Raw genomic sequence first — 57671 nt, forward strand, 5'->3', positions numbered from 1 at the left:
TTAGGGGCGTCGCCAAGTGGTAAGGCACCGGGTTTTGATCTCGGCATCCGTTGGTTCGAATCCAGCCGCCCCTGCCAACCTCACCTGTAATGATGATTATATTAGGGGCGTCGCCAAGTGGTAAGGCACCGGGTTTTGATCTCGGCATCCGTTGGTTCGAATCCAGCCGCCCCTGCCATCATATATATCATCGAATTTAGGGGCGTCGCCAAGTGGTAAGGCACCGGGTTTTGATCTCGGCATCCGTTGGTTCGAATCCAGCCGCCCCTGCCATTCTCTTATTTTAAAGACAGACTTAATTGCTATGCTTTTTGTTGATTCATCTTGACATTGCATTGCAAAAATATTAAAGTTCTGCCGCATTAGGGGCGTCGCCAAGTGGTAAGGCACCGGGTTTTGATCTCGGCATCCGTTGGTTCGAATCCAGCCGCCCCTGCCATCTATTTAATTACATACCAACCGCCAAGGGTGCTTCATGCCCAATCTTGTCGTTTTTAGTGGAAATGCTCATCCACAGTTCGCTCAAAAAGTCGTAAGTCACTTACATATCCCTCTAGGTGCTGCATCAGTCGGTCACTTTTCTGATGGAGAAATTTCAGTAGAAATTACTGAAAATGTTCGTGGTAAAGACGTATTTATCGTTCAGCCTACTTGTGCCCCTACCAATGATAACCTTATGGAAATCTTGGTTATGGCAGATGCTTTGCGTCGTGCAAGTGCTGGTCGTATTACAGCCGTTATCCCTTATTTTGGTTATGCTCGCCAAGACCGTCGCCCACGTTCTGCACGTGTGCCGATTACAGCTAAAGTTGTTGCAGACATGCTTACCACTGTTGGTATTGATCGTGTCGTAATGATTGACTTACATGCTGACCAAATTCAGGGTTTCTTCGATATTCCAGTCGACAACATCTATGGTACTCCTGCTTTGCTTGCTGACTTACGTCAACAATCGCATGATAACCTTATGGTGGTTTCTCCTGACGTTGGTGGCGTAGTACGTGCTCGTGCCGTTGCCAAACAGATGGGTGACATCGATTTAGCAATTATTGATAAACGTCGTCAAAAAGCCAATGAATCGCAAGTTATGCATTTAATTGGTGACGTAAAAGATCGTGATTGCGTTATCGTAGATGACATGGTTGATACTGCCGGTACATTGTGTAAAGCAGCTGATGCGCTTAAGCAATTTGGTGCACGCCGTGTGGTTGCATACGCAACTCACCCTGTACTTTCTGGCAAGGCTATTGAAAACTTACGTAATTCAGTTATTGATGAATTAGTTGTCACTGACACTATTCCTCTTTCTGAAGAAGCATTAACCTTGGGCAAAATCCGTCAGGTTTCTGTTGCTAGCATGGTTGCTGAAACGATTCGTCGTATTAATAACGAAGAATCTATCAGTGCGATGTTCGATAGTTTATAATACCGCAGCTTTTATGAACCCTGGCCTTGGCTGGGGTTTTCTATCACTAAACTGGTCGCAAGTTTAGTCTATTTAACTTTAATGAGGATTTACTCATGTCAAACTTCGTATTAAACGCTCAAGCGCGTGCTGAAGACAAACAAGGGAAAGGTGCGAGCCGCCGCCTTCGTCACGAAGCATTAATTCCAGCTATCATTTATGGTGGCAATGCTGAGCCTGTAGCTATTACTTTAGAACTTCGTCAGCTTGTAAAAGCTTTAGAAAACAATGCTTTCTTTGAAGAAGTTATAGAAATCCAAGTTGGCGACAAAGTTGAAAACGTTAAAATCCAAGCGTTACAACGTCACCCAGCTAAAAACACTCCTATGCACGCTGACTTCAAACGCGCATAAGTGTTGAAAGGCGTAGATTAGTGTCAAATATTTCGCTAATTGTTGGTTTGGGCAATCCTGGTTCAGAATATGCCCAAACCCGCCATAATGCAGGCTTTTGGTTCATTGAACAGCTTGCTAATAAATATGGCATTACATTAAAAAATGATCCGAAATTTCACGGAATCAGCGGACGTGGTAATATAGAAGGACACGATGTCCGTCTACTTCTACCCACTACATTTATGAACCGTTCTGGACAAAGTGTAGTTCCATTTGCAAAATTTTATCAAATTGCTCCTGAAGCAATTTTGATTGCTCATGATGAACTTGATATGAACCCTGGTGTAATTCGTCTAAAAACAGGCGGAGGACATGGTGGTCATAACGGTTTACGTGACATTGTCCCTCATATTGGTCCAAATTTTCATCGTTTACGTATTGGTATCGGACATCCTGGCTCAAAAGAGCGAGTTTCAGGTCATGTACTTGGGAAAGCACCAAGTAGTGAACAAAGTCTGATGGATGCAGCAATTGATCATGCCCTTTCTAAAGTGAAATTACTTGTTCAAGGACAAGTTCCACAGGCCATGAATCAAATTAATGCGTATAAACCAACTTAAATTGTTGAACAATCAAGCTTGCTATCTTGCTTTTTTAGGAGCAAAATGCGCATCAGCCACTTTGCCAACAGCAAAAGCTAAAGATTTCACCATAAGATCTTACTCTTAGGTCTACTCAGGAGACGCTAGCCATGCTATCTCGTTTATTAAAATGCAAAATTCACCGCGCAGTTGTAACCCATGCTGAACTTCACTATGAAGGTTCTTGTGCAATTGATGGCGTATTGATGGACTTAGCTGGTATTCGTGAATATGAAGAAATTCATGTTTGGAATGTAACCAATGGCAAACGCTTCACGACCTATGCGATTCGTGGTGAAGATAACTCTGGAATTATTTCAGTAAATGGTGGCGCTGCACATCAAGCAGATGTCGGTGATTTAGTGATTATTGCTACATTTGGTGATTTTACTGAAGCTGAAGCAAATATTCATAAACCACGTTTGGTCTATGCTAACCCAAATAATACAGTCAACCACACAGCGAATTGTATTCCTGTTCAAGTTGCCTAATTTATTCTTAGAATAAAAAAAGCCCGCATTGACGGGCTTTTATCATTTTATAAATCCTAAATCGTTCCTTCCCACCAGTTCTTTTGCTGTTTGCAATTTAATGGTTGAAGCCCCTCTCCTCGCAAATCAAACAGAATCGCCTCTCCTTTTGTATTTACCTTAAATTCAGCATACTTTGCTTTCTGATAGCATTGGGCTAGACCTTCGGCAAACAAGAAACTTCGTGAAGCGGGATATAAAGCCTGTAAACGATTTTCAGGATTTTTTAAAATTAAACTTTGCCCAGCAAATGAATTGTTAATATCTAAAATTGTACGAACTACGCGATTTTGTGAATCCAAAATAACTTTTGCTGGAACAGAAGAATGATTAAAAATTACCTGATCTAGAGCCTCACTCTCACTTCCTGCAAGAGCTTTAAGAGATTGTAAATTTAACTCATAAGCCAGTGCCATATAGTCACCTTGTAAAATTGAACGCGGATCAACTGGCTTAAGTTCAATAAAAATACTTTTACTATGATCCAGATGCCATTCATTTTTCACTATCAATCCCACAAAAAATAATGTGGTAGCTATAGCCAGAATAAGAGAAAAATATTTCTTCATTATTTTTCTCCTTCAATAAGATGGCGTTGATTTTCTTGGTGGAGCAACCAATATAAAGCCCATAGAACAAGACCAGAAATCAAAATCGATGCACTCTTTGCCAAGAAAGTTATTTGTAAGTTGTAATAAAGCTGCCAAAGTACTAAAACAAATACTGCTAGAGTGACACCATAAACAATATAATCTTTCTTTTTTATCGCCCATGTTAGAATGATAAATAAAATGAAAACTTCAAAATAGCCAAGTGCAATGAGCAATACACCAAAAAGTAAGAATGCGAAAAACACTACTCCATGCAACTGTTTATACAAATAAAAAATACTAAAGCAAAGCAACCAAAGACTAGGTAATAAATAGAAAATCCATATCTGCAGATCTTCCGAACTATCTAGAACTAGTCCCATAAAAGTATCAAAGAAAGAAGCTACCACAACTACCGCAAGCACACACAAATAGATACTACGCTCATATTGAACTATCGATTTAGCCTTCGGCAAGAACACCAAACTAAAAACAAAATAGCTGAGCAGGGTTAAATTTAAATAAGTCTGAGTGGAGTTTACTGACCACAATGAATGATCCATTTGTAGTAAGTAAATAAATGCTATGCCATAAGTAGCGAGCATTTGAATTAAAATAAAGAACCAATGGGGTTTAAGAAAATAACTTATACAGAGAATAAAAATCTGTGCAATTAGCACCCATAACATCTGATCTGTTTCAGACTCTAGATGAAACAAAAAAGCGGTCTGACCACTTATGAATAAACAATAGGCAAATTGCCGAATGAAGTAGTGTTGAGATTTTTTCAATAAAATAGAAGCTATACAAACAAAAATAACTCCTATAATTAAAGAAACAGCTTCCCAAAATACTAATGTAAAAGCCGCGAGTGCTAGACCAGCAAGCCAAGCTCCAACAGCTAAAGGAATTATATAAAAGCGGCTTTGACGAAAAATTTTTATTAAAAAATAACTAATCAGCGCAAACCAGATAAAAATAATGCCTGCAATGAATAAAAAAATGAACTCATTTGAATCTTTAAATAAGTCATTGATCCTATCTACAAGCCATATTGTTGCAGTCACACCAAGAACAGCGGCCATTAAGCTGGCACATAATTGATCATCTTTTTTGAAGAAATAATAAAAACCGATTATTCCTGAAAAGAAAGCCGAGATCAGATAAGGAATATTTTCACCAGATAAATATTGGATCATTCCAATGATTGAAATGACTGCAAACCAAGCGATAAAGACGAAACGTAAAGCACGATACTTCTTTATACATACCCAAAACTCTATAAGGCTTAATAAATTTAAAGCAAACAGATATAAATAAGGAAACTTTTCTAACCAAAAAGTCTGCTTAAAAAATAAAAAAAGTGTAAGTTGGCTAGTAATACAAATTAAAGCAAAGATTCCAATATTTGGTCGATATAGCCAAGGTAATAACAGCAATGTCCAAATCAGGAAAAGTAAATAACTGTCTGCTCCAGTTTGATAGACCTGCCCGATTACAGCCAAACTTAAGCCTACCATCAAGCCGCAAATACCATGTAAAGTCTGCCCAACTCCTTCACTTAAAGTGTCTTTTATACTGATCCATGCTGTCACAAGTAATATAAGTGGCGGGATGGTTAGCTGGATGCTGTCTGGAAGCATTAGCCAATTAGCAGCAATTAAATAAAGAATACTGACCGCCATAAATACATAACTAAAAATATGGAGATGCTGAATAAATAAAGTATTCCTAAGGGGATAATCATCTCTTATCTGCATGAAACACCTATTTTATTTATAATTTTCTATAAAAAACATAGCATTCCATTTTCATATCAACAAGTAAGCTCTTGTTAAAAAGCTTATTTCCATTTGTGAAAATACTTATTCATAAAGAAACTTAGCATTCTACAAAAGCATCTAGTCAATTTTATCCAGCGCGCTATAATAAAACCCATCGCTTCAGGGCGGGGTGTAATTCCCCACCGGTGGTAAAGTTAATTTTTATTGATAGATTAACAAGCCCACGAGCTTAAATTTTATGATTTGAGCAGATTTGGTGCAACTCCAAAGCCGACGGTATAGTCCGGATGAAAGAAGACGACGAACTGGGATAAATCCGTTTTATTTCAGTGCCAGCCTGTTTTTACATCAGTCCTGAAATGTTCAACCGTATTTTTACGAGAGCGTTTCATTATGTCTAGCTTAATTCAACCAGAACTTTTTTTCTCAGCCCTCTCTCCTGCTGAACAACGCATTCAACAAGCATTAGAAGATATCCGTCAAGGCAAACCTGTCTTGGTTATGGATGACTTCGATCGTGAAAATGAAGCAGATTTAATTGTCGCAGCCGAAACTCTAACTGTTGAAACAATGGCACGTATGATTCGTGATGGCTCAGGTATTGTATGTTTGTGCCTTACAGAAGAGTTAGCAGATCATTTAGAACTTCCACCCATGGTTTCTCAAAACTCAAGCCAGTTTCATACGGCTTTCACAGTGACTATTGAAGCAGCCCAAGGTGTTACAACAGGTGTTTCGGCTAAAGACCGTGTTACTACCATTAAAACTGCAATCAAAGATGGTGCTGTTCCAAGTGATCTTAACCGTCCAGGCCATGTTTTTCCTTTACGTGCACGTACTGGAGGAGTACTTACTCGCCGAGGTCATACTGAAGGAACAATTGATCTAGCAAGACTAGCTGGGCTTAAACCTGCTGGTGTGTTATGCGAATTAACCAACCCAGATGGCACGATGGCATCAGGTATTCAAGTTTTGGCATATGCTCAAACTCATCATTTAACCGTGATTACGATTGAAGAACTTGTTCAATACCGCCAACAACACAGTATTTAAATAAAAAAAGGTTTGGCTTTAGATAAAAGCCAAACCTTCACATTAAAATTTACTAATATTTAAGATACTTTCTTTTGTGTTGCCTGATCTTCGATGTATTCCAAAAGTTCAGAAAATTGCGTAATCATTGCTTTAGGTTGTGCTTGCTTAAGTTCCTCTGGTGTTCCGTAACCATAAGTCACAGTGACCGCCTCAATACCATTGTGGCGAGCACCTAAAACATCATATTGACGGTCACCTACCATTAAGCATTCTTCTGAGTTTAATTGCTCACGTTCAAGAATATAATGAATAAGTTCAGCTTTATTGGTACGTTCCCCAGTTAACTCACTACCATAAATATTTACAAAATATTGGCTTAAGTCAAAATGATCTAAGATACGTTTTGCATAAATAGTTGGTTTAGCGGTTGCGACGAATAAACGATACCCATCTTCTTTCAATGCATTAAGTGTTTGCGCAACTGATGGATATACTTCATTTTCAAATAAACCTGTAACTGAAAAACGCTCACGATAAGCAAGTAAAGCTTGTTCAGCCAAAGCATCATCTTGAGTGGCTAATAGTTTTGCTAATGAGGCTTTTAAAGGAGGCCCAATTGTCCAGTCAATATTTAAATCGGCAGCCAATGGAAAGCCCAACTTATCCATTGCATAACGAATTGAAGTATGAATACCAACTTTTGGGTCTGTTAGTGTTCCATCCAAATCAATCAAAATATGTTTTATAGCCATTCAATCATTAACCCAGTAAAGTATTTAATTCAATTGGTCGAGAGTTTAATCAAACTCTCTTATACTAACGTAAATTTAAATTGAAAAGGAAATAACCGTGCGTCCAACCGTACTTTGTTTCTCGGGTTTAGACCCTTCAGGTGGTGCAGGTTTACAAGCTGATATTGAAGCGATTGGACAAAGTGGTGCTCATGCAGCAATTGCATGTACAGCCCTCACCATACAAAACTCACAACAAGTATTTGGCTTCGAAGCAACCTCAAAAGAACTATTATTAGCTCAAGCAAATGCAGTTGTAGGTGATTTGCCGATTAAATGCGTTAAGTCAGGCATGCTTGGCACCACAGATAACATTGCTGCTTTAGCGGAGTTTCTTCGTGCCCATCCAGAATATCAATATGTACTCGATCCTGTTTTGGTGGCAAACAGCGGGGGTTCTTTAGGTGATCAAGCAACTCTTGTCAAAGCTTTCGTTGAGCTTATTCCCCTAGCCACTATTATTACTCCAAATACAGTCGAATTACGTGCTCTCACGGGTGTCGATGACTTAGAACAAGCAACGCAAAAGCTATTTGAAATGGGCGCAAAAGCTGTTTTAGTCAAAGGTGGACACGAAGATACACCAGATCACATTAAAAATAGTTTATATATTAATGGTGAACTTGCGGCGAGTAGTAGTTGCCCCCGCTTAGACGGTGAGTATCACGGTTCAGGTTGTTCTTTAGCTAGTTTTATTGCTGGTCGTTTGGCTTTAGGTGATTCTTTAAAAATTGCGGTACAGCATGCCGAAACATGGTTATTTGGTGTTTTAAAGAACGCCGAGACTCCTGTAGCAAATGGGCAAAAAATACCAAAAAGATTCTAGAAAAAGAAAAAGGCGCTAAAAGCGCCTTTTTTATTACCCTCAATTATTGAGGAATACGTAAAACCTGTCCTGGGAAGATTTCATCTGGATCTTTAAGCATTGGTTTGTTTGCTTCAAAGATTTTTTGGTATTGATTCGCATCACCATAAAATTCTTTCGCAATTTTTGAAAGGTTATCACCAGACTTTACTGTGTAGAATTTACTTTCTGGTTCAGGAGTTGCAACGGTCATTTGATCATCTACTTGTGCAACATGATCAATATTCCCAACAATAAGAATAATTTTCTCTTTATCTGCTTGGCTTTTTACCTGTCCTTTAATGATTGCGGTATCAGTTGCACCATTATACGTTACAGATAAACCCTCTACCCCTAGGCCTAAGCTTTTAATTAATCCTAATAATTTATTTGCGATTTCTTGTGCAGAAGGCTCTGCTGGTGTTGCCGGAGCTGGTTGTGGTTCTGCTGGTGCGGTATTTTTCTTACCAATACCTTTTACAAAATCAAAAAGACCCATCTTTTAGTCCTCATATTATTGTTTATAGTAAAGTCATTAAACTGACCTTTATTGTTATACTTCAAAAAAGACAAGCCTCTGCTATCAATTGAGGTTGATCTTGTAAAAATATGTATCTCTTTTATTTTACTCAAATAAAAAAAGCCACCTTACGGTGGCCTTCTTTTTATTCAGCAATATGCGAATTAACCAAGTTTTTTAGTTACATAGTCAATTGCAGATTGAACTGTAGTGATTTCGTTTGAATCTTCATCAGGGATAGTGATGTCGAAGTCGTTTTCGAAAGACATTACAAGTTCAACTAAATCTAAAGAGTCAGCACCTAAGTCATCCATAAAAGATGCTTCGTTTTTAATCTCTTCAGCTTTAAGACCAAGTTGTTCTGCAACTGCTTGCTTAACGCGTAGTTCGATATCGCTCACAGGAATTCTCCTCATTGCTCGTGGCGTTTGATTTGCCACTAGTTTAATTGAATATAAAAATTTTTAAAAGTTATACATCAGCCCTAGGCCATGTATAAACCACCATTTACATGTAATACCGTACCGGTAATGTAACCTGCTTTATCACTTGCAAGGAAACTCACCGCATTTGCGATATCTTGTGGCTCGCCTAAGCGATTTAAAGCCACTTGATCACTCATTTTTTTGCGAATTTCTTCACTAAGTGCATCTGTCATTTCTGTTGCAATGAAGCCTGGTGCCACACTGTTCACAGTGATTTGGCGGCTACCCATCTCTTTTGCAAGACTACGGCTAAACGCTTCAATACCTGCTTTTGCAGCAGAGTAGTTCGCCTGACCTGGGTTTGCAAAATGTGCAACAACAGAACTAATATTAATAATGCGGCCAAAGCGCGCTTTTGTCATACCTTTAAGCACACGTTTAGATAAACGATATACGGCTTTAAGGTGAATGTTGAGAATGTCATCCCAATCATCTTCTGACATACGTAGCAATAAATTGTCTTTCGTGATACCCGCATTATTAACCAAAATAAGCACAGGGCCATAGTTCTGTTCAATATGAGAAACGACTGCTTCAATCTCATCGAGATTACGCACATCGAGAGCTAAACCTGCACCTTGCTCACCAAAGCTTTCACTTAACTTTTGTGCACCAGATTCAGATGTCGCAGTACCTACAACAAAATAACCGTCTTGAATAAGTTGCTGGGCAATTGCAGCGCCAATGCCCCGACTCGCGCCCGTTACTAATGCAACTTTGCGTTCTTGTGTCATGCAATTTTTCCTTCTGCCACTAAAACAGCATTTAGGGCATCTTCCATTTTACTCTTGCTATCAATAGCAAAAGCTTTTTCTATATTTGGTAAACGCTTCGCGAGATTACTCAATACTGTACCAGGCCCACACTCAACAACGTAGTGAATACCTTGGTCTTGTAAAAACTGCATCGTGTCTGTCCATTGTACAGATTGGTACAATTGAGCAGTTAACGACTGACGCAATTGAGCAACATCGGTAGCTATTCCCGCGTTGACATTTTGTATTACAGGAATGGTAGGCAGCTCAATGGCAGTTTGTTCCAAAGCTTCTGCAAATTTTTCAGCAGCAGGTTTCATCAATGAACAATGCGAAGGAACCGACACAGGTAAAGCAATTGCTTTAGCAGACTGCTCTTTTGCCAAAGCCATCACTTGTTGTACAGATGCTGTACTTCCAGCAATCACGACTTGGCCTTGTGAATTATAGTTTGCAGCTTCTACTGAACCTTGACCTTCTGCATTCACAATTTGGCAAAGTTCAACCACTTTTTCATCAGCCAAACCAAGGATTGCAGCCATAGCCCCTTCCCCTTGAGGAACAGCACTTTGCATGAGTTTGCCACGCAAATTCACTAGTTTCACTGCATCTGCCAAGCTCATAGATTCTGCAGCAACCAAAGCACTGTATTCACCTAGAGAATGTCCTGCAAGATACTTTGGTGCCAGACCGCCTAAATCAAGCCATACACGCCATAGAGCGATACTGGCAGTTAATAACACAGGTTGGGTATTTTCTGTTTGGTTGAGGCCTTCACCACTTTGCGCAATATGCCACAGATCGAATCCAAGTGCATCCGAAGCTTCAGCAAAGGTTTGCCCAACCCCACTAAACTGTTCTGCTAGTTCAGCAAGCATACCGACTTTTTGTGAACCTTGACCCGGAAACACAAACGCAGTTTTTGTGGCTAAAGCTACTTGTTCAAGACGTTTAGCAGACATAAGAAATCCTTTTTTGGGTTTTCACTCATTTCTGGAGCGGAAATTTAACATGTTATTTATATTTTTATAATTGCGAAAAACAACAAAAAAAGGGAGCTTTCGCTCCCATTTTTTCTATACTTAAGCATCACGCTTAATGCATATCATACAATTATTCAGCATCAGCTGCTTTAGCGAATAATTGACGACCACGGTAGAAACCGTCTTTAGTCACGTGGTGACGACGATGAGTCTCACCAGTTGCTTGGTCTACTGTTAATGCATTCTCGGTTAAAGCGTCATGTGAACGGCGCATGTCACGGCGAGAGCGACTTTTACGGTTTTGCTGAACGGCCATGATGGCTCCTTACAAAGATCGAAAAAATGGATCAGAACAAATTCAGTTGTCTTATCTCACAATTATATCACAAATTATGAGTTAAGTTTACCCTTCAAACCTGCCAAAACATCAAACGGATTATCCCGTTTTTCTTCAACAACATTTTGAATGGTAGGTTGATGTTTATTTTCACAAGCATCATGCTTGGGAGATAAAGGCACCAACAATAACAGTTCATCTTCTAGTAGTGCGAGCAAGTTAATCGAGGCTGGCGTATCATAATCACCTTTCGTCGTAAACTCACTTTCACCTAAAACGATGAAATCAGCATCCTCATCCAAGCGCTCTATCAGTGACTCATCATCCATTAATGCAATATGAAAGTCTAAGACAAGAGGCATTTCAACAGGTTCCAAACAACGTTGGCACTCCATTGGAACTTTCGTGTCCATATGACCATCCATCCACACAATGCGATGATATGCATCCATTGATAGCTTACAGTCTATGTTGATCAATTGGTTATCAATTGATCCAACAGCTTCACGAGCGATACGAGCAAAGCGAGACAAGGGCAGTTTACCTGACCATGTAAAGCCTTGTTCAGCCCATTTAAACGGCTCAATCTGTGCCGGAAAGGTATTTGCTGACATAATTAAGGCGGCAATTCTACAAATTCATCGGTACTCTGTCAAAGATTAAGATACAATTTTGCACTTCTTTAGACAGAACTCGGGGTAAATTAAGCAATGCACCTGTTGCAGCCGCAACCTGAAGTTAACTCTTCATTACTCGTTTGCACCCATTCAACTCATCAGAACACTCTTGTACCTGACACGGTGCAACTCTCACCATGGTCAAGCTCAAAATCAGAGTCTGAGCAAGTCGATTGGCTTATTTTACACTTTAATCACTGGTTTTCCCACCATAATGTGACATTAGTTCGTGGAGATTTTGAACCAGAATATTTCCCGGTAACAAATCAGGGTCCGGCTAAAATTCAATTCGCCCATGGTTTTTTTAACAGTGCCCTTCACGAAATCAGTCATTGGTCGATCGCTGGTGAAAAACGCCGCCTATTACCTGATTTAGGATATTGGTACGCCCCTGATGGTCGAACTAAAGAGCAACAAAGTTTATTTGAACAAGTAGAAATTAAGCCGCAAGCAATTGAATGGTTGTTCTCTCAGTCGTTTGGTAGAAAGTTTAGAGTTTCGCTGGATAACCTGACAGGTGTTAGTGGTGATGGAAAAATATTTAAAGATAATGTTTATGCTCAAGTACAACGTTACTTTTCAGGTGAAGCTAAGTTGCCACATGATGCAGCAGCATTTATTGGTTTTATTTGCCAATGTACACGTTCGGATACGCCATTACAATTAAATGAATTCAAACGTGAACTCCTTGATTAATTGACAAAAAAACTACGTTCACTACTTGTCTAGTTCATTTAAAAAGCCTAATAATTATTTTTAACACTGGCGTGATGGAGTCTCCAAAATATGATGCATTTACATGTACATCCTGAAAATCCACAGCAACGCCTCATTAGCCAAGCGGTTGAACGCATTCGTGCCGGAGATGTTGTGGTTTACCCTACCGATGCTGCCTATGCAATTGGCTGTCAGATCGGTAATAAAAATGCTATGGAACGTATTGCGCAGATTCGCGGTTTAGGGCCGAAGCATCAATATGCAATTATGTGCTGCGACTTATCTGACATTGCAACTTATGCAAAAGTTGATAATGCAACTTATCGTTTATTGAAAGCAAATACCCCAGCCATTACGACTTTCATTTTACCTGCAACCAGTGAAGTTCCTCGTAGGTTGATGCACCCTAAAAAGAAAACTATTGGCTTACGTATCCCAAGTAACCCAATTTGTCAGGCTCTATTAAAAGAACTTGGTGAACCGCTACTCACCAGTACATTAATTTTACCAGGACAAGAAGATCCTCTAGACGATCCATACGATATTGAAAATCAGTTAGATAAACGAATTGATGTATTTATTGATGGCGGTTTCGGCACTTTAACAAGCACAAGTATTGTTGATTTATCGGGTGAACATCCTGAAATTATTCGCCGTGGTATTGGCGATGTAAGTGCTTTTGAATAAGCACTTACAATTTTTACCAATAGTTTTAAAAAAAGTATTATCACTCAAAAAAATACTCTTTATTTATTTTGGATTTTTTTTACACTTTAGTCGTTAAGTAATTTATTAAAAGGCACAATTCATTTAGAATGATTTCCACTATCTGCTGTTCTTCTATTTACAGCTCTCTTTGACTTGAATAACAAGTCTCATGCTTTTGAAAATTCGCGTGGCTTATAATCGTAATGAATCAATCACTTCATCAATCCATGGAAGACGCTCCACACATCCGTGTTTTAGATGAGTGGCATGACAAAATTCCTGAAGATCTCTATATACCTCCTGCTGCATTTGAGATTTTGCTCGAACAGTTTGAAGGTCCACTAGATTTTTTAATTTATCTCATTCAAAAAAACGGTTTTGATTTAATTCAAGTCGATATTGCACCTATAGCAACTCAATATTTAACCTATATGGATAGTATGAAGTCGTTAAATATTGAGCTGACTGCTGATTATATGGTGATGGCAGCTTTATTGGCTGACCTGAAATCTCGTCTACTTTTGCCAAAACCTACGGTTATAAGTATTGAAAAAGATCCTAAACAGGAACTTATTGATCGACTTGAAACCTATCTACGCATTAAGCAAGCGGCTGAGCGTTTAGGTCAAATGCCAATTCTTGAGCGTGATACATTCAGTGCAAATGTAAGCTTAGGTCATATCGCTCCTGTTTATGAAGGCTATGATATTTCAGCATTACATGATGCGTTGTTCTGTGTGTTTAATCGCCCAGAACCCGTTATTCATGTCGTGGCTCAAGAGCCTGTATTACTCGAAGAACGCATTGCATATATTGAAGAGAAATTAGAGTCTGGTGACGTGTTAAGTTTTAAAGAATTACTCAATCCTTTGCAAGGTCGCATGGGAATGGTTGTGACTTTTATGGCTGTTTTAGAGTTAACCCGACAACAGCGAGTTAAAATTATTGCCTCTGGTATTGAAGCTCCTTTAGCAATTCAAGGATCTTCAATATGAGCTTTGAACAAAATAATAGTGATTTGTCATTAGCTGACATTCACCACGAAGTCTTATTACAACTTGAAGCAATTATTTTTGCCAGTGAAGCGCCCGTTTCAATTGCCCGTTTAAAAGAAGCATTTAATAATCAGTATAATAAACAACAGCTTCGTCAACTTTTACAACAGCTCGCGCTATTACAACATGGCCGATCTATTGAGTTGATTGAAACAGCGCAAGGGTTTCGCTTTCAGGTAAGATCTAAATATCGTAGTATTATTGCGCAAATATGGCCAGAGCGACCAACAAAACTGTCGCCTTCATTACTAGAAACACTGGCTGTCATTGCTTATCATCAACCGGTTACCCGTGCTGATATTGAACAAATTCGTGGTGTGTCTAATAATAGTCAGATTCTTAGAACACTATTTGACTGGAACTGGATTAAAGAAGCCGGTTTTAGAGATTTACCCGGAAGACCTGCGTTGCTAATTACAACGCCTCAGTTTCTGAATGCTTTTGGTCTAGCTTCGCTAGGCCAATTGCCTCCCCTACAGAACGCCAAGGAAGCCTTTATGGCCCTCGATGCAAATGCAGCGAAATCATAAAGAGGTGGACTGTTGATCATTATGTCTAAGGTTGTGCTGTCATGAGTGAAAAATTGCAAAAAGTATTAGCGCGGATCGGATTAGGTTCCCGCCGATATATGGAAGAGGTTATTGCCGCAGGACGCGTGAGTGTGAACGGCCGTGTTGCCCAAGTGGGTGAGCGCATTGAACCAGGCGATGAATTACGCATTGATGGCCGTAAAGTTCAGTTTCAAATTGAAGACGAAATTCGTCGTCGTGTATTGATTTACTATAAGCCAGAGGGCGAAATCTGTTCACGTAATGACCCTGAAAAACGCCCAACCGTATTTGATCATTTACCACAAATTGCGAATGACCGCTGGGTAATGGTAGGTCGTCTAGATATCAACAGTACTGGTTTATTGTTGTTCACAAATGATGGTGAGCTTGCTAACCGCTTAATGCACCCATCAAATGAAATTGAACGTGAATATGCTGTTCGAGTTATGGGTGAAGTAACGCCTAAAATACGCCAAAAAATGGTAACTGGCGTAGAGCTTGAAGATGGCCCAGCTAAATTTGAGTCTTTCTCGGAAATTGGTGGTGAAGGTATTAACCGCTGGTACCAAGTAGTGGTGAAAGAAGGTCGTAACCGTGAGGTTCGTCGTATTTTTGAATCACAAGAACTTAAAGTAAGCCGCTTATTGCGTACACGCTACGGTACAGTTATTTTACCACGCGAATTACGTACTGGCCGCTGGATGGAACTCGATAAAACTGACATCGATAATCTAGCAAAATCAGTTGAATTAAAACCACGTCAAGGCACAGGTTTATTTGGTATGGCAAAACGTCGTACTGACCGTATGACCGAAAAGCCAATGGCAGCTCGTCGTGGCGGTTTCTTGCGTCAACAACGTCGCGATGATGAAAAAGAAGCTCCTGTGAATACGGGTAACCAACGCAAATCGACTGGTTTTAACCGTGGTTCTAAGAAATTCTAAAATATTAAATAATGCATAAAAAAACCGCTCTTATAAGAGCGGTTTTTTTATGCATTATTTAAATTAATTCATTTTTGCCAACTCAATCCACTCAGCTTCAGGGAAATGAATTGCTAAATAGTCTTTTAAGTAATTTGACGTATCTTGAGAAATTAATGGATCTTTTGATTCATCTTTTAAGTTATATACCAAAGCTTGCAATTTCAGACCACGAGACTTGAGCGCTTCAAGACTAAGTAAAGTATGGTTAATACTTCCTAAACGACCCGATGTCACTAAAATAACGGGAAACTGGTGCTGAGCAATATAATCGATGGTGAGTAAACTTGTAGTTAATGGCACCATTAATCCACCAGCCCCTTCGAGTAAAACAATATCAAAGCGCTCAGCTAGTGTTTGTGTTGCATTTTCAATTTTTTGAAAGTCAATTTCTCGGTTATCTAGGCGTGTTGCCAGATGAGGCGAAGCAGGATAACTAAAAATTTCCGGCATGGTGAGCTTTTCATGATCTTCTTGAAACCAACCCTGCCCCATAATTTCACGATGCTTTTCAATATCTTCAGAAATATCAGCATTACCCGTCTGAATGAGTTTTTGGGTAATTACTTTTTTACCCTGTTCAGTCCATAATTTTGCTAAAAAGCCTGTCGCGTAGGTCTTACCAATTTCGGTATCAATCCCACTCACAAAATAGATCTGACCACTCATTTACTTAATTCTCCGCGCAATACAATAGATCGGATGATATGTTAAGGAATACCCCTCAGCATGCTTAAACCGATCATAATCTTGATAAAACTGTTGTAAAGTTTGCTTAGTCCAACGATGCTGAGCAGTTGCAGTCACCCCTGTTGCTTTTAAATGCTGCAATACAGCTTTAGGCGAATCGAAATAGAGTTGGGCTTCTGACTCAGACAAATGCAGAACTTCAAAACCAGCCTGAGTTAAGGCATTGTTCCAATTTTCAATAGACCAATAACTTAAACCTTGCCCTGTTAATTCTTTAATCTCGATTAAGTTTCTTGGCCCAAAAGTTGAAAAACATAACCAGCCTTTTTCATTTAAAGCAGCATGACAATGTTGAAGTACGAGAGGTAAATCTTGCATCCATTGTAAAGCCGAACCAGAAACTATCATGTCGAGCTGCTGCGGAAACGCTAAAGTTTCAATATCACCAATCAACCATTTCAGATTTTCTTGATGGTTAAAGTGCTGTTGCACATCTGCATACAAGTCATTCAAAATTAACTCTTCAATCTGAAAAGATGCAGCAATAAGACGAGTTAAATTGCCAGAACCACAACCAATTTCAAAGACACGTGACATCGTTGTAGGGCAAAACTGCTGGAGTAAAACCGTTAAATTTTGGCAAATTTGTTTTTGAACAATTGCATGCTCTGAATAGCTTTGCCCTGCTTTGGCAAAACGCTGGGCAACCAAGTTTTTATTCAGACTCACAGAAAACTCACCAATTCTTCAAGCTCATGTTGCTGTACCATTGACGTTAAAGAAATACGCAAACGCGAACTATTTTTAGGTACGGTCGGTGGACGCACAGGCATGGCATAAAAACCACTTTGCTGAACCTGCTTTGCCTTATCGATAGCAGCCTGACTTTCTCCCACAATGACTGGAATAATATGGCTGGTCGATGGACTTACATAACCCTTTTGCACAACAGCTTGTTGAAGATATTGGCTAATATTTTTTAAATGTTCACGCTGAGATTGAGCAACTAATACTTTTTGAAAAATAAAGTCTGCCCAAGCCATCACAATCGGTGGTTGAGCGGTACTGAAAATAAGCGGACGCATTTTATTAATTAAATAGTCTTTAATAATGGGATGACAAATAATATATCCCCCCACTGCTGCTAGTGCTTTACCTAATGTCCCCACTAAAAAATCGATATCTTGAATGACATTGTATTGTTCAGCACAACCTAAACCTTGTTCGCCACGCACACCAATTGAATGCGCTTCATCAACATACAGCATAGTTTTGGCAAAGCGTTTTTTTAGCTGCACTAAAGCGGCTAAATCAGTTTCATCACCATCCATACTAAAAATACTTTCAGTCACCACAATGATTCGCTCAATCTTGTCATCATCATGATATTTTTGCAAAAGTTGCTCTAGGTGCTGCAAATCATTATGGCGATAACGTACATATTGCGCACCCGATAAACGTATACCGTCGATCATGCTCGCATGAACCAGCTTATCAGCCAAAATTAAAGTTTTCCCATCAGCAACAGCTGGCAAAATACCAATATTCATATGGTAGCCACTATTAAATAATAGTGCTGCCCGACCACCAAATGCTTGGCTTAGGCTATTTTCTAATTGTTCATATTCTTCAAAATTACCCGTTAATAAACGTGATGACGAAGAACTAAAATAGCTACGTTCGACTGGAAAATTTTCTAAAAACTCTTCACGAAGTTTTACATCCGCAGCTAGGCCAAGATAATCGTTTGAAGCCAAGTTCAGCATCGTTTTATTTTGAATCGTAATAAAACGCTCATGCTGTACATTTTGAGTGAACTGTCTGAAATTGCCGTGTTGTTTTAGTTCATCTAATTGGATAGCAAAATGATCAAGCAACGACATTTCAATGCACTCCCTGCATGGTTTTAACAACTTCAACCAACTGCTCAAGCAAATAGCTTAATTCCTGACTTGTAATCACATAAGGTGGCATTACATACACCAATTTACCAAAAGGACGAATCCAAATTCCACGATCAACAAACTGTTGCTGCAACGTTTTCATATCAACATTAACAGTGAGTTCAACTACCCCTATTGCCCCCAATACTCTTACATCAGCAACATAATCAATCTGATTGAGTGGTGTTAAGTATTGAGTAAGTTGTTGTTCAATTCGCTCAATATTGGCTTGCCAATCTTGCTCAATTAATAATTGCGTACTTTTTAAGGCAACAGCACAAGCAAGTGGGTTAGCCATAAAGGTTGGACCATGCATAAATACGCCAGCCTCACCCCGACTGATGGTCTCAGCAACATGCTTCGTCGTTAAGGTAGCAGAGAGTGTCATATAACCGCCTGTTAGCCCTTTACCTATGCACATAATATCCGGCTCGACCTGTGCATGTTCCCACGCAAAGAGCTTACCGGTACGCCCAAAGCCTGTCGCAATTTCGTCAAAAATTAATAACAGATTATATTGTTCACAAAGTGCTTTGGCTTGACGCAGATATTCAGGATGATAAAAACGCATGCCGCCTGCACCCTGTACAATCGGCTCAATAATTAAGGCTGCAAGATGCTCATGATTTTGCTGAATCGCTTGTTCTAATTCTGCAATATCTTGTGGATTCCATTCTTCATGAAATTTGGTTTGGGGTGCTGCAACAAAAAGACGATTTGGTAAGCTTGTACCAAAAATCTGATGCATGCCTGTAACTGGATCACACACCGACATCGCATTCCATGTATCCCCATGGTAGCCAGAACGCGTTGTAATAAAATTTGTTTTTTGCGGTTTATCTTGAGCGGTCCAAAACTGCACTGCCATTTTCAAAGCAACTTCAACGGCAACAGAACCTGAATCTGCATAGAAAATTTTATCGAGACTTGGCGGGGTGATTTTTAAAAGAATTTTTCCAAGTTCAATTGCAGGGTCATGCGTTAAACCACCAAACATGATGTGAGACATGTTTTGTAATTGATCGGTCACTGCCTGATTCAATTCAGGATGGTTATAGCCGTGAATTGCACACCACCAAGATGACATACCATCAATTAAAGTCCTACCATCATCTAACTCAATAGTCGCGCCATACGCACGTTTAACTTTAAATGTTGGTAAAGGTTGGGTCATTGAAGTATAAGGATGCCAAATATGTTCCAAATCAAAATTATCGGTCATCCTATTTACCCTTTTACAGCGTTCAAATCTTTCATTGAACACATGTTAAACCTGTTAAGAATGAAAGAAAATTGCGATATCAATCAAAGCTGATTAACTTTGCTGATGAATTGTTAAAAATTGGCAGATTTCTTCAATTGTTCGTTCTACTTGTAGATATGGAAAAGCATGAGTAGTTTCACTTAATACTTTGTATTTCATCTTTTCTGTCGCGATATGTGCAAATTTTTCCTCAATTTTGCAAGGAATGACACCATCTTGCTCTGCAAATAAATGAAGCTGTGGACCCGAGTAATTTTTTAAGTTATCTACCAAGTTTAAATACTCTAACATTTCTAACCCTTGTAATAACAACTCATACGGGGGCGGATTTGCTATATTTTGCATGTTTAGCCAATCTTTTTTAGCTTGTGTTGACCCTTGAGTAATTAAATAACAAAAGCGCTTTAAGGTCGCCTCAGTGTTTTGTAAAAAGGATTGCTTAAAGTGATTAAATACATCGGCAGGCATTGCAGTCTGCCAATTAGTGTTAGCAACAAAACATGGATTAGAAGCAAGTGTAATTAAAGTTTTAGTTAGACCAGTGCTCTTATAAAAAGAATCAACTAAGTGAGCTGCTAACTGACCTCCTAAAGACCACCCAATTACAGTATCGACATCATTCAACAAATTAAGCTGTTTTTGGAAGCTGCTAGTTAAAACATCAAATATATTAATAAGTTGTACATCACATCCTTCCTGTTGCAAATGCAATTTTAATGATTCTAAAGGTTCAATTCCTACTCCCCACCCTGTAATCAATAAAATTTTATTTTGTAACTTCATATTCTTACCCAAAGCTCATTTAATGCAAATTATATATTAATATTTCAAGAAAATATCTTTTAAAATCAGCCTTAAAATTTAAAATATTGATTTTAAATCACACATTAAAACCCATTAATATTCTGAAATATATTGATAAATAAAACGCGCATTATTAATAGGAAATATACAAAAATTTAATTATCTAAACATTGAAGCCCATCAAAAAACAACATACTCCACACTTCGCCTATAAATCCATTATGCAATGTAATTAATGTTAATACTTATGTTTTTTTATTAAAAGAAATGACTCATCAATTCACTTTAATGTTAGAAGATTAATTATTGATCAAAAAATATTGGGAAGGCTAATATGAACAGTCAAAGTACAATATCTGATAGGAGAGAGGAAAACACATATTTTGTTACATCCAATGATATTATAAATACTTTATCCTTAGATAAAAATTACTGCTTATTTTTAGATATTGATGGAACATTAGCACCATTTCAAATTAATCCTGAGCAAAGTTTTATTCCAAAAACCACATTAGAAATTATAAAAGAAATTATTGAATTAAATATTCCCGTTATTGCTGTAACAGGTCGTGATATAGATACAGCAGGTAAGCTGCTACACCCTATTGAAGTTCCTATCGCAGGTTTACATGGTTTAGATATTTATTTTAGTTCAGATAATTATATTCGACCAGATTTAAGCAGTATTAATTTTAAAAAATTAAAACAAGATATTATAAAATCTTGTGAGAACTATCCTGAACTATTAATTGAAGATAAAGGATATTCTATTGCTTTACATTATCGCAAAAATTCTAACTTAGAAAATCATGCATTTAATATAATGCAACAGATTAAATCCTTTTACCCCCAATTAAAAATAAATAAGGGAAAATTTGTTGTTGAATTAATTCCTCACCAAGCTGATAAAGGTAAAGCAATTCAAACCATATTAAATCATCTTAAGTTACCCTCAGTGTTACCTATTTTTATAGGAGATGATTTAACAGATGAATCTGGTTTTATTTGTATTAATCAGCAATCTGGCCTCACCATTAAAGTAGGTTCTGGTGAAACACATGCCAAATATAGATTAAAAGATATCGATGACGTCGCTAATTTTCTTTTTTTATTTCAAAACAGAATAAAAAACTTATATGTCAAAAATAGCCAGAATCAGAATGGAGAAAAAATATGTCTAAATTAATCGTATTATCGAACCGAATAAGTATGCCATCTGGTAAGGCTTCAGCAGGTGGCCTTGCTGTAGCTGTGCAAGATGCATTGAATGATAGCAATGGTATTTGGTTAGGCTGGAATGGTCAGCAAATTACCGATAGCGAAGCGCCAGAATTTGAGCAAGCCTATTCTCAGGGAATTGACTACATCACCTGCCCTCTCACCCATCAACAATATGCGCAATATTACTGTGGTTTTGCAAATAAGATTCTGTGGCCGGCGATGCATGACCGAGAGGATCTTATTGAATATGATTCGCAAGAATATAATACCTATCAAAAGGTCAATCGATTATTCGCTGAAAAGTTAAAACAGCTGGCTCAGCCTGAAGATATCATCTGGATACACGATTATCATTTTTTTAGTGTAGCCCGTTACTGTCGTGAATTAGACATGCAAAATAAAATTGGTTTCTTTCTACATATCCCTTTTGCTAGCCTGAACATCTGGCTCAAAATTCCCGTGGCCCGAGAATTAATTCAAGACTTGAGCCAATATGATGTAATTGGTTTACAAACTCAGATTGATCAAAATGCATGCATGCAAACATGTTTAAGTTTACTTGAAGCTCAGAAAATTCACCGTGACAGTATCAGCTACAAAAAACGTCAAATACTAATTAAATCGTACCCGATTGGCGTTCAGCCGGAGCTTATTCAAAAACAAGCGCAACAAGATTTGCCAAGCCCTTGTGTGTTTAATTTTGAAGAAATTCCTCGTCAAAAAACAATCATTGGGGTTGACCGAATTGATTATTCAAAAGGTTTACTTGAGCGTTTTAATGCATTTGCAACCTTCTTAGAAACTAATCCTGAATATCATGGCTTAGTCCGACATCTGCAAGTTGCAACACCATCACGTACTGATATTGCAGTTTATCAACGTTTATACGAACGTTTTAAGACCAAGCTGGAATTGATCAATGAAGAGTTTGCACATGAAGACTGGAGACCTGTAGATTGTTACTATGATCCAGTTCAACACCATAATCTCATGCATATTTATCGTCACTCTGATATTTGCTGGATTAGTTCACTACGCGATGGTATGAACCTAGTCGCTAAAGAGTATATTGCAGCTCAAGATCCAGAGAATCCTGGCGTACTAATTTTATCTAAATATGCTGGTGCTGCTGAGCAGATGTCTCAAGCCTTGATTGTTGATCCGCAAGACAGAGCGGCAATGATGGATGCTTTAAAAATGGCTTTAGAAATGTCTAAAGCTGAGCGTATTAATCGTTATCAACAATTGATAGAGGGTTTATCAGCATCTGATCTTACTCATTGGAGAAACGATTTCTTAGATGATTTGGAAAAAACACCAACTTTACTGATGAAACCTCAGCGCTTATTACAAGACAATTATCAATCTATCTATCAGGTTTTATAAATCTAAATAAAAGAACATCGAGAAATTAAATTCTCGATGTTCTTTAGATTGTTTCTATTATTTATAAATTAATTCGCCTTTGCGAGTGTAAAGCGATTAAGTAAAGCAATAATAAATAGTAATACTGCTACACCTGTTAAAACTGTACTTAAACCAGTCCATTCACCAATTAAACCAATTAAAGCTGGCCCACTTAATGAACCTGTATAGGCAATCGTTGATACTAAAGAAAGTGCCGCTGCTTTAGGCATATCGTTTTGTCGCCCTACGCGAGAAAACATCACTGGCACAATATTGGAACAACCTAATCCTAAAAGTGCATAGCCTAATACAACCACTTGCCATACGGGTGCAGTCACAATAACAACCATACCAATGGCTGCACCAATGGCACTATAAGTTACAACATTTTTTTCACCCCATTGCTTTAGCAAGATGTGGCCCGTAAAACGTCCAGTCGTCATGCTTAGAGCAAAAAAGGTATAAGCAAGACCAGCAAAGGCTGGATTAAGTTCATACTTACTTGTTAAATAAATACCACCCCAATCCATTGCCGCACCTTCTGATAAAAAGGCAATAAAACACATCATGCCAATAAGTAGAATAATGCCGTTAGGTCGATAGAGTTTTTTAGGTTTATCGGCTTCTTGATGTGGCTTTTCATCCTGTTCAAAAGACGTTAAACAAGGAGGAATAGCAACTGCGCCAATGACGAGCAAAATCATTACAACAGACAAAGTACTCATTAATGGAGAAAGACCTACTGCCAATAATGCAGTCACCAGCATAGCCCCAGTTAAACCACCAAGACTGCACATGCCATGGAAGCTAGACATCAGAGCTCGCAGGCTATGTTTTTCAACAACGACTGCCTGTAAATTTATAGCTACTCCAAGACAGCCTGCTGCCGACCCAAACACAAATAATGCTACAGCCATCATCACAATGCTGTTCCACATCGTTAGGCTAGGTAATAACACCATTAACAGCATCAATGCCAACGCAATTAATGGTCGACATCCCCAACGCTTGACTAAAGCGCCAGTCGCAGGCATCGCAATCATTGAGCCGATACCCATACAAAGCAAAAGCAAACCAAAATCAGCATGATTGAGGTTTAAACGTTGCTGTGCAAAAGGAATCAATGGCGCCCAAGCTGCGGTCACAAAACCTAAGCTAAAAAAGCTTAGTCGTGTTGCAAGACGCTGCGCGCTTAAGAGAGTAGCTGTATCTAGAACAGCAGGTTTGGTAAATAACATATTTCGCGAACTCACCATAAAATCATTGGCGATCCATACCAACCGATTTTCCATAGAAAAACCCTTGCCTCATGAAGTTTCTAGGCAAGGGTTTTGTTGGCGAAATTATATCCAATTTCATAAAAAAAACAGGGGGTGTGATACAATTTTTCTGACTTTTTTGTAACTACCAAAGCCTTATATACTAAGGCTTTGAATATATTAAATTTGAGAAAAATACTTTTTTATTTCTATTTTATTAAAGCTAAAAATCAGGCGATAAAAAACCCAGCATCAGCTGGGTTTTTTATTAAATTTGAGATTGAATATAGTTTTGTAAGCCAATCAACTCAATTAAACGTAATTGCTTTTCTAACCAGTAGGTATGGTCTTCTTCAGTATCAGATAATTGTTGACGTAACATATCACGGCTAATGTAATCGCCTTTCTCTTCACAGAGTTTAATACCTGTCGCTAATTTTTCACGAACATGATATTCAAGTGCTAAATCTGCTTTTAAACAAGAAACAACGTCTGTACCGACATTGATATCTTCACGGTGCATGTTTGGTTTAGCACCTAAAAACAATACACGGCGAATGATCGCATCAGCATGAGAAGCTTCTTCTTGCATCTCATGATCAATACGTTCATAAATTTTATTTAAACCCCAATCTTCATACATACGAGAATGGATTAAATATTGATCACGGGCAGCCAATTCTCCGCCAATGAGCATATTTAAATAGTCTATGACTTCTGGATTGCCACGCATAATAAATCTCCTATCGTATGAGAACTATTATGGGCAATCTTAAAAATGATTGCAAAGTAAAAAATAGTTAAGTTTATGATTTTTATAAAATTAAAATGAGAAACATACGCATTTGCAGTTTAAGTTAATTAAATTTTCTCTGTAAAAAGAAACGCTTGTCCGATTTATACACCCAGACAAGCGTTAAAATATGACATAAACCATCAATTTATAAATTTGTAACTAAAATCAATGGTTCTTATTTCGGTAGGTTTATTCGCTTAAGGTCTGCCCATAGCTCGCCATAAGAGATAAGAAATCAGTCTCATTCATAACGACAATACCAAGTTTTGCTGCTTTTTCTAATTTTGAACCTGCTTTTTCACCAGCAACAACACATTTGGTTTTACTTGACACACTACCGCTCACACGCGCACCTAAGGCTTGTAGCATTTGAGTCGCTTGATCACGGGTCATTTGCTCTAATGTGCCCGTTAGAACCCAACTCTCGCCATTTAATGGCTGGCGTGTTGGTGCAGTCGGCGCATCCCAATGAATTCCTGCTGCAATTAAACGATCTAGCACTTCAATGTTATGAGGCGCCAAGAAAAAGTCAGCAATCCATTCTGCGGTAATATCGCCTACATCCGGTGTTTTCTTTAAAGCTTCAACATCGGCAGCTTTTAGGGCTTCTAAAGTTTGGAAAGTATTAGCTAACATTCTGGCGGTAGTTTCACCTACTCCACGAATTCCTAAAGCATAAATAAAACGCGCAAGAGTTGTCTTTTTACTGGCTTCGATGGCATCAATCAGATTTTGTACCGACTTCTCGCCCATTTTCTCAATACCGAGTAAAGTTTCTCGGTGCTCATGTAAATGATAGATATCGGCAACATCTTTGAGCAAATCGAGATGTAATAAAGACTCTACCCAACGATCGCCCAAACCTTCAATATCGAGAGCCTTACGTGACACGAAATGACGAATGGCTTCAATTCGCTGAGCAGCACAATAAAGACCACCAGAACAACGCGCTAAAGCTTCCCCTTCAGGCATCACAACAGGTGAGGCACAAACAGGACAGCTTTCAGGTAAATGTACAATTTCAGCGTCAGGTGAACGGAATTCTGGCCAAACTTTTTCTACTTTAGGAATAACATCGCCTGTACGATAAACACTAACCGTATCGCCAACACGTACATCCAGACGATGGATTTCACCAATATTGTGTAAAGTCACATTGGAAACCGTAACACCACCCACAAATACAGGGTTTAAGCGTGCTACAGGAGTCAAAGTACCTGTACGCCCCACTTGCCAATCAATCTGATCAACCGTAGTTAATGCAGCTTGTGCAGGGAATTTATAAGCAGTCGCCCAACGTGGTTCACGACTTAAAAAACCAAGTTGTTGCTGTTGTTTTAAATCATCAACCTTTACGACCATTCCATCAATTTCAACTTGTAGATCTGGACGTTCTTGCTGAATTTGCTCGTAGCGTTGTTGTACTTCTTGAATTGAATTACATAGATATTGACGTTCAGCAATTTCAAATCCAAGTTGTGTTAGCCATTGCAGGCTATCATGCATGGTGGTTAAGCCATGATTTGGTTCGCACTGTGCAATACCATACGCATAAAATGCTAAAGGTCTGCCAGCAGCAATATTTGGATCGAGCTGTCTTAAACTACCAGCTGCGGCATTACGTGGGTTCGCAAACGTTTTATCGCCTTTTGCTTCTTGATCAGCATTGAGTTTTTCAAAGCCAGACTTTGGCATGAGCACTTCACCGCGTACTTCAAGCAGTCGTGGAATTTCAAAATGATCTGAATGTAACACTTTAGGCAAGTTGCGAATTGTTTTAACGTTCTGGGTAATGTCTTCTCCGGTTTCTCCGTCACCACGTGTAACACCACGTATTAACACACCGTTTTCATACCAAAGCGAAATCGCAAGACCATCGAGTTTTAGTTCTACTTCATATTGTACTTTTTGATTGGGCAAACGCTCTTCGACACGGCGTGCAAAAGCAAACAAGTCTTCCTGATTAAAAACATTCCCCAAAGAAAGCATAGGAACCACATGGGTCACACTTTGAAATTTAGAGAGTGCTTGTCCGCCTACCTTTGTAGTTGGGGAGTCTGATTGAACCTGTTCTGGATATTGCTCTTCTAAAGCTTTTAACTGGTGAAATAAATGATCATATTCACTGTCCGAGATTGTCGGCTGATCCATCACATAATATGCATGGTTATGCTTTGCAATCAGTTGAATAAGCTGACGCATCTGTTCGATCACGGAAGTTGTTGCCATTATGTTATTCACCATAAAAAAGGGTGGAAATCTCTCCACCCTGAACTGCGACTAGATATGTTGCAATTATCGCAACGAACGTAAAAAATTAAAACTAGGCAGTCGCCTGTGCCGGACGATAATCAATCACATGATGACGCCAGTGCTCTTTTAACTGTGGTGTAAATTCAAGATTATTCTCATCATAAACTTTGCCATCAATTTCACGAGCAATTAAACCTGCAATACTCGCCATCATGTCAAAACCAGTTACAGCTTTACTGTTTGGAAGCGCAAGGAAAAATGCCAACCCTTGGACTTGTTCAGTAGATAAGGTTTCAAGATCAAACCCAGCTGGTCCATTGTCAGTCATACGCAGTACTGAAAACATAAGTACGCTCGGCTCATCAGTATTTTCATAGCGATGGAAACATGACATTTCGCCATAACGTAAACCGTATTTCAGCAGCACTTTAAGTGCTTTATCGCCAGACAACGCGCGACGAGGGTTGGGATAGACATTTAATGCAATAATCTGTTCAGCCATCGCTAATGCACTTTCATCATCATAGCGTTGCTGTTCATGCAAATGCACATCCAGAATATTACTCTCACCTTCAAATTCAGCAATTTCGGCAGTTTCAATATTTGGGTTCAAACTCAACTCAGGCTCAGCCTTTTCGCTTTCTGGTTCCAAGCTTTCTTCTGATTTAACAGAAACCGTATCAACCAACTCAACTGAACTATCTGTATTAATGGTAGAGCTTTTTACAGTTTCTTCAGATTTAATTTCATCTGCAGAAGAAGTTTCAACAACTGGTTGAATTTGTTCGGCCGAAATTGATTTAGTAGGTTTTACAGCCAAAGTTTCTGTTTGTTTTGTTTCACTGATTTGTGACGCCGCATTTAAAGTCGGCTCTACTCGCTCTGCGCTAGTCGCCGATACACCCTCAGCTTCAGCTTGCTCAAGCTGATCTCTCACATGCCTAGGTATAACCGGCTGATTACTATCAGGATTAATATGCAAATCACTGTCTAATGAGGGTTCAGCATGGTTTGACTTTTTTAAAATCATTTTTAAGCCAATTAGCATAATAATAATGGCGACAACGATGCCAATAATCGTATTGATTTCCATTCTATGACTCCGAAACTAACCCGTATTCTTTTGCCTGTTCTAAATCGACAGTGACTAATTTTGATGTACCCGGTTCAGGCATGGTCACACCCAACAAATCAGTTGCCATGGTCATCGCCAGCTTATTATGTGTAATGTAAATGAATTGTACATGTTCAGAAAGCTCTTTTACCAAATTACAATATCTCTGAACATTCGCATCATCAAGTGGTGCGTCCACTTCATCTAACACACAAAACGGTGCCGGATTCAATCTAAAAATCGCAAATACTAATGCTAAAGCTGTTAAAGCCTTTTCCCCACCGGAAAGTAATGCTAGAGAACTATTTTTCTTACCCGGCGGTCTAGCCATCAGTTTAACACCAGATTGCCAGTCATCTTCAAGACTTAAACTTGCTTCACCACCATTAAAGACCTTTGGAAACAGATTTTGCAACTCTTGATTAATCTGATCAAAGGTTGTCATAAACAACTTACGTGTTTCCTGATCGATACTTTTCATCGCATCTTTTAGTTGAGTTACCGTATTTTCCAGATCTTGAATCTGGTGGCTCAACTCATCAAAACGCTGGGAAACTTCTTCAAACTCTTGTGAAGCGGCAAGATTAACCGCACCGATTTTTTCAAACTGTTTCTGTACTTTTTCCAGTTTTTGCTGGTGCTCGGTTAAATCGATTTGTAAGCCTTTTTTGATCTCGGCATTTAGCTCTTTAAGCTGTTCTTGATAATGTTCACGATCTGACTTAGCTGCTTGCCATGCCAAACGTTTCGCTTCAAGTTGTTCTCTGAGCTGCTCATCTTTTTGTTGATATTGATGACGCTGATCTGTCAGGGTTTGTTGTTTTTCCTGCACACTATTTAATTCAAGCTGCCATTCATTCCAGTTCTTTTGCAACTTTTCAGTTTGAGCAAATTGTTGCTGAAATTCGGACTGAAGATTTGGCAACTCCAATTGAATTGGATCAACAAATTTTTTCGCCTGTTCCATTTGAGCATTAATTTGCTGATATTGGCTCTGCAAGAACGAAATATCTTTTTCAAGCAACTCTATCTGTTGAGTTGTTTGCGTGCTGTTACGACGCAAAATTTCACGTTCTTGTTGTTGCTGATGCAGAGCTTGTTGTTGTTCCTCTAGCTGCTCTGTTAACTCTTCTACCCGAAATTGCAAAGTTTTATAGTCAGGTAAAATGGTTTCAAGTTTGATTGCTAGCGCATGTAAATCAATCTCCAGATCATCTTTTTGCATTGCATCTTCTTCAAGTTGCATGTCTAACTGAGCTAACTGATCTTTCAATTGCTGTTTTTGCAGTAAAAATGCTTGTGCCGCGGTTTGCTGTTTAGCAATTTGCACATCAAGCTGTTGTAAGTCTTTTTGTTTTTGTTTAACAACTTGCTGTTTCTGTTGCAAATCAGACTGCAACTGCCCTAGCTCATCTTTTTGCTGAATTACAATTTGATCTAATGCTTGTAATTCGGGTTGTTGCTTTTCAAGAACTTGTTCAATTTCATCTAGACGAATGCGATGACTGAGCATGCCTTGGGCGCTTTGACTCTCGTCATCATACATAAGGGCAATGACCCAGTCTTGCCCAACATGATAACCATCTAAAGTCAAAATAGACTGCCCATGTTGCAGTTGCTTTTGCTCTTTTAAAGCATAAGTCAAATCTTGTGCAATCGCTACATTCGAAAAGATTGATAGCTGTGGAGATGCAATCCAATCATTTAAACAAGCTAAATTACCTTTAAATTGACTTGTTTGCTCTGAAGGTTTTAACTGGCGAGCAACCCCTTCTTGAAAAGTTTGTTCGGTCTCAAGAATATGAGCTTGTAACCATTTCGCTAAAAACTTTTCAACAATCTGCGCATATGGTTTGCCTTGCTCTGTTAACTGCAAAGCCTGCATTAAACGTAGTGCATCTTGATGTTGCTTCGGGCTTTGCTTAGCAACAAGCTGGCTTAAGTTTTTCTGCTCTGATAATAAAACTTGTATTTCTGTTTTCAGCGTTTGCTGCTGATTTCTGCTTACCTGATGTTGCTGTTGAGACTGCTCTAAACGCTGTGAAAGCTGCTCAATTTCAGTCTCAAGTGTCGCAATTTCCCGACGAAGCTGTTGTTGCAGTTGCTCAAGCTCACCCTGCTCATCTTCATGAACATGCGATTGAATCTGACTTGCTTGATGTTGCAACGTTTCTTTTTGCTGCTCAATTCTTAGAACATTTTTACCTAACTGCTCAATTTGGGCAGACATCTGCATTTTTTGCTGCTGTTGTTTTTCAACCTGAGCTTTTACTTGTTCAAACTGTTGTTGCGCTTGTTTTTGCTGAGATTGTAAATCAGCAAAGTTTTGTTCAGCTTCCGTTGCAGTATGCTCAATTGCAGTTAAGGCTTCAGTTTGTTCATCTAACTGATTATTCAACGTTTCAAGTTGCAATTCAGAAAGCTGTAAACGTTCTTTAGTTTGGAATCTTTGCTGTTCTAATTGAACGAGAGTCGTACTGTTTTGCTGGTATAAACTCTGTTTTTGTTCCAGAGTCATTTTCAGTTCAGATAGTTTTTTTTCAGCTTGCTGCCATTCGTGTTGTAGTGGTGAAGATTGCTGAATGAGTCGCTGAAATAAAGCACTGGTTGCTTCTAAATCATGTTCAATTGCACTTAACTCTGAGCGAACCAATTTAAAAGTTTCGCCCAGTTCATTCATTTGAACTGTATATTCTTCTTGTAAGCGTACGCTTTTATCTGCCTGAAAAGATAAAATTTCAATTTTAAGCGTACGAATCTGACCTTCTAACGTTTTATATTGAACCGCTGCTTCAGATTGACGTTTAAGCGTCTTAAGCTGCGATTTTAACTCTAGGGCAATATCTTCTAAACGTGAAAGGTTTTGCTCAGTATGCTCAAGATGTTGCAAAGTTTCGCGTCGACGAGCTTGATAGCGTGAAACACCCGCTGCCTCTTCAATAAAGATACGCATTTCTTCAGGCTTGGCATCAACCAGACGGTTAATCATGCCCTGTTCAATCACCGCATAAGAACGTGGTCCCAACCCTGTTCCCAAGAAAATATCGGTAATATCACGACGGCGACAACGTGTGCCATTTAAGAAATATTCGGACTTGCCTTCACGGGTGACCTGACGACGAACAGCTAACTCATTATAAGCATTATAGGATCCACCTAACTTACCATATGTATTATCAAAACGTAGCTCAACACTCGCCACACCAACTGGCTTACGTTTGGAAGTTCCTGTGAAAATAACATCTTGCATGCTACCACCACGCAGTTGACGAGCATTTGATTCACCCATCACCCAACGAATGGCATCAATTACATTTGATTTGCCACAACCATTTGGACCAACCACTGCTGTGCGGTTAGCCTTAAAATTTAAAGTTGTACTATCTGCAAAAGATTTAAAGCCGGAAAGTTTTAAACTGCTTAAACGCATAATGCCCTAACTAGCGGCGTGAGCGTCTTGCCCAAGCCAATTCAATCTGTTTCATTCGTGTCAGCGATTCCAACACAAGGTTACGTAAGTGTCGACAAAAATCTTCCATAAATAAAGCGGCTTGTTGTGATTTTCGGATCAAAATTGCATCAATCACGAGTTTAAATAATGCAAATGCTTCTTGTAGTTCTCGTTTAGAAGTATTTAAGGTCAAAAAATAACTACGACGTAATGAAGGTAGTAACTCTTTATAGAATTTCATTAGATAAGGATTTCCGACCATATCTTGCTGTTCAGCCAGATATTGGAAAACACCATCATAAAATTTCTCGATATCTCCTGCTTTTACATGCTCAAGAAGTTGTTCTAACAATAACTGCAATTGATCTGCTTCATGTGCCCGCCATGTTTCACTTATTCGTTGAACAATATGCCCCAATAACATCATATTTGTGTCAAACAGTGCTTTCACCTGCTGTGCAGACATTTCTGAAACAATTGCCCCACGGCGTGGAAATATCTCAATTAAATGAGTACGCTCTAATAATAACAATGCTTCACGAACAGACCCTCGGCTCACGTCAAGCTCTTTAGCAATACGTAGTTCTTGAATACGTTCGCCTTCAACCAGCTCGCCACTAATGATCTGTTCGCTAATATATTTGACAATTTGCTCAGAAAGACTTTCTGTCTCTTCGAGATTCATAAATCACCCGCTACTTTTTATATGCATTAATCCATGCTTTTCTTTCGCATCCTTGTTTTTAACTGATCCCATCGATTAAAAACTATGTCATTGTCTGACAATTTCATTGCATTTTAAGCCAACCCATTTAAAAACAACACCAAAATCAGATGAATAAAAGCCCCGAATGTTCTTATATTCTTTAATAAAAAAAGCTCGAATTTCTAAAAATTCAAGCTCTTAGGTCGTAGTCTTCTTAAGATTAATATTTTATTCTTTAGTGCATAATGCCTTTATAAATAAAATAACTACCTACCACCACTAACAAACAGGCAAAGCATTTTTTTAACATTTGCGGTGACAATGCATGAGCGACTTTTGCTCCAAACTTGGCTGTAATAAAACTCATAACACTAATGCCAATAAAAGCATAGATATGTACATAACCAATCGTGTTAGGTACAGAGATGTGTTCTTTAGCACCAAACCACATGAAGCCAATTGCGCCTGCAACAGCAATTGGTAAACCACAAGCAGCAGAAGTTGCGACTGCTTTTTGCATAACGACGCCATGACGGTTTAAATACGGAACAGTTAAGCTACCGCCCCCAATTCCAAAAATTGCAGAGGCAACACCAATTCCGCCACCTGCCATCACTTGCATAGATGCTGAAGGAAGCTGACGTGTTGGATCAACTACAACATGGGCGCCTTTAAACATGCGATAAGCCATGGAAACAGCAAAAATCCCAATAAGAAGTTGCAAATGTTGACCAGACATCAGGTCAGCAATACCAGCACCCAAAAATGAACCAATAATGAGCCCAGGTGCTAAATTACGAAAAACTGGCCAAAGTACAGCTCCTTTTTTATGGTGAGCCGAAACCGAACTAAAGGACGTTACAATAATAGTCGCAAGTGATGTTCCTACTGCAATATGCATGATTACTGCAGGGTCATAGTGTAACTGGGTAAAAACGACATAGAGGATTGGTACAATAATTAATCCACCACCAACCCCAAACAATCCGGCAGTAAAACCAGCAATTGCGCCAATGAGTAAATATATGATTAACTCCATAAATGTTTTACCACTCTGCTCATATTCAACATGGATTTAGAGACTCGCCAACTACAACAACTTTTAAGCGCAAAAAACCAGCTTCCAGAAGTGGTTTTATTAAAAGCAACCACAACTTCGACCAATGATGATATTCGTGAAATTGCCCAAAAAGGCATTACAACAGGCTTGGTTTGCAGTGCTCAACAAACTCAAGGGCGAGGTCAACATCAACGGCAATGGATTTCACCTGAAGGAAACATTTATTTAAGCACATTGGTGCAAACTCGAACACCCTTAGATGGTCGCTTAGCACTTGAAGTTGCTCTAAATATTTTGCAAATCCCGCAATTACAGCCCCTAAGCTTACAAGTAAAATGGCCAAATGATTTATATAGTGCGCAAGGAAAATGGGGTGGAATTTTAGTTGAACCCCTTTCGCAACATCAGGCTATAGTAGGTGTGGGCATTAATTTAAAAACGCCACCCGTAACCGACAGTGATCAGCCGATTACCTCTTTAGAAGATTTAGGTTTAGAGCAAAACAATCGTCTTGAGTTAGTTTCAGAACTGTATATGGCTATTCAAAACGCAGCTCGCTGGTTCGATCATGGCTGCTACAACTTAGCTGGCCGTTTTAATCATCATGCCGCATGGATTAATCAATTCGTGCAGTTTGAGCATAGCCAAGGATTAGTAGAAGGTCGTTTTGTTGGAATTTCCAATGATGGAGCTGTCATACTTGAAACTCCTGAACCTAAGCAGTTTTATCAAGGTCGCTTAAGACCACAGATCAATCAATAAACAGGTGTTTCTCCATGAAAAGTTTATGGCTCGATATCGGGAACACTCGTTTAAAATACTGGATTACTGAAAATCACCAAACTATTGAGCATGCCGCAGAACTGCATTTGCAATCCCCTGCCGATTTATTACTTGGGTTAATTCAACATTTTAAGCATCAAGGGCTTCATAGAATTGGGGTATCCTCTGTCTTAGATGCCGAGAATAATCAGCGCATTAGACAAATTCTAAAATGGCTTGAAATTCCAGTTGTTTTTGCAAAGGTTCATGCTGAATATGCTGAGTTAAAGTGTGGCTATGAGGTACCAAGCCAGCTCGGAATTGACCGCTGGCTACAAGTACTCGCTGTGGCTCAGGCTAATGAAAACTATTGTATTATTGGTTGTGGAACAGCCTTAACTATTGATTTAACGCAAGGCAAACAACATTTAGGTGGATATATTTTACCTAATTTATATTTGCAGCGTGATGCACTTATTCAAAACACCAAGGGCATTAAAATTCCAGATTCAGCTTTTGATAATCTAAACCCAGGCAACAACACCGTCGATGCTGTACATCATGGTATTTTATTAGGCTTAATTAGTACTATCGAAAATATTATGCAGCAATCTCCGAAAAAACTGCTCCTTACCGGTGGAGATGCACAACTATTTGCCAAGTTCTTGCAAAAATATAATCCAGTTGTAGAAACTGACCTTTTGCTCAAAGGATTACAACAATATATTGCTCATTACCCTAAAGACTAAAATACAGAACAAAATAAAAGGCGCTATATGCGCCTTTTATTTTACGAACTTATTTCTTTTGGTCGTTGTTGCCAAAGAGTGGCCCCATTCCGCCGCCACCGCCGCCGCCAAATTGTTTTTGCATATTGCCTAATGAACGCATCATTTTGCTCATACCAGATGGATTCGCAAACTTCTTCATCATTTTAGCCATTTGTGCTTGTTGCTTAATGAGTTTATTCACTTCAGCAACATCCATACCACAACCAGCTGCAATACGTTTTTTACGGCTTGGGTTCATCAAGTCTGGATTACGGCGTTCTTTAACGGTCATCGACTGGATAATAGCTTCCATTTTCTTAACCTGTTTTTCAGGATTCGCTTGCTCAATCGCTTGCTGAATTCCTGCACCGCTCATGCCTGGCAACTTATCTAAGAAGCCCATCATGCCGCCCATACTTTTCATTTGCTCAAATTGCATCAGCATATCTTCAAAGTTGAAGCTGCCTCCTTTTTGCAATTTTTTAGCCATTTTTTCGGCTTTTTCTTTGTCGATTTTACGTTCAACTTCCTCGACTAAAGAAAGTACGTCACCCATGCCCAAAATACGTTGAGCAACACGATCTGGATGGAATGGTTCTAAAGCATCAAGCTTCTCACCCATACCCAAGAACTTGATTGGCTTACCCGTAATTGCACGCACAGAAAGCGCTGCACCACCACGTGCATCACCATCAGTCTTAGTGAGAATCACACCTGTAAGTGCCAATGCATCATTAAAGGCTTTAGCTGTATTTGCAGCATCCTGACCTGTCATGGCATCAACCACAAACAAGGTTTCAGTTGGCTTAACAGCAGCATGCAATTCTTTAATTTCGTCCATCATGTCTTCATCGACATGTAAACGACCAGCGGTATCGACAATCAATACATCAGCAAATTGGATTTTTGCCTGTTCAATTGCACGATTAACGATATCAATTGGCTTTTCAGAAGCATCTGAAGGAATAAAACCTGCCCCAACTTCTGCTGACACAGTTTCTAACTGCTTAATCGCTGCTGGACGGTAAACGTCCGCAGAAACCGTCATTACTTTTTTCTTTTGACGCTCTTTTAAGAAACGTGCCAACTTAGCGGCAGTTGTCGTTTTACCCGCACCTTGTAAACCAGCAAGTAATACAACAACGGGAGGCTTAGCACTTAAATCAAGTGTTTCATTCGCCTCACCCATCATCTTGGTGAGTTCGTCATAGACAATTTTTACAAATGCCTGGCCTGGCGATAACTGAGTCATCACTTCCTGGCCCAATGCCTCTTCCTTAACTTTCGCGATAAATTCACGAGTTACAGGTAACGCGACATCGGCTTCAAGAAGTGCCATACGTACTTCACGTAAGGTATCTTTAATATTGTCTTCGGTCAGCTGCCCTGAGCCAGTAACATTTCTTAAACTCTGTGTGAGTCGTTCTGTTAAGGTATCAAACATTGCAAAATCCGCTTAAAATGGCTAGTTGCAAAAAAATCTTTCTCGAAATAGAAAATTTATGCATAGAATGCTATAGGATACTTTAGTTCGCAGCGAATTTATATCTTATATAGATGAATTAATCCTGAAAAAGGTTTGACATGATTAGCCTCCCCTTGGTTTACACAATTTTGGCACTCATTGCATATACCACTTCTTTCTGGTATCTGTTTATTCGTTTAATGTCAAAACGTGAACCAAACCCATGGTTATTTGCTGTTGTTGCAACTTTGGCACTCCTGTTGCACGGCACAGTTTTATGCCATGCCATGCTGACACCAGCCGGAATTAACTACGATGTTTTTAATTTAGTATCTTTTACATCGTGGCTTATGCTGTTGTTAAGTTTAATTTTTAGTATTTTTCGCCCTATTGTACCGTTAAACTTGTTAGGCATTCCTGTAGCGGCTATTGGCCTGATTTTAGGTTTTGCATTCAGCCGACCCGATCAATTTATTGAACAACACTCTTTAGGCCTTGATGTCCATATCATTCTGTCTTTATCTGCCTATGCAGTTTTACTAATGGCAACCATTCACGCTATTTTGCTGTGGTTCCAAAATCGTGAACTCAAAAAGAAACAAAAAAAACGCTTTTGGGTCAATTTACTCCCATCAATTCAGGCAATGGAATCTTTGTTATTTGACCTCATCATTACTGGTTTTATTCTATTAACAATTGCACTCGCTTTTGGTTTCTTGACTATCGATAGCTTCTTTGCCCAACATCTCGCTCATAAAACTGTATTTAGTATTATTTCCTGGTTTATCTATGGATCATTATTGATTGGTCATTATAAACTCGGATGGCGAGGACAAAAGGCCATTCGTTTTACCTTAATCGGCTTTGTGCTTTTAGCCATTGGTTTTATTGGTAGTAAATTTGTGCTTGAAATGATTTTGGGTCTCTAAATTAATTAAAATTTCATCGATACTAGACAGCGTTATACATATCCCGTATAACGCTGTTTTCTTTTTGCTCAGGTGACACAGACTGTGAAACTCATACTCGCTCCAATGGAAGGTTTAACTGACCCGATCATGCGGGATACACTCACATCTGTTGGTCATTTCGACTGGTGTGTGACCGAGTTTATTCGAGTTACAGACAGCATTTTGCCAGACCATATCTACTATAGTTTTTGTCCAGAATTAAAAAATGACGGTAAAACGGCGGCTGGGACACCTGTCCATGTCCAGTTCTTAGGAAATAATCCAGATATGCTGGCAGCAAATGCAGCAAAAGTTGTAGAGCTTGGTGCACCAGCAATTGATCTAAATTTCGGTTGTCCCGCAAAAACTGTAAACCGACACCGAGGCGGCTCAGTTCTTCTTGATGAACCTGATGTTGTACATATGCTAATTAAAGCAGTAAGAGATGCGGTACCTCCGCATATTCCTGTTTCAGCAAAAATGCGTTTAGGTTATCTAGATGAAAATCACACCATGGAAAATGCCCATGCTGTTGAAGATGCTGGTGCAAGTTGGTTGACAGTTCACGCTCGTACTAAAGCAGATGGTTACACACCACCAGCTTATTGGGAAAAAATTCTACCCATTAAAGAAGCTTTAAAAATTAATGTAATTGCCAACGGTGAAATCTGGAGCAATGCAGATGCTAGAGCTTGTCAGCAACAATCTGGCTGCGAAGATTTAATGATTGGCCGTGGTGCTGTGACTACCCCAGATTTAACACAATGCATTCGTGAAAATATGAATGAGGCATTATTCAGTTGGGAACAACTTGTTGATTTGCAAATTCGCTTTTTAAACGGTCAAGCAAAAACAGAAATTGGTATGGTTGGTCGTTATAAACAATGGTTGGGGATGATGACTAAAGCCTACCCCCAAGCTAAAAACTTATGGGATCAAGTTAAGCGTATTAAAGCTTTGGATGAAATTGTTCAACAGTTAGAACACACCAGATCAGAAAACATTTAACTCAATATAGTCATAAAAAGAGGGCGATTGTTTTCACAACCGCCCTCTTTCGTATTTCAGGTTAAGTTATTATTTTTTCTAAAAGCCACTTACTTTCATTTTTAAGTCAGTCACTGACGCCCCTGTAATACCAAAACTCCCCATAGAACCATTAGGCAAGTTATTAAATGTCGTTGTACTTTGGGTTCCCATATTTCCTAAAGTGACATTGTTAAGTGAAGCATCGAACTTACTCGACACTCCGTTATTCCCAAAAGTTAATCCCGTTGGATCAACGCCCGCATAAAAACCATCAAGCACAAAACCTGTCGAGGTATTTGTTCCAGCAAATTTAAATCCAAATGTAGCTCCCGTATTATCCGAGACTAAAGTAATTGGACAACCCGCAGCAGCAGAACAAATAGATTGAATTGCCCCACCAAATTTAACCATCACTGATTGATCAGCATGGCCAAGCTGGATATTTAAACGAGGTTTATTGGTTTGTACAAAGTTAATATCTAGATTTCCAGTTGAACGAATGATTTCTTTTACACCCGTATTCACTGTCGTTCCCGAACTAAAAATTGATTTTGGTGCATAACTGGTTAATGCATAATCGGATGGACTAGATAAAGATGCACTTGGAGCTAAATAAACTGAAAAAGGTAAAAGTCGAATACCGTTTACATCATTGCCCATAGACACAGCTAAATTTAAAAAAGGATTTCCACCACCTGCATCAGTATCCATTATGATATTAAAAGAAGGATTACTAGATACCGCAGCTTTAATAAACTCTATGCTAGGAACCGGATTAGTAGAATTCCCTGCGATGACAAAGCCAGCCTTACTATTATACGAAGTTGAAGCAATACCATTTGTATCAATCAGAGCAACTTGGTTGAATTGGACTTTATCTGCCTGAATACCTAAAGTTAGGCCATTTTGGCCTGTCGTTGCCGCAAGACTTTGATCATCCAAAGGCTGCATTGCAAAAACACTTGAACTACTGGCAAGTAACAACCAGCACCCTATATTTTTATTCTTCATGTCGCTCTAATCCTTAAGAGACAAACGCTTATTATTTGTTCAGACTATCAGAATAATATTCAAGTACAAAGCAATTATCCCTATAACCCGACGAATGTAAATCCAATCACACTAAAATAAAATTTATATAAAAAAGTGACGATAATCGTCACTTTAATTGATTAATTAAAAGCACCATTTCTAGGCACAATACTAAAGCTACTATTTAAACGTCCACCAGTAATGGCAAGCTCGCCTAAACGTGCACCTGCGCCAGTTGAAGGCGGATAGAAGTTAATATCTTTAACACGTAATGCACCGTCAATACTCTTATCAGGATTAAAATAAACCGCCGTATTTACGCCAACTTTACCTAAACCACTTGCGGTGTCTTTGCCCACAACTAAAGCAGTATTAAACGCTAGCTTTCCAGTAATATTATCAAAGCCAATTGCAGAACCATCGATCGGATCACTAATCTGAACTGTATTTCCAGTTGCTGTGGCAGGCATTGTGAAATCGCCGAGTACAGTTAGAGCACTACCATCAGCAATTGAACTGTTTGGCACGATCGATAAGTTAAGATCACCACCTAAACGTAGTTTTAAACCAAATAAGACATCATTATTTTTGGCAAAATTATCAATAGGTGAAGTACATGAACCAGTAGCTGGACAAGTTTTATATTTAGCCCCTGGTAAATAACCTGCTGCAATTTCAGTTGATAAAGCAAGGAGCATCTCTTTTAAACTAATATTGAGGCTGCCATTTTCTAAACCGATACTGCCATTGCCTTTGAGGAACATATCGATATTGCGTAAGCCCATGTAATAATCAGTAGGACTACCACCATTATTAGCATTTGGAGAACCATCAATTAATAAAATTGAGGTTGTTTTGGTTCCAGTCGCATCACGTCCTGTCGTTCCAGCAGCGATACCAAAACCTAAACGCGAAGTCGTTCCAGATGTAGCCACGACATTGCGAACAGGCTTACCATTTGCATCTTTTGTATAGTAATAAGCACTATTTGCAGGGGCATCTAAACCATAAACAGCAGCATTGGCATTTAAGTTATAAAAAGGTAATGCTAAGCCCCACTGGTTGTTTGCACCATTGTCTGCAAACTGATTTGTAGGAGCGACATTCGCACTTGTCGTAAAACGACCACGTCTTGAAAATGCTTGAAACTCTGCTCCACGCATCGCAAGAATTAAGCTAAACGGATTAGTAACCGTATCACGGTGAATATTAGGCTGATAATCAGCAGCCGTTGTTAAAGTACCCGATCCTAAACGAATTGCATTTAAAGTCGCGTTGTTTGGCATTAATAAGGTTTTTGTATCAGCAAGATTTAAATAAATATTTCCGCTGTCAAAATAACCACGCGTAGCTGAGTTAAGACCTGTTAAATTACCAAATTCGAAACCGTAAGCATTCAGACCTGCTCCACCAATTTCTAAAGTGGTTGCTTTGCCGTCTGAACCTAGCATTGAGTCATTATCTTTAGTGAATTCACCTTTCATACGAAAGGCAATTCCAGAATTACCTAAAATACTATTACTTGAGCCCGTACCCGAAGCGGTATTTGCTGCACCTAATATTGTTGTATCTGAAGAACCATCCATACCACGGACTTGTAAATAGCTATTTACCATACGTCCGCTAGCACCTAAACGAATCAAACCTTTCGCATTTTGTGGACTATTAGTTGCATCCAAAGCATAAGGGTTAGTTTTATCGACATTAGAACTTAACATGACCTCAATATTCAGGCCTGAATTGGTTACTTTTCCACTACTGTCTACATATGTACCGGCAGTTAAACCAGAAGCTGAATCTGCTACACGGTTAAAATCAACATAGCCATAGGTACTATTCGGAGTTTGTCCTACACCAGCAACGTTAGTTCCAGTATTTGTCTGTAAAACTACACCACGAGTTGGGTCAATCAGCATGGCCCCTTTACCGACAAAATTAAAGTTAAAGTTTCTTAAAATTAATTGATTTAACTGGCTGCGAGCATCCACTTGCCCTAGATAAATATTGGCATTATTAATACCAAGCGTCATGCTTGACTGACTATTTGCATTAAATAGCCCATCTTGGGTTGTAAGCGCCAAATTTAGAGAGGAAGTCGTTTGAATAGCCAACTGCCCCATTGTCGGTGAACAAGTAGCAGAGGTATTACATACTTTAAAACTATTTACAGTAATAAGTGATGGACTACTTTGCATAGAAAAGTCGAGTCCAGTTTTACCTGTGGTTGGATTACTCCCCACATCTAAACGGTAATCAGTACTTAAAGATTGACTAGATGCATTACTTTTTTGGACTTTTACACCACTCGCTTGAGCTCTTAATACCTGATCAGCACTACTAGGTGTACCTGCATGGTCATCCCAATATGCATTATCAATATTAATTTCGTTAAATGTAGTTTGTATTGAGATCCCATCTTGTCCATTGACGGCACTCAAATCAGCATCTGTTAAAGCTTCTAAACCAAAAACGTGTCCGCTCACTAACAACATGCTGGTTGTTAATGCGTTTAAAATAAACTTTGAGCTGTGATTTTCTTTATTTTTTTTCATCACTTCAGTTCCTTTGAAATCTACATTAACCTTAACAACGAGGATGGCTACCATCACAACTAAAGACCATGACTTTTCCTTGAATAGCCAAGTTTCCGTTCATCATTAAGCCCATAAAACCAGTTTCACGCCCATGGTCATACGCCGATGGTGTAGCAGTAGCAACTTGCTGATTCGCACTATTAGCAGTCGCAGCATATGTTGGTTTTTTGAAATATGCATAATCATACATATTTGCACTCGACCCTTGCGTTGTTGTTGAGCTCGTAAAGTTATCTTGTTCAATCGATAAAGCATTAAAACCAAAATTACGAATTAAAATTGGCTGCGCTGCACTAAAACTCAGCTGAATGGCAGGCTTAATAATTTCTGTATTGTTTTTATCCAGATATTTTAAATCAGCACCATCCAAACCCATTTTTTGAATATTTAAAGTTCCTTGTACACCTTTAAACACTAGCCAAAGTTTATTACCACTATCGCTATTTTCAGCCCAACCACTTGGCTTAGTCGCATCTGCCTGTACAAACCGTTTATTAATTGCCAAACCGATATGACAGAACTCTACGTTCTCACAGACACCGCCACTACCATTATCAAATACACCGCTGGCCGTCTGGTTTAAATTAAGTATTAAAGATAAATCAGCACCAGCTTGGCCATTTATGGCCTGTAATGCTTCATTATCTAAAGTTTGCAGCTCCGCATGAGTAACTGTTGCGCAAAGAGCAAGGATCAAAATACTTAATTTTTTCATATCATTATCCTCCTCTTATAAGCCTTTAGTTGTCAGTTTCAAATGTTGGATTAATACACCATCAATTACAGCTGAACCCATGTTATTAGTAATGGCTGAGCTAATTTGTGCCCCAGATAGCTTATAGGTATTTAAATCTGCATTTGGCGTAGTCGTGTACCAACGTCCACCCTCATAACGAGCATCGGGTAAGGGCGTACCATTAGGCACGGTGTACTGAGCTCCATTCCCCGCATCGGCTAAGGTATAACCAGTATTATTTACTGTCGGATTATAATAAGAGGTATTGTCGATACTAGCCCAGTTAGCACCTTGAGAATCAAATTTTAAACCTGAGCCCGCATTTCCAGTCCAACCCGTTGCTGTACGGTACTGCCATGTATCATAACAAGTACTTAAGTTCAAAAATCCGCAACTATAACTACCTGCACGACGCTCCTGATTTTGCAATTGGTAGAAGTTTTTAGTTTGCGTTATCGCCGCCACAGTGCCCGTAGGTAATTTACCAAATGAAATACCGACCGCATCTTGTGTACTGTTCCCTTTAAATGCCTCTAAAGTATTATTCGTTGCATTATAAACTGTGGAACCAATTGAGATACTGCTGTGTGTTGCACTAGAACCTTGGTAAGTTTTACCACCTAATGTTACATTCGTACCACATTGGTAAATATTACAAGTAGAACCTAAATAGCTAGTATCTGCACCACTATAATCTGTATAAATTTTCTTATAAATTTCTGGTTTATTCGGAATACGAGCAAGTTCTAAACTAAAGTTTTTACCATCTGAGCTTAAAACGAGTGGTTGATATAAAGACCCTAACACAAGGTTAATGTTTGGGTTATAGAGATATAAACCTTCATTCGCATCAAAAGTTGGAGCAAGCCCACCATTAATTGCAGGTGTTACCAAATTACCTTGGGTAGTTCCAGATTCACGTGTACTCAAACGTAATACGTTATTCATAGCGCTATCAGTTGGCGCGGTCCATGAACCTGTTGAAGTAACAGCCGTAGTCTGACTACGAACCCGATATAACCAGTCCGAGCTTGGAGAGTTATTACTTGGTGCACCAGTATATTGGGTGCTATAGCGATTTACCCATGGCCCTACTGTAGATGTTGGGGTATTTGAAGTAATTGTTGCTCTTAAATTAGAGGCATCACCACTGTTTAAACGAAAAACTCCTGCTAAACCCAAAGTATCGTTATAAAAAGGACTCATTCCACCAGCAGATGTTGCGCCACCTAATGTTTGGAAAAGCTGTAAACGACTGCCATTTAAGCTAAAGTTATTCCAAACACCTTGTAAACGAAGACGGTTTGCACGGCTTGCATCAATACTTGTACCAATCAAGCCATTCGAGTCGCCATAATTAAATTGGTCTGCTGCACCATTTATTTTATTTGGATTTCGGACAAAAATATCTGACCATAAACCTAATTTCAGCTTATAAGCATCTATACCGGCAGAGTCCTTCGTTCCAACCTCATATAAAGGGGCTTCCAAAGCTAAATAGGTTACTTGGCAAGATGGGTCACTCGCACCACTACAAGTAGCCGCACTGAAATTAGGTACTGAGTTTTCTGTCGCAACTTTAAATATCCACGGGTTAACCGCAGTACCCCAACTCGAAATTGCAGCAGCTGCGTCAGTAGAAGCGATACGGCTATTCGTATCATTATCGGATTTGGAAAGCGCTAAACCATAAAGAAAAATATCAGCTTTACCAACTGCACGGTCACCCGAATCAATCGAGCCATTTTTATTGGTATCTGCCGCGGTCATACTTAAAGGACCGACAGGAACATAATTGATATAACCTGTGTCTTTAGTACGATCAGTTAATATCTGACTTGAGGTTTCATTAGCACCTGCGCCACGAAATACCATATAAGTATTCTGTGGCAAGATAGCAATACCCTCACCTGTAGTTTCACTTAAGCCCGCATCAGAAAGTTCTTCGAGTGCGAAACTAGCTTGGCTTATACAAAGCCCGATTAAACTTGCCAAAACGGTTTTTTGAAACCTTACCGTATAATTAAGTGTAGTCATCTTGACCTTCCTGTTTTATACGATGCCGCGCACCATATTTATTTTTCTTTAACAATCCTTGATGCCAGGTGAATCTATCCTTTTCACCTTAGACAAAGAGGCAAATCTAAAAGATATTGCCAACCTTTCCACATTTCTATTATGCGGAATATTTGCACAAATGCAAAAAAAAGCATGTAAAAAATTACTTTTCCGATGAATGTAAAGCAGCCTAATCTACTTTCTCGGAATTTAACAAAAAGTTAAACCTGAACCATGGCAGTTTGGCTTAAAGTTTTGGTTAGTTAACTGCAAGTTGCTTAAATTTAATGTAAGCGGACTATTTTTCAAATCAACTGTACCAATATTTACATCTAGATCACCCAGCTTTAATAATCCTCCTAAATCAGAAGTTTGTGCTGGGTTAGCTTGTAAATAGGCAGAAACAGCCGTCGAAATTTGCGGAAATAGTGGTGAAATATCAATTGCATCTTGCGGAATAATGTTACCAACATTAACTGGATTTGCAAAAGACATCCACCAACCCTTTTGAGCTACGTCATCTGCTTTAGCACCTGGCCATTGAAGCATTTGATTTTGTAGAGCAAGGTACATTGGTGAGTTAATTGGTAAATTATGAATAAGGCCCAATGACTGGGTTAAATTTAAATTTGCAGTAATATTTGAAATTGTACCATTCATATATACGTTAGAGAATTTAGAACCTTGGCCTGCAATGAGACATGCTAATACACTACAGCTTGTTACTGTGGCTTCAACTTTACCACCCTGAGTATAAATACCTGTTGGTTCAGGATAAGCTGGGTCGTGTGGACCTGCTGCATTATATTGCACCGTACCATCTACTGGGTATGAACTACTATGTCCTACATAAATATTAGGGACTTTCACAGGAGCAGATAAAACTTTGGAGCTAACTCTGTTGCCATTGACCTGAATGGGGGCAATTTCAAAATAGTTATTTTGAATGCCTGGAATATTAAATCCACCATCTGAAGTAACAAAACTTACCTCAGCGGCCCCTCCTAAACCCAAAGCCTGTAAACGACCTGTAACTGCATTTGTTCCATATAAATTGTCCCGCGTAGCAGAAGTTGTCGCATAACCCTTAATTAAACCACTGCTATCAGATTGAACCTGCATATAACCAGAAATCGAGTTAATGCCATTTGGCCTAGTTGTATTTTCAGTACCTGCTGTAAGCAAGCCGATAAATTTTTCAGCACTTAATCTTAAACCGGCGACTTCACGGGTTGATGCAGAATTAGGGTTTTTAATTGCAAACTCTATAAACGGGTTTGTTAAAACAGCAGAAGACGAAGCACGCTCTTCACTAGACATCGCCAAAGGATTACCATTCGTATCGAACTTTTGACCACTTAAGCTTAGATTATCAATATCAATATCACAGCCACCAGCACCATTAACACCACCACAACCTAACTGTAATTTACGGATATTGGTATTAATTTCTAATTCAGCTTCCATACCTAATTTATAGAAACCGATATTACTACTGTTGTCGCGTAGTTTTTCCAAATTTGCAGAATCCGTAGGCGCAATATAAGACATACTCATTAAAGCTTGGCCACGAGTTGCGGATAGTTCCGAATCTGACATAGGGACTAATGTAGACGCAGCATACGCTGAAGAAAAGCATAAGCTTCCAAGCGCTATCGCTACATGAAGAGACGTAAACTGTCGCATGGCCGACCTCCGTATCCTTGGGGGCATAATCCTGTTTAATTTCTTTTTATTTGGCTTATCTGAATTTGATAGTGTTTAACTAATATCAAAAAAGCCTATATCAAGCATATTTGCTTTTAAATTCTGTGATACAGAACAAAAAACAAATCAATTATTGATCATATTATATTATTTTTTACAAAAGAAAACTGTCATTTATCACTATTCCGATAAACGTACCTCATGTAAATTTTATTCATAAAATTGGGCCACCTAAGCGACCCATTATTTTAAAACTCTTCTTTATCTAAGAAAAATTATGTTTTCGGAAGTGTAACGCCTGTCTGACCTTGGTATTTACCACCACGGTCTTTATAAGATGTTTCACATACTTCATCACTTTCAAAGAATAGCATTTGTGCTACACCTTCCCCTGCATAAATACGTGCAGGTAAATTAGTAGTGTTTGAAAATTCTAAAGTTACGTGGCCTTCCCATTCAGGTTCTAACGGAGTCACATTTACAATAATACCGCAACGAGCATAAGTCGACTTGCCTAAGCATACTGTCAACACATTACGAGGAATACGGAAATATTCAATTGTACGTGCTAGAGCAAATGAGTTTGGCGGAATAATACAAACATCAGACTCAATATCGATAAAGCTTTTGTCATCAAAATTCTTTGGATCGACAATTGCAGAATGTACGTTAGTAAAAACCTTAAATTCACGGGCACAGCGTACATCATAGCCATAGCTAGAGACCCCATAGGAAATCAACTTTTCACCATTTTCATCAAAACGGACTTGATTCTCTGCATAAGGTTCAATCATGCCGTGTTTTTCGCTCATCTCGCGAATCCAACGATCAGACTTAATAGCCATGTATTTTCTATCCAAAAGGTAATTTCATTGATTTCGACGTACTTTAACTTAAAAAAGCAATTATGAAAACAACGCAAAGCTACTCAAACAAATAAGAATAGCTCAGCGGTACCTTTAAAGGCTCAGTAAAGCAGAATAGCTAATAGGAATTGAAAAGCTGACTAAAACGAGTGAAGCTGTTTTTTGCAAATTAGTCTGATTTAGCCATGCAACTTTCTTAGAAGCTAAAAGTGATCCTAAGAAAATCCAGAATAAGGCAATTGGCGTAATAAGCGCTAAGTAAGCCATCATATGAATTAAATAAATGTGAAAATCACTCCACGCAGCTACCGGAAAAATTGCGGAAGCAAAGAGTAAGGCTTTGGGATTCAATAAGGTTGCACAAAATAATTCACGAGTACGGATCGTAGGCTGATTTAATTCAACTTCTTGATTTGCCGTATGCCATAACTTAATGGCTAAGAAAATAATATAGCAAGCACTCAACAGCTTAAGAATAGGCGGTAGCAATGGCAATGTGGTTGACACTTTCCCAATCAGCATTCCCCATGCAGAAATAGAGATCACGTAACCCAAAACTTCTGCTGGAATAAGTTTTACTGACTTCCGTAGTCCTACTTGTACGCCTGAAGAAGCGAGTAAAGTGTTAGTCGGACCAGGTGTAAGTAAAATTGTGGCTACTAAGCCAATAAAAAGCCATGAAATCATTGAATGACCTCATAATATAGTCATCTCAGATTAATAGATATCCTGTCACATGGCAAAAGGTAATTGTAAGACAAAATTTTTAAAATCATTTTAAAAATTAAAATAAAAACATTAAAAACAAATACTTATTCAATTACCACAAAAAAGTGATAAAGAAAACTTTACGGTCAGTTGTTATGCTTTTCAAATAATTTCGTACTTAAATAACATAAGTATTTTTATTTTAAGTCTATTTTTCCATCAAAAGCCTTTATAATAAAAAATATATAGTGATGGTAAGTTTAAATTTTAAGCTTTTAATAAGTTTCAATTCATATATTGTTTCTGATTTTTTTTATTTACAGCACCGCGCTCTACTACCTTAATGATTATGGCAAAGCACTTTTTTCAATCTTGGCTTCCCTCACCCGAGAAAGTTTCAAACATGAAATTTCTAAGGATTTTTGGTAAAAAGACCCTTAATCCTGTGCTTTGGTATGTCAATCGAAAATCAATTACCCGAGCTGTTTTTGTTGGAACCTTTTTTGGTTTACTGCCTATCCCTTTTCACAGTGTATTTATTGTGATGGCAGTCTTACTATTTGAAGTAAATCTACCAATTAGCTTAATGCTGGCTTGGCTAAGTAATCCTCTTACTTTAGTTCCTATTCTATATATTGGGTTTTGGTTTGGTGCGCATATTTTTCATGTGCATATGATCAACAAAGAAATGCTGCTGGGTGTATTGCACCAGATTTCCCGTTGGATTACTCATTTCGGCCATGGGCACATTGATTTTAGTCTTGCGAAAATTTTGATGACAGGTCTTGTTGTAGAAGCTTTCGTATTTGCCGTCATTTTATATTTATCTACAGAAATTTTCTGGCGTTGGATGGTCATTAAAAACTGGAAAAGTAGACATCGCCATAAAAAGCAAGAAGAAGAAGTTTTATAAAGACTCCGATCTTCTTGCTGAGTTTTAAATTATTATTTTGGTAGTTTTGATTTCATATACTCTTCAGCCACATTGAGTACATACTCTTGGCAAGCCTCTCCTGTACCAGGGTCGTAAGCCCCGTTATTCGTAATATTATTAGATAAGATTCGAATTCCTAGAAAAGGAACATTCAACTGACTTGCAATTTGAGCCACAGATGCTGCTTCCATTTCCTCGACTGAAGTGCCATAACGTTGGTGGAAGAATTGAATACGATCAAGCTCATTATTCCAGACATCTGCTGAACCAATCGTTCCTTCAACCACCTCACCTTTATCATAACGAACTTTATGTGCTGCCACTAATAACTCTTGGTCACCTTCAAATTTACGAATTGCGATAGGTTCTGGGTCAGACTCGTCTGTTGGCAAAACATCAAAAGCCTCAACCCATGTGAGTGAATTTGAACCACCACCAACTGGCTGCTTTGGTGTTCTAAATGCACCAATATTGGTTGCGTATTTTCCTAAGACAATATCGTAAACGTGTAGATCTGGATCGTGCCCGCCTGATGTTCCCTGATTAATAATTGCTATCGGTTTATAACGTTCAATGGCTAAAGCAGTTGCCGCAGCCGAGTTACTCATACCCATACGGGTTTTAGAAATAATCATTGGATAACCATTATAGGTACCCTTCCAGAATGTCCACCCACCAATGGTTTCAACAGTCTTATTCTCTAATTTTGAAGCCATTCTTTCCGACTCAACAGGCAAAGCACCCTGAATAATAATCGGCTGTAATTTCTGTTTTTGCTCCTGAACTGTAGGTGTTTGTGAAACAGAAGAGTCGTCATTATTGCATCCGACTAAAAATAAGGCGCTACATAAACTGATTACGCCAAAAGCACATTTAAATTGCATTTTTTACCCTTTCTTTTTAAAAAGTGTAAAGTAGCAATCTATATGCCAATTTCAAGTTTAGCTTTGTTATTAATATTCAGTGGTTTAATTTTTTATTTTAACCAGATAATAAAAAACCCGACTTGAAGTCGGGTTTAAATAAATCAAAAAATACGTTTGTCATCACGTGTACGTTGAGGAATTTTCTCAATCTGTTCCCACATAGCCTTAGCAATATCAATATAACTATCAGCGGCATCATCCATTGCTACAACACTAGGTTTACCCTGATCAGCATGCTCACGGATCTGAGCATTTAGAGGCAAACGGCCTAATAATGGAATATGGTACTGTTCAGAGAGCTTGTCACCCCCGCCAATACCAAAAATTTGCTCCTCATGACCACAGTTAGAGCAAATATGGGTCGACATATTTTCAACGACGCCTAATACAGGAATTCCAACTTTATTAAATAATTCGATACCCTTAGTAGCATCTAATAAGGCAACATTTTGTGGGGTAGTCACAATGATTGAACCAGTAACTGGGATACGCTGCGCAAGCGTGAGTTGAATATCACCAGTACCAGGTGGCATATCAATCATCAATACATCTAGATCAGGCCAAAGAGTTTGATTAAATAATTGCATTAAAGCACCCGTTGCCTTCGGTCCACGCCATGCAACAGGGGTGTTGTTATCACCAGTTAAATGTCCAATCGATAACACCGCCATGCCATAAGCATCTAAAGGCACAAAATTTTCACTTTCAATAAGAGGGGTTTTGCCAGCATTGCCTAGCATTGTCGGAATACTTGGGCCATAGATATCGGCATCCAACACTCCAACTTTAAGCCCCATTTTTTGCAAGGCAAGTGCTAAATTAACAGTAGTTGTCGATTTACCAACGCCACCCTTACCTGACGAAACTAAAATAACATGCTTAATGCGAGGATGAAGTGGAACATCTCTTTGTTGCGGAGCTGCTTTTTGGATAGGCGGATTATTTGGATCTGGTTCTGCTTTAGGTGAAGCATCAAGCACAGGAGGTAGGTTTGAACTTTCTTGTGCAGGACGCTTTTGTTGAACCACATGTAGATTTAGTTCTTCAATACCACACTTTTCTAAAGCCCCAGCCAAATCATCATGAATTTGCTGCAAGTGCTCTTTTTCATCAGGAAATGTATTAATGGTGAGTTGTAATACTCGACCTTGAACTTGAAGCTGACTAATGCGCTCTTTTAAAGCATCTTTTGAATGCGGTAGTAAATAATTTTGGAGTACCGTTTGGATTTCATCTTCTTTCACTTCTTGTGCGGGTGAAAAAACAGACTTTAATGAAGAAAGCCAAGACATATTGTTTACTCCAAAAACAGATCATTACAGCTTAATGGAGATAGTGTAACAGTATTGATCCGCACTCGCTCACCTAAGGATGAAGAATTGCTAATTTTCAAGCTTCCATCTTTTAGGTAAGGAGTGCAGATTTTAGTTTAAATAAACTTACTCATCAGAATCATGGTGCTTCAATTTATTTAACTTATCTGTTGCTGTTTTCTTCAACTCATCAAATTTCGCTGTTGCTTGCGTTTTTAACTCATCAAATTTTGTTGCAGCCTCATCTTTTAACTCTACTGCTTTGGCTTTGGCGTCATCAAGTTTATGACCCGCTTCTGTACGTAAATGATCGAACTTATCTTGCAAGGTATGCTGAGCATCCTCAAGTTTGCCTTTCAAATCATTTGCTTTATCTTCAACTGCCTCTTTGCCAGCAGCTTGTTTATCTTTTACATTTTCCTTTAAATCATCCAAAGCTTTTTCACCTTGAACTTTTGCATCTGCCACTTTGGCCTTTAACTCATCTACTTTATCTTCAACAGCTTCTTTACCAGCAGCTTCTTTAGCTTTTACGTTTTCCTTTAAATCTTCCAAAGCTTTTTCACCTTGTACTTTTGCATCTGCCGCTTTTGCTTTTAACTCATCTAATTTATTTTCAGTAGTCATCGTTGTTATCCTCGTAGTTAATTAAAAAATTACCTGAATAAGTTATTAGTTATACATCGTTATGGCTTATTTTCTGACCGTAACTGCAATTTGAAACAAAGACAATACAGGAAGATTCAAATATTTTTTGATTTGTTTATCTGTTCTAAAGAGAAACGCTCTCTGACCAAAACCCATTTTTATAGAAACCTCTTGCGCCAAGCCAAAGATTATTAATCTTTGCTTATCTCCCTGCATCAGTTAAAATCTTCCACCTTATAAATACGAATGAGAGAATGAAATCCGTGCGTAAAATTTTAGTCACTAATGCCCTCCCTTATGCTAATGGTCCAATTCATATGGGTCATTTACTCGGTTACATCCAGGCAGATATCTGGGTTCGTGCCATGCGAGCAATGGGTCATGATGTGACTTATGTATGTGCGGATGATGCTCACGGTACAGCAATTATGCTACGTGCCGAAGCAAATGGTATTAGCCCAGAAGAGCAAATTGCGAATGTTCAAAAAGAACACATCCGTGATTTTGACGGTTTTGGCGTACATTTCGATCATTACGATTCAACTCATAGCGATGCGAACAAAGCCCGCTCAACAGATATCTATATTAAAAACCGTGAAGCTGGAAATATTGCAGTTCGCCCTGTAACTCAATTATTTGACCCAGAAAAAGGCATGTTCTTGTCTGACCGTTTCATTAAAGGTACATGCCCGAAATGTAAATCAGAAGACCAATACGGCGACTCATGTGAAGTTTGTGGTACAACCTATAATGCAACTGAACTACTTAACCCACGTTCAACCTTAAGTGGTGCAACACCAGTTGAAAAATCTTCAGATCATTATTTCTTTAAACTACCGAACTTTGCTGAGTATTTACAGAAATGGACCCGTGATGAAGGTCGATTACCTGTTTCGATTGCAAACAAGCTAGATGAATGGTTTGAGTCGGGTTTAACCGATTGGGATATTTCCCGTGATGCACCTTATTTCGGTTTTGAAATTCCTGATGCGCCAAATAAATACTTCTATGTTTGGGTAGATGCACCAATTGGTTATATGTCGAGTTTTGAAAATTACATCAAAACTAAGCGCCCAGATTTAAGTTTTGATGATTTCTGGAAAAAAGACAGTCAAAACGATGTTTACCATTTCATTGGTAAAGACATTGTTTATTTCCATGCATTGTTCTGGCCTGCAATGTTGGATGGTGCAAACTATCGCACTCCAACAGGCTTATTTGTAAATGGTTTCTTGACTGTGAACGGACAAAAAATGTCTAAGTCTCGTGGTACTTTTATTAAAGCAGAGACTTATTTACAGCATTTAAATCCAGAATATTTACGTTACTACTTTGCATCTAAACTTTCAGATAAAGTTGAAGACTCTGATTTAAACCTTGATGATTTTATTCAAAAAGTAAATTCTGACTTAGTCGGTAAAGTCGTCAATATTGCTAGCCGTTGTGCTAAATTTATCAACAGTAACTTTAACAATACTTTATCTGCTGAATGTGCAGAATCTGAGTTGGTGCAAAGTTTTATTGATGCAGGTGATTCAATCGCTAGCGCATATGAAGCACGTGAATTCTCAATGGCTATTCGTGAAATTATGGCACTTGCTGATCGTGCAAACCAATATATTGACGAGAAAAAGCCATGGGCACTTGCTAAACAAGAAGGTCAAGAACAACAAGTTCTTGATGTGTGCTCAGTTGGTATCAACTTGTTCCGTCAATTAGCTGTGTACTTGGCTCCAGTTCTTCCAACTTTGGCTGAGCAAGTTCAAAGTTTCTTAAAACTTGAAAGCTTCAATTTCGATTCACGTCAACAAATTCTTGTAAGCCATGAGATTGCACAGTTCCAACCGCTCATGCAACGTGTTGATCCAAAAGCTGTTGCTGCAATGGTGGATGCATCTAAAGAGTCTTTAGGTACTCCTGCTCCAGAAGCAACTAAAGCAGCTGCGAAAAAGGACAAAGCTGCCGAGAAAAAAGCGGCTCTTGTTCCAGCAGTTGGTGAAGCAGAAATCATTGGTATTGAAGATTTCTTAAAGGTTGACTTACGTGTTGCTCAGGTCGTTGAAGCAGGCACTGTTGAAGGTTCAGATAAATTACTTCAACTTACTTTAGACGTTGGTGAAGCTGAAACACGTAATGTATTCAGTGGTATTCGCAGCCAATACGCTCCAGAAGATTTAAAAGGCAAACTGGTCGTTATGGTTGCTAACCTTGCACCACGTAAAATGCGTTTTGGTATTTCAAACGGAATGGTACTTGCTGCTGGAAATGGTGAAGGTATTTTCATTATTTCACCAGATAGCGGTGCAAAACCAGGCGATAAAGTTTCTTAATCTGCCTTCATAAAAAAAGCTTCCTAAATTGGAAGCTTTTTTTATTTTTAAAATTCGAGTTCTGAAGAAATATAAATAAGTGAATTTAAATTACGACCACGGCCACCCTTCACAAGGATTATTAAATAAAACATGTATGTTTCCTAACTCCTCATTTGTTAAATAGCCGTTCTTATTTTCATCTAAATAATGAAATAACTCTGTCTGCTTGTTTTCGCCTTGAAAACGTTTATCGCTCGGCCAGTTATAAGGATAAAAATCCTCAACACGTTGAAACTCTTTTAGGCTGTACATTCCATCATGATTTAAATCATATTTTTCCTGAAAAAGGTCCCACTCTAAAGATGCAGGTTCACATGCATTGACCATACTCAAAATACAGTAAGTCGCACACCCTGCAAGTAACTTAATAGTTGGATTGCTCATGATTATTCGCTTGGATATCGGAAATTTTATAATCCTTTTCATGAACTGGAGTACCAACAATACTCATGGTCCGTTCATTTGCTGGTGGTTGCTTACTCATCGTTCTCATCTCACATCCTGTAGTTAAGATGAGAAAAACTACAGAAATGCTCACCATTAGTTTTTTCATAACGTGATCCTCATTTCTTTTTGTTTTATTTATTAAGTTACCACTTTTTAAATGTTTAAGGGCTAAAAAAGATATTTCAATTTGTATATATTTTACGCAAAAATAAAGCCAGACTATAAACAGCTGGCTTTGGATTTTTTAGATATTTTAATTAAAGACTTATCATTTGAAGAAAATTAACTTTAAACCCAATAGGCTAACAATGCTTCCAGCAACTCGGTCAACACCAGTTTTTGCCTTTAAATACATTTTTCTAGGCTTCTCTGAAGATAGCAGCATTGCCACACATGAATACCAACCAGCATCAATCATAAAACAAATCACTGGCAATGCGACGTAGTAATAATTTGGGATTTCTTTCGGCAGTAAAGCAGTAAATACACTTGCTAATACAACTGCGATTTTTGGATTACTTAACTGAGTAATCAAACCATATCGATATGCCTGTTTATAGGTCATTTTCGATTTTGCATCGTTTTCCATTGCAATTGGTTCTTTGGCATGTTTAATAATTTTAAAAGCTAGCCAAAGTAAATAAAGCCCGCCACCAATTTTTAAAATTAAATAAGCAGAAGGTACAGCCAATAAAACCGCTTGTAATCCCATAACAGCTAATAGGCCAAACAGAGCTGCGCCTGTACCTGTTCCTAAAGCCGTGAACAAACCATGTTTACGTGATTTAGAAATTGAATTTTGTGCCACGTAAATAAAGCTTGGCCCAGGGCTTATTGCTCCCAGCATCAATGCCATCGCAATTGAAAAAAGAGGAATAAGGGACTCAAACATTGTATTGACCTAGCATTACGCAATTGCGCGGTATTCTACCAGCTTTTTATGACGCAGATAAAAATGGAGAAGATATAAATGATGAAAATTGAATTTTCATGTTTTTACAATTTATATCTTCACAACGGACAAAAATGTCCGTTAAATATATATTCTTTAAAAGATCCCTAAAGATGACATGAGTAAACGTCAAAAAATTGCTGCCCATAATCGGGATGAATTACTCAATGCAGCCGAAGAATGTTTTCGTATTCATGGCATTAATGTCCCCTTACAAGTTGTGATTGACCACGCTGGTGTAGGACGAGCAACGTTCTATCGTAACTTTTGCGATCGCAAAGCTTTAATTAGCGCACTTTTAGAACGCGCGATTACACAGCTAGAGCAAAAGGCAGCTCATTTTCAACAATTCGGAGACGGTTTATTTCGTTTAATTGAAGGACACATTGGGCAACTTCCCAAGCTCGCAATTTTGCAAGATTTTTGGAGAGTAATTGATCGACAAGACCCAATTATGTTAAAAATCTATGAACGGCGAAATAATGCACTTAATCCACTGATTGAAAAAGCAATAGAACAAAAACTGTGCCGAGCAGATCTAACTGCCGATGACTATGCAATGGTCACTGCAATGTTAGGTTCTTCATTTCAAGGACATGAGCCCGAAGAACAGACTCGCTTAGCAAAACGAGCAATTGAATTACTATTTCATGGTATTCAAATACAAAAAATTCGAGGGATAGAATGAGTAAAACGCCTCGTTATTTAGAAACACCACCCGACTGGACGCCAGAAGAGCAACCGACTCTACCTGGTTCACCAGCAGCGATTGCACACTCTGTACCTAAGCGGTTTATTTACTTTTTTATCGGTTTATTTATCGCTCTTTCGGCAAGCTTAAGTAATGGTTTTATTACAGCAAACTTACCTTTAATCCAAGGTGAATACGGTCTTACCCCTTCCGAAGCTGCTTGGCTGCCTGCGGCCTATGTCATGGCAAATGTAAGCTCAAATCTGATTTTGTTTAAAGCCCGTCAACAGTATGGCCTGAGAGTATTTTCGGAAATAGGACTGGTTATTTTTATTGCGGTTCTTGTTTTGCATATTTTTGTGCATACCTATGAAATGGCACTATTCGCTCGGGTTGTGGCTGGTTTAGCGGGTGCACCACTAAGCTCTTTAGGTATGTATTACACCATGCAGGCCTTCAAAAAAGCAGACATGGCAAAAGGAATATATATCGCCTTCGGCTTTCAGCAACTTGGCGTACCCTTGGCTTGGATTATTTCTCCTTTCCTTGTAAGTACAGACAGCTGGTCTGTTCTTTACACCTTTGAGCTCGGTTTAGCACTTTGTTGTTTAGCCATGGTCGTTTCATTGAAATTACCACGTAGCTTAAGAATTTATGTTTTTGAGAAGCAAGATTTCTTCACCTTTGCCTTATTGGCTCCAGGTTTTGCATGTTTATGTATCGTGCTGACGCAAGGTCCAATTTTATGGTGGTTTAATAGCGAATGGCTTGCCTATATATTAATCGCAGGTTTTAGCTTAGTTGTGCTCGGTTTACTTTACGAACACTATCGCGCCAATCCATTAATTATGACGCGTTGGCTAGGCGCCTCTTCGACCCTACGTTTCATTTTTGGTGCTTTTGCAATTCGACTTTTAATGTCTGAACAAAGCTATGCTGCTGTTAACTTCTTAAAAA

At 38.7% G+C, this 57671-nt stretch carries 56 protein-coding genes, 4 tRNA genes and 1 riboswitch (1 of these 61 only partly in view); of the genes, 25 read left to right on the forward strand and 35 right to left on the reverse strand.

The annotated features are described in order from the left end of the window. Positions 1–2 precede the first annotated feature (2 nt). From F936_RS15220 to panD, 8 genes are all read left to right on the forward strand, one after another. Positions 3–77: transfer RNA gene (locus F936_RS15220), tRNA-Gln, on the forward strand. 26 nt (positions 78–103) lie between these two features. Further along, positions 104–178, forward strand: a tRNA-Gln gene (locus F936_RS15225). Between the two features lie 20 nt (positions 179–198). Next, positions 199–273, forward strand: a tRNA-Gln gene (locus F936_RS15230). 91 nt (positions 274–364) lie between these two features. Further along, positions 365–439, forward strand: a tRNA-Gln gene (locus tag F936_RS15235). Between the two features lie 36 nt (positions 440–475). After that, positions 476–1426, forward strand: a complete 951-nt coding sequence (locus F936_RS15240; RefSeq protein ID WP_003653329.1) for a ribose-phosphate pyrophosphokinase — start codon at positions 476–478, stop codon at positions 1424–1426. Positions 1427–1521: 95 nt separating this feature from the next. Next, positions 1522–1818, forward strand: coding sequence for a 50S ribosomal protein L25 (rplY, locus tag F936_RS15245; RefSeq protein WP_004641581.1), 297 nt, complete (start codon positions 1522–1524; stop codon positions 1816–1818). A 20-nt stretch (positions 1819–1838) separates the two neighbouring features. Further along, the gene (gene pth, locus F936_RS15250) at positions 1839–2420 is read left to right on the forward strand and encodes an aminoacyl-tRNA hydrolase (RefSeq protein WP_003653332.1); all 582 of its coding nucleotides are present in this window, start codon (positions 1839–1841) and stop codon (positions 2418–2420) included. A gap of 131 nt (positions 2421–2551) precedes the next feature. Beyond that, a complete protein-coding gene (panD, locus tag F936_RS15255; RefSeq protein WP_002120296.1) occupies positions 2552–2932 on the forward strand; it encodes an aspartate 1-decarboxylase in 381 nt (126 codons plus the stop codon). A 56-nt stretch (positions 2933–2988) separates the two neighbouring features. Here the strand turns inward: panD and F936_RS15260 are convergent, their stop codons facing one another. Continuing rightward, positions 2989–3540, reverse strand: coding sequence for a GDYXXLXY domain-containing protein (locus F936_RS15260; protein WP_005048652.1), 552 nt, complete (start codon positions 3538–3540; stop codon positions 2989–2991). After that, positions 3540–5321: a DUF2157 domain-containing protein gene (locus tag F936_RS15265; RefSeq protein WP_005048655.1), complete on the reverse strand. Its 1782-nt coding sequence runs from the start codon at positions 5319–5321 to the stop codon at positions 3540–3542. The genes F936_RS15260 and F936_RS15265 overlap by 1 nt, the downstream gene beginning before the upstream one ends. 176 nt (positions 5322–5497) lie before the next feature. Beyond that, a riboswitch (FMN riboswitch) is annotated at positions 5498–5648 on the forward strand. Positions 5649–5738: 90 nt separating this feature from the next. Here F936_RS15265 and ribB point away from each other — a divergent pair. Continuing rightward, positions 5739–6398, forward strand: coding sequence for a 3,4-dihydroxy-2-butanone-4-phosphate synthase (gene ribB / locus F936_RS15270; RefSeq protein ID WP_005048658.1), 660 nt, complete (start codon positions 5739–5741; stop codon positions 6396–6398). Between the two features lie 59 nt (positions 6399–6457). Here ribB and F936_RS15275 read toward each other — a convergent pair whose 3' ends face one another. Then, positions 6458–7132, reverse strand: a complete 675-nt coding sequence (locus tag F936_RS15275) for an HAD-IA family hydrolase (protein WP_005048660.1) — start codon at positions 7130–7132, stop codon at positions 6458–6460. A 97-nt stretch (positions 7133–7229) separates the two neighbouring features. Here F936_RS15275 and F936_RS15280 point away from each other — a divergent pair, with 97 nt between their 5' ends. After that, positions 7230–7997: a hydroxymethylpyrimidine/phosphomethylpyrimidine kinase gene (locus F936_RS15280; protein ID WP_005048663.1), complete on the forward strand. Its 768-nt coding sequence runs from the start codon at positions 7230–7232 to the stop codon at positions 7995–7997. A 43-nt stretch (positions 7998–8040) separates the two neighbouring features. On the opposite strand, the gene lysM is transcribed toward F936_RS15280, so the two are convergent. The 6 genes from lysM to F936_RS15310 all read right to left on the reverse strand — a co-directional run bounded on the left by lysM (position 8041) and on the right by F936_RS15310 (position 11709). Further along, the gene (gene lysM / locus F936_RS15285; protein ID WP_004641572.1) at positions 8041–8514 is read right to left on the reverse strand and encodes a peptidoglycan-binding protein LysM; all 474 of its coding nucleotides are present in this window, start codon (positions 8512–8514) and stop codon (positions 8041–8043) included. A 185-nt stretch (positions 8515–8699) separates the two neighbouring features. Next, positions 8700–8936, reverse strand: a complete 237-nt coding sequence (acpP, locus tag F936_RS15290) for an acyl carrier protein (protein WP_004641570.1) — start codon at positions 8934–8936, stop codon at positions 8700–8702. 83 nt (positions 8937–9019) lie between these two features. Next, positions 9020–9754, reverse strand: coding sequence for a 3-oxoacyl-ACP reductase FabG (fabG, locus tag F936_RS15295; RefSeq protein WP_003653349.1), 735 nt, complete (start codon positions 9752–9754; stop codon positions 9020–9022). Then, on the reverse strand, positions 9751–10737 hold the full coding sequence (fabD, locus tag F936_RS15300; protein ID WP_004641568.1) for an ACP S-malonyltransferase: 987 nt from the start codon (positions 10735–10737) through the stop codon (positions 9751–9753). The genes fabG and fabD overlap by 4 nt, the downstream gene beginning before the upstream one ends. A 151-nt stretch (positions 10738–10888) precedes the next feature. Then, a complete protein-coding gene (rpmF, locus tag F936_RS15305) occupies positions 10889–11074 on the reverse strand; it encodes a 50S ribosomal protein L32 (protein WP_000290730.1) in 186 nt (61 codons plus the stop codon). Positions 11075–11148: 74 nt separating this feature from the next. Beyond that, a complete protein-coding gene (locus F936_RS15310; protein WP_003653352.1) occupies positions 11149–11709 on the reverse strand; it encodes a YceD family protein in 561 nt (186 codons plus the stop codon). A gap of 96 nt (positions 11710–11805) precedes the next feature. Here F936_RS15310 and F936_RS15315 point away from each other — a divergent pair, with 96 nt between their 5' ends. The 5 genes from F936_RS15315 (at position 11806) to rluB (ending at position 15747) form a co-directional block, all read left to right on the forward strand. After that, positions 11806–12468, forward strand: coding sequence for an elongation factor P hydroxylase (locus F936_RS15315; RefSeq protein WP_005048668.1), 663 nt, complete (start codon positions 11806–11808; stop codon positions 12466–12468). 90 nt (positions 12469–12558) lie between these two features. Beyond that, positions 12559–13176 (forward strand): L-threonylcarbamoyladenylate synthase, encoded by a 618-nt coding sequence (locus F936_RS15320; RefSeq protein WP_003653356.1) that lies wholly within the window; start codon positions 12559–12561, stop codon positions 13174–13176. A 224-nt stretch (positions 13177–13400) separates the two neighbouring features. Beyond that, positions 13401–14192, forward strand: coding sequence for a segregation and condensation protein A (locus F936_RS15325; protein ID WP_016802315.1), 792 nt, complete (start codon positions 13401–13403; stop codon positions 14190–14192). Next, positions 14189–14782 (forward strand): SMC-Scp complex subunit ScpB, encoded by a 594-nt coding sequence (gene scpB, locus F936_RS15330; RefSeq protein ID WP_003653359.1) that lies wholly within the window; start codon positions 14189–14191, stop codon positions 14780–14782. Before F936_RS15325 ends, scpB begins: the two co-directional genes overlap by 4 nt. Before the next feature lie 41 nt (positions 14783–14823). Next, positions 14824–15747, forward strand: a complete 924-nt coding sequence (gene rluB, locus F936_RS15335; protein ID WP_003653361.1) for a 23S rRNA pseudouridine(2605) synthase RluB — start codon at positions 14824–14826, stop codon at positions 15745–15747. A gap of 63 nt (positions 15748–15810) precedes the next feature. Here the strand turns inward: rluB and bioD are convergent, their stop codons facing one another. From bioD to F936_RS15360, 5 genes are all read right to left on the reverse strand, one after another. After that, a complete protein-coding gene (gene bioD, locus F936_RS15340; protein WP_005048672.1) occupies positions 15811–16455 on the reverse strand; it encodes a dethiobiotin synthase in 645 nt (214 codons plus the stop codon). Further along, complete coding sequence (gene bioC / locus F936_RS15345; RefSeq protein WP_005048674.1) at positions 16456–17205, reverse strand: malonyl-ACP O-methyltransferase BioC; 750 nt, start codon at positions 17203–17205, stop codon at positions 16456–16458. Next, positions 17202–18359, reverse strand: coding sequence for an 8-amino-7-oxononanoate synthase (locus tag F936_RS15350; protein WP_005048676.1), 1158 nt, complete (start codon positions 18357–18359; stop codon positions 17202–17204). Before F936_RS15350 ends, bioC begins: the two co-directional genes overlap by 4 nt. Position 18360: 1 nt before the next feature. Further along, positions 18361–19641: an adenosylmethionine--8-amino-7-oxononanoate transaminase gene (bioA, locus tag F936_RS15355; protein ID WP_005048680.1), complete on the reverse strand. Its 1281-nt coding sequence runs from the start codon at positions 19639–19641 to the stop codon at positions 18361–18363. A gap of 93 nt (positions 19642–19734) precedes the next feature. After that, positions 19735–20466, reverse strand: a complete 732-nt coding sequence (locus tag F936_RS15360) for an alpha/beta hydrolase family protein (RefSeq protein ID WP_005048682.1) — start codon at positions 20464–20466, stop codon at positions 19735–19737. A gap of 355 nt (positions 20467–20821) precedes the next feature. On the opposite strand from F936_RS15360, the gene otsB reads away from it, so the two are divergent. Beyond that, positions 20822–21673: a trehalose-phosphatase gene (otsB, locus tag F936_RS15365; RefSeq protein ID WP_005048683.1), complete on the forward strand. Its 852-nt coding sequence runs from the start codon at positions 20822–20824 to the stop codon at positions 21671–21673. Beyond that, the gene (locus F936_RS15370; protein ID WP_005048686.1) at positions 21661–23094 is read left to right on the forward strand and encodes an alpha,alpha-trehalose-phosphate synthase (UDP-forming); all 1434 of its coding nucleotides are present in this window, start codon (positions 21661–21663) and stop codon (positions 23092–23094) included. Before otsB ends, F936_RS15370 begins: the two co-directional genes overlap by 13 nt. 68 nt (positions 23095–23162) lie before the next feature. Here F936_RS15370 and F936_RS15375 read toward each other — a convergent pair whose 3' ends face one another. The 7 genes from F936_RS15375 to F936_RS15405 form a co-directional block, all read right to left on the reverse strand. Next, positions 23163–24353: an MFS transporter gene (locus tag F936_RS15375; protein WP_080595386.1), complete on the reverse strand. Its 1191-nt coding sequence runs from the start codon at positions 24351–24353 to the stop codon at positions 23163–23165. A 289-nt stretch (positions 24354–24642) separates the two neighbouring features. Next, positions 24643–25107 carry a heteropolymeric bacterioferritin subunit Ftn gene (gene ftn / locus F936_RS15380; RefSeq protein ID WP_001214863.1) on the reverse strand — a complete coding sequence of 155 codons (465 nt, stop codon included), beginning with the start codon at positions 25105–25107 and terminating at the stop codon, positions 24643–24645. A gap of 252 nt (positions 25108–25359) precedes the next feature. Beyond that, complete coding sequence (gene ligA, locus F936_RS15385; protein WP_005048693.1) at positions 25360–27399, reverse strand: NAD-dependent DNA ligase LigA; 2040 nt, start codon at positions 27397–27399, stop codon at positions 25360–25362. Between the two features lie 94 nt (positions 27400–27493). Next, positions 27494–28516 (reverse strand): cell division protein ZipA C-terminal FtsZ-binding domain-containing protein, encoded by a 1023-nt coding sequence (locus F936_RS15390; RefSeq protein ID WP_005048695.1) that lies wholly within the window; start codon positions 28514–28516, stop codon positions 27494–27496. Position 28517: 1 nt separating this feature from the next. After that, complete coding sequence (smc, locus tag F936_RS15395) at positions 28518–31967, reverse strand: chromosome segregation protein SMC (RefSeq protein WP_005048698.1); 3450 nt, start codon at positions 31965–31967, stop codon at positions 28518–28520. A gap of 10 nt (positions 31968–31977) precedes the next feature. Continuing rightward, positions 31978–32673 carry a GntR family transcriptional regulator gene (locus F936_RS15400; protein ID WP_003653383.1) on the reverse strand — a complete coding sequence of 232 codons (696 nt, stop codon included), beginning with the start codon at positions 32671–32673 and terminating at the stop codon, positions 31978–31980. Between the two features lie 256 nt (positions 32674–32929). After that, a complete protein-coding gene (locus F936_RS15405; protein WP_003653386.1) occupies positions 32930–33733 on the reverse strand; it encodes a sulfite exporter TauE/SafE family protein in 804 nt (267 codons plus the stop codon). A 30-nt stretch (positions 33734–33763) separates the two neighbouring features. Between F936_RS15405 and F936_RS15410 the strand changes: the two genes are divergently transcribed. Beyond that, positions 33764–34516 (forward strand): biotin--[acetyl-CoA-carboxylase] ligase, encoded by a 753-nt coding sequence (locus F936_RS15410; protein ID WP_004641534.1) that lies wholly within the window; start codon positions 33764–33766, stop codon positions 34514–34516. Between the two features lie 14 nt (positions 34517–34530). Continuing rightward, positions 34531–35265: a pantothenate kinase gene (locus F936_RS15415; RefSeq protein ID WP_005048702.1), complete on the forward strand. Its 735-nt coding sequence runs from the start codon at positions 34531–34533 to the stop codon at positions 35263–35265. Between the two features lie 49 nt (positions 35266–35314). Here F936_RS15415 and ffh read toward each other — a convergent pair whose 3' ends face one another. Beyond that, on the reverse strand, positions 35315–36730 hold the full coding sequence (ffh, locus tag F936_RS15420; protein WP_005048705.1) for a signal recognition particle protein: 1416 nt from the start codon (positions 36728–36730) through the stop codon (positions 35315–35317). Between the two features lie 140 nt (positions 36731–36870). Here ffh and F936_RS15425 point away from each other — a divergent pair, with 140 nt between their 5' ends. Continuing rightward, entirely contained in the window at positions 36871–37680 is an 810-nt protein-coding gene (locus tag F936_RS15425; RefSeq protein ID WP_004641527.1) for a cytochrome C assembly family protein, read from the forward strand. A gap of 84 nt (positions 37681–37764) precedes the next feature. Further along, entirely contained in the window at positions 37765–38709 is a 945-nt protein-coding gene (locus F936_RS15430; protein WP_004641525.1) for a tRNA dihydrouridine synthase, read from the forward strand. A gap of 78 nt (positions 38710–38787) precedes the next feature. Here F936_RS15430 and F936_RS15435 read toward each other — a convergent pair whose 3' ends face one another. The 7 genes from F936_RS15435 to F936_RS15465 form a co-directional block, all read right to left on the reverse strand. Beyond that, positions 38788–39741 (reverse strand): DUF6160 family protein, encoded by a 954-nt coding sequence (locus F936_RS15435; RefSeq protein WP_005048708.1) that lies wholly within the window; start codon positions 39739–39741, stop codon positions 38788–38790. A 161-nt stretch (positions 39742–39902) separates the two neighbouring features. Further along, on the reverse strand, positions 39903–42314 hold the full coding sequence (locus tag F936_RS15440; RefSeq protein ID WP_005048710.1) for a DUF6160 family protein: 2412 nt from the start codon (positions 42312–42314) through the stop codon (positions 39903–39905). Positions 42315–42345: 31 nt separating this feature from the next. Beyond that, positions 42346–43071, reverse strand: a complete 726-nt coding sequence (locus F936_RS15445; RefSeq protein ID WP_005048712.1) for a DUF6160 family protein — start codon at positions 43069–43071, stop codon at positions 42346–42348. A 15-nt stretch (positions 43072–43086) separates the two neighbouring features. Further along, positions 43087–45129 (reverse strand): hypothetical protein, encoded by a 2043-nt coding sequence (locus tag F936_RS15450; protein WP_005048714.1) that lies wholly within the window; start codon positions 45127–45129, stop codon positions 43087–43089. Positions 45130–45360: 231 nt separating this feature from the next. Next, positions 45361–46836, reverse strand: a complete 1476-nt coding sequence (locus tag F936_RS15455; RefSeq protein ID WP_005048716.1) for a hypothetical protein — start codon at positions 46834–46836, stop codon at positions 45361–45363. 296 nt (positions 46837–47132) lie between these two features. After that, positions 47133–47702 (reverse strand): dCTP deaminase, encoded by a 570-nt coding sequence (gene dcd, locus F936_RS15460; RefSeq protein ID WP_003653416.1) that lies wholly within the window; start codon positions 47700–47702, stop codon positions 47133–47135. 114 nt (positions 47703–47816) lie between these two features. Continuing rightward, positions 47817–48410: a LysE family translocator gene (locus F936_RS15465; protein ID WP_005048718.1), complete on the reverse strand. Its 594-nt coding sequence runs from the start codon at positions 48408–48410 to the stop codon at positions 47817–47819. Between the two features lie 364 nt (positions 48411–48774). Here F936_RS15465 and F936_RS15470 point away from each other — a divergent pair, with 364 nt between their 5' ends. Next, the gene (locus F936_RS15470) at positions 48775–49344 is read left to right on the forward strand and encodes a DUF2062 domain-containing protein (RefSeq protein WP_003653419.1); all 570 of its coding nucleotides are present in this window, start codon (positions 48775–48777) and stop codon (positions 49342–49344) included. Positions 49345–49376: 32 nt separating this feature from the next. Here the strand turns inward: F936_RS15470 and F936_RS15475 are convergent, their stop codons facing one another. From F936_RS15475 to F936_RS15485, 3 genes are all read right to left on the reverse strand, one after another. Then, on the reverse strand, positions 49377–50249 hold the full coding sequence (locus F936_RS15475) for a 5'-methylthioadenosine/S-adenosylhomocysteine nucleosidase (protein ID WP_005048720.1): 873 nt from the start codon (positions 50247–50249) through the stop codon (positions 49377–49379). Positions 50250–50392: 143 nt separating this feature from the next. After that, a complete protein-coding gene (apbC, locus tag F936_RS15480) occupies positions 50393–51583 on the reverse strand; it encodes an iron-sulfur cluster carrier protein ApbC (protein WP_005048722.1) in 1191 nt (396 codons plus the stop codon). Positions 51584–51730: 147 nt separating this feature from the next. Further along, a complete protein-coding gene (locus F936_RS15485) occupies positions 51731–52231 on the reverse strand; it encodes a hypothetical protein (protein WP_004641505.1) in 501 nt (166 codons plus the stop codon). 284 nt (positions 52232–52515) lie between these two features. On the opposite strand from F936_RS15485, the gene metG reads away from it, so the two are divergent. After that, entirely contained in the window at positions 52516–54582 is a 2067-nt protein-coding gene (gene metG / locus F936_RS15490; protein ID WP_005048723.1) for a methionine--tRNA ligase, read from the forward strand. Positions 54583–54672: 90 nt separating this feature from the next. Here the strand turns inward: metG and F936_RS15495 are convergent, their stop codons facing one another. The 3 genes from F936_RS15495 to F936_RS15505 all read right to left on the reverse strand — a co-directional run bounded on the left by F936_RS15495 (position 54673) and on the right by F936_RS15505 (position 55963). Then, entirely contained in the window at positions 54673–55008 is a 336-nt protein-coding gene (locus tag F936_RS15495; protein ID WP_005048725.1) for an EF-hand domain-containing protein, read from the reverse strand. After that, the gene (locus F936_RS19450; RefSeq protein WP_003653431.1) at positions 54989–55177 is read right to left on the reverse strand and encodes an NF038215 family lipoprotein; all 189 of its coding nucleotides are present in this window, start codon (positions 55175–55177) and stop codon (positions 54989–54991) included. Before F936_RS19450 ends, F936_RS15495 begins: the two co-directional genes overlap by 20 nt. A gap of 162 nt (positions 55178–55339) precedes the next feature. Further along, positions 55340–55963, reverse strand: coding sequence for a LysE family translocator (locus F936_RS15505; RefSeq protein ID WP_005048727.1), 624 nt, complete (start codon positions 55961–55963; stop codon positions 55340–55342). A gap of 178 nt (positions 55964–56141) precedes the next feature. Between F936_RS15505 and F936_RS15510 the strand changes: the two genes are divergently transcribed. Continuing rightward, entirely contained in the window at positions 56142–56711 is a 570-nt protein-coding gene (locus F936_RS15510; protein ID WP_004641494.1) for a TetR/AcrR family transcriptional regulator, read from the forward strand. Then, positions 56708–57671, forward strand: the 5' portion of a protein-coding gene (locus tag F936_RS15515; protein ID WP_005048729.1) for an MFS transporter. 680 nt of this gene lie beyond the right edge of the window; the window shows 964 of its 1644 coding nt (coding positions 1–964); it begins with the start codon at positions 56708–56710; the stop codon falls past the right edge of the window. Before F936_RS15510 ends, F936_RS15515 begins: the two co-directional genes overlap by 4 nt.

This window comes from Acinetobacter calcoaceticus DSM 30006 = CIP 81.8, from assembly GCF_000368965.1.
Lineage (GTDB): Bacteria > Pseudomonadota > Gammaproteobacteria > Pseudomonadales > Moraxellaceae > Acinetobacter > Acinetobacter calcoaceticus.

Excerpts from the sequence above, each read along its gene's own strand:
- F936_RS15445 (WP_005048712.1), bottom strand. The coding sequence starts at position 43,071 with ATGAAAAAATTAAGTATTTTGATCCTTGCTCTTTGCGCAACAGTTACT.
- F936_RS15425 (WP_004641527.1), top strand. The coding sequence starts at position 36,871 with ATGATTAGCCTCCCCTTGGTTTACACAATTTTGGCACTCATTGCATAT.
- F936_RS15275 (WP_005048660.1), bottom strand. The coding sequence starts at position 7,132 with ATGGCTATAAAACATATTTTGATTGATTTGGATGGAACACTAACAGAC.
- ftn (WP_001214863.1), bottom strand. The coding sequence starts at position 25,107 with ATGCGTGGCAATCCAGAAGTCATAGACTATTTAAATATGCTCATTGGC.
- F936_RS15510 (WP_004641494.1), top strand. The coding sequence starts at position 56,142 with ATGAGTAAACGTCAAAAAATTGCTGCCCATAATCGGGATGAATTACTC.
- F936_RS15450 (WP_005048714.1), bottom strand. The coding sequence starts at position 45,129 with ATGACTACACTTAATTATACGGTAAGGTTTCAAAAAACCGTTTTGGCA.
- F936_RS15405 (WP_003653386.1), bottom strand. The coding sequence starts at position 33,733 with ATGGAGTTAATCATATATTTACTCATTGGCGCAATTGCTGGTTTTACT.
- smc (WP_005048698.1), bottom strand. The coding sequence starts at position 31,967 with ATGCGTTTAAGCAGTTTAAAACTTTCCGGCTTTAAATCTTTTGCAGAT.
- fabG (WP_003653349.1), bottom strand. The coding sequence starts at position 9,754 with ATGACACAAGAACGCAAAGTTGCATTAGTAACGGGCGCGAGTCGGGGC.
- F936_RS19450 (WP_003653431.1), bottom strand. The coding sequence starts at position 55,177 with ATGAAAAAACTAATGGTGAGCATTTCTGTAGTTTTTCTCATCTTAACT.
- ribB (WP_005048658.1), top strand. The coding sequence starts at position 5,739 with ATGTCTAGCTTAATTCAACCAGAACTTTTTTTCTCAGCCCTCTCTCCT.
- bioD (WP_005048672.1), bottom strand. The coding sequence starts at position 16,455 with ATGAGTGGTCAGATCTATTTTGTGAGTGGGATTGATACCGAAATTGGT.
- rplY (WP_004641581.1), top strand. The coding sequence starts at position 1,522 with ATGTCAAACTTCGTATTAAACGCTCAAGCGCGTGCTGAAGACAAACAA.
- apbC (WP_005048722.1), bottom strand. The coding sequence starts at position 51,583 with ATGTCTTGGCTTTCTTCATTAAAGTCTGTTTTTTCACCCGCACAAGAA.
- F936_RS15470 (WP_003653419.1), top strand. The coding sequence starts at position 48,775 with ATGATTATGGCAAAGCACTTTTTTCAATCTTGGCTTCCCTCACCCGAG.
- F936_RS15505 (WP_005048727.1), bottom strand. The coding sequence starts at position 55,963 with ATGTTTGAGTCCCTTATTCCTCTTTTTTCAATTGCGATGGCATTGATG.
- F936_RS15315 (WP_005048668.1), top strand. The coding sequence starts at position 11,806 with ATGCACCTGTTGCAGCCGCAACCTGAAGTTAACTCTTCATTACTCGTT.
- F936_RS15240 (WP_003653329.1), top strand. The coding sequence starts at position 476 with ATGCCCAATCTTGTCGTTTTTAGTGGAAATGCTCATCCACAGTTCGCT.
- F936_RS15375 (WP_080595386.1), bottom strand. The coding sequence starts at position 24,353 with ATGTTATTTACCAAACCTGCTGTTCTAGATACAGCTACTCTCTTAAGC.
- F936_RS15350 (WP_005048676.1), bottom strand. The coding sequence starts at position 18,359 with ATGTCGTTGCTTGATCATTTTGCTATCCAATTAGATGAACTAAAACAA.
- rpmF (WP_000290730.1), bottom strand. The coding sequence starts at position 11,074 with ATGGCCGTTCAGCAAAACCGTAAAAGTCGCTCTCGCCGTGACATGCGC.
- bioA (WP_005048680.1), bottom strand. The coding sequence starts at position 19,641 with ATGACCGATAATTTTGATTTGGAACATATTTGGCATCCTTATACTTCA.
- panD (WP_002120296.1), top strand. The coding sequence starts at position 2,552 with ATGCTATCTCGTTTATTAAAATGCAAAATTCACCGCGCAGTTGTAACC.
- F936_RS15435 (WP_005048708.1), bottom strand. The coding sequence starts at position 39,741 with ATGAAGAATAAAAATATAGGGTGCTGGTTGTTACTTGCCAGTAGTTCA.
- F936_RS15485 (WP_004641505.1), bottom strand. The coding sequence starts at position 52,231 with ATGACTACTGAAAATAAATTAGATGAGTTAAAAGCAAAAGCGGCAGAT.
- F936_RS15320 (WP_003653356.1), top strand. The coding sequence starts at position 12,559 with ATGATGCATTTACATGTACATCCTGAAAATCCACAGCAACGCCTCATT.
- ligA (WP_005048693.1), bottom strand. The coding sequence starts at position 27,399 with ATGGCAACAACTTCCGTGATCGAACAGATGCGTCAGCTTATTCAACTG.
- F936_RS15265 (WP_005048655.1), bottom strand. The coding sequence starts at position 5,321 with ATGCAGATAAGAGATGATTATCCCCTTAGGAATACTTTATTTATTCAG.
- F936_RS15325 (WP_016802315.1), top strand. The coding sequence starts at position 13,401 with ATGAATCAATCACTTCATCAATCCATGGAAGACGCTCCACACATCCGT.
- F936_RS15360 (WP_005048682.1), bottom strand. The coding sequence starts at position 20,466 with ATGAAGTTACAAAATAAAATTTTATTGATTACAGGGTGGGGAGTAGGA.
- F936_RS15410 (WP_004641534.1), top strand. The coding sequence starts at position 33,764 with ATGGATTTAGAGACTCGCCAACTACAACAACTTTTAAGCGCAAAAAAC.
- F936_RS15440 (WP_005048710.1), bottom strand. The coding sequence starts at position 42,314 with ATGAAAAAAAATAAAGAAAATCACAGCTCAAAGTTTATTTTAAACGCA.
- F936_RS15455 (WP_005048716.1), bottom strand. The coding sequence starts at position 46,836 with ATGCGACAGTTTACGTCTCTTCATGTAGCGATAGCGCTTGGAAGCTTA.
- F936_RS15310 (WP_003653352.1), bottom strand. The coding sequence starts at position 11,709 with ATGTCAGCAAATACCTTTCCGGCACAGATTGAGCCGTTTAAATGGGCT.
- rluB (WP_003653361.1), top strand. The coding sequence starts at position 14,824 with ATGAGTGAAAAATTGCAAAAAGTATTAGCGCGGATCGGATTAGGTTCC.
- F936_RS15415 (WP_005048702.1), top strand. The coding sequence starts at position 34,531 with ATGAAAAGTTTATGGCTCGATATCGGGAACACTCGTTTAAAATACTGG.
- lysM (WP_004641572.1), bottom strand. The coding sequence starts at position 8,514 with ATGGGTCTTTTTGATTTTGTAAAAGGTATTGGTAAGAAAAATACCGCA.
- scpB (WP_003653359.1), top strand. The coding sequence starts at position 14,189 with ATGAGCTTTGAACAAAATAATAGTGATTTGTCATTAGCTGACATTCAC.
- F936_RS15495 (WP_005048725.1), bottom strand. The coding sequence starts at position 55,008 with ATGAGCAATCCAACTATTAAGTTACTTGCAGGGTGTGCGACTTACTGT.
- F936_RS15370 (WP_005048686.1), top strand. The coding sequence starts at position 21,661 with ATGTCTAAATTAATCGTATTATCGAACCGAATAAGTATGCCATCTGGT.
- ffh (WP_005048705.1), bottom strand. The coding sequence starts at position 36,730 with ATGTTTGATACCTTAACAGAACGACTCACACAGAGTTTAAGAAATGTT.
- F936_RS15465 (WP_005048718.1), bottom strand. The coding sequence starts at position 48,410 with ATGATTTCATGGCTTTTTATTGGCTTAGTAGCCACAATTTTACTTACA.
- F936_RS15260 (WP_005048652.1), bottom strand. The coding sequence starts at position 3,540 with ATGAAGAAATATTTTTCTCTTATTCTGGCTATAGCTACCACATTATTT.
- F936_RS15390 (WP_005048695.1), bottom strand. The coding sequence starts at position 28,516 with ATGGAAATCAATACGATTATTGGCATCGTTGTCGCCATTATTATTATG.
- F936_RS15400 (WP_003653383.1), bottom strand. The coding sequence starts at position 32,673 with ATGAATCTCGAAGAGACAGAAAGTCTTTCTGAGCAAATTGTCAAATAT.
- F936_RS15475 (WP_005048720.1), bottom strand. The coding sequence starts at position 50,249 with ATGCAATTTAAATGTGCTTTTGGCGTAATCAGTTTATGTAGCGCCTTA.
- fabD (WP_004641568.1), bottom strand. The coding sequence starts at position 10,737 with ATGTCTGCTAAACGTCTTGAACAAGTAGCTTTAGCCACAAAAACTGCG.
- otsB (WP_005048683.1), top strand. The coding sequence starts at position 20,822 with ATGAACAGTCAAAGTACAATATCTGATAGGAGAGAGGAAAACACATAT.
- dcd (WP_003653416.1), bottom strand. The coding sequence starts at position 47,702 with ATGGCTATTAAGTCTGATCGTTGGATTCGCGAGATGAGCGAAAAACAC.